Genomic DNA, 57,671 nt, shown 5'->3' on the forward strand with positions numbered 1-57,671 from the left:
GGAGTTTTCTTCTCTTATCAGTCGCAATTCAGCGAACCTAAATCAGATAGCAAAGGCAGTAAACAGCACAGGAATTATCTACAAAGATGATATTGAGAGCATCCAGAAAGCTTTACAAGGAGAACTTCTTTTCTTGTCTGAGCTTCGAGAGAAAGTTTCGGATTATATCATCAACGAGGTGATCAGCTGATGGCGGTTACGAAGATACATCCAATCAAGACTACACTGAAAAAAGCGATAGACTATATCTGCAATGGCGATAAAACCGATGATGAAATCTATGTTACGACCCACCTTTGTAGCAGAGAAAATGCTCACAAGGAATTTGAACTTACAAAGAAACAATTTAACTCAAGAACCAAGACTTTAGCTCATCATCTGATTCAATCCTTCGTGCCGGAAGAAGTGAGTTTTGAAGAAGCTCATCAGGTAGGAATCGAACTCTGCGAAAAGATTTTAGAGGGAAAATATGAGTATGTTTTAGCTACTCATATTGATAAAGATCATATTCATAATCATATCATTTTCAATTCCATAGATGTGGATGAGGGAAAGGTTTATCATTCCTATTACGGCTCATATATGAACATCAGAAATCAAAGCGATAAGCTTTGCAAGGAGCATAATTTATCTGTCATCGACCAAGAAACACAAAAAGAAATCAACGAGATTAAGCGAAGAAAATTTGTAAGTTGGCATGATTGGAATGAGGATAAAAAAGGCAGTAGCTATAAGTCGAGACTTCAATTTGATATTGATAGAAGTATTCAGCAGTCCGTCAATTGGCAGGACTTCTTATCTAAAATGGAACGGTATGGGTATGAAATTAAGTTTGGTAAACACATCGCTTTTAGAAGTAAGAATCAGCAGAGATTTACCCGAGCGAAGACGATTGGAGACAACTATACCGAAGAGCGGATTAGAGATAGGATCCTGAATAAAGACAGAGAAATTGGAAATATCATTGACATCAAGAACAACGAAAAAGTGAAGTCAAGCAAAGGATATGAGCGTTGGGCTACGAAACATAATCTTAAGACGGCTGCTTCTACACTGATTGAAATCAGGAATAAAGGGTTTAACTCAATGGAAGAGTTGGAGCGTGGTATCAGCCGAATCTCAATCGAAAAGAATGAGTTGAAGCGAGAATTTGATAAGCTGTCATGGGAGCAAAAGAGGATAAAAGAAGTAGTAAAGCATATTCAAATCTGTATTAGCAAGCGAGAGCATTACGAGAGCTATCGTAAAAATCAAAATGATAAAATTTATATGATGATGAACCGAAAAGATGTGGAAGCTTATCAGAAATCTTATGAGGAAATAGATGTTTTTCTTAAGCAATTTCCACAATTGAGACATGTGGTATTGGGAGAGTTGAAGACAAAATCAGGCAAAAGTCTTTTCAGGAAATTAAATGAGCATTCTAAAGAATTACAAGCTAAACAAGGGGAGATAATCAAGGAATATGATTCATTAGCAGCACAGTATGAGGAATTGGAATATCTGAAAAATAATATGAATGATTATCTTGGTAGGGATAATACTGATAAGAAAAAGGAATCGGTTATTGATACAATTAAGAGGCATAAGGCTGAAGAGAAGGAAAAATCTAAAGAAAAGATCAGAATATCTAAAGAAGCAGAAAGATAATTTTATAGTCGGTGTGGTCATAGGACTGCACTGACTATATTTTGTCAAAGATAAAATAGAGAGATTATCTAACGATAACGTGAGATTTGTTGAATAAATCGCTTGTTTATGCTATAATCAAACAAACCATAACTGTGTGGTTGCGACTTTAGGAGGTGTGAAAGTGGCAGTTTGCTATAATAATCTTTGGAAATTGCTTATAGATAAAAATATGAATAAAACTGAATTAAAAGAGGCTGCAGGAATAAGCTTTAATGTAATGGCTCGCATGGGAAAAAATGAGACTATTTCTTTTGAAAGTATTGAAAAAATATGTACTGCTTTGAATTGCGATGTAGGAGATATTATTTCTATTGCTCAAAATACAGAAACGGAAGTTAAAGCTTTCAAAACAATAGAATTGTTTGCAGGTGCAGGAGGACTGGCTTTAGGCATTGAAAAAGCGGGATTTGAAACTATTGGATTGATAGAATTTGATAAAGCAGCTTCAGATACATTGAAATATAATCGCCCTAATTGGAGGGTTATAAATGATGATATTGCTAACATATCGTGTTTGGATTTAGAGAAATATTTTGACATAAAAAAAGGGGAGCTTGATTTATTATCAGGAGGAGCTCCTTGCCAATCTTTTTCTTATGCGGGTAAAAGATTAGGATTAGAGGATGCAAGGGGAACTTTATTTTATCATTATGCAAAATTCTTGGATAAACTCCAACCAAAAATGTTTTTGTTTGAAAATGTTAAGGGATTGCTCACTCATGATAGGGGTCGAACATATAAAACTATTACAGATATCTTCGAGAATTCAGGATATGCAATTCAGAAAAGTATACTAAATGCTTGGGATTATGGGGTGGCACAAAAAAGAGAACGGCTTATTACCATTGGAATACGAAATGATTTTGTTGATAAAATACATTTTGACTTTCCTACTCCGCACAAATATAGACCTGTGTTACGTGATATTCTTTTAGATTGTCCTGAAAGTGAAGGAACATCTTATTCTGAATCTAAGCGGAAAATTTTTGAATTGGTTCCTCCAGGAGGTTATTGGCGGGATATCCCGGAGGATATAGCTAAAGAATATATGAAAAGCTGTTGGTATATGGAGGGTGGCAGAACAGGTATCTTAAGGCGATTGAGCTTAGATGAACCATCTCTGACTGTATTGACTTCGCCAAGTCAAAAGCAGACGGATCGTTGTCATCCGTTAGAGTCACGCCCATTTACTATAAGGGAAAATGCAAGATGTCAAAGCTTTCCGGATGACTGGCAATTTTGTGGGAGCGTGGGGCAACAGTATAAGCAAGTTGGGAATGCTGTTCCCGTCAATTTAGCATATGATATTGCACTCAAAATAAAAGAAGCATTGGAGGAATTATAATGTGGAATTTAACTTTTATAACAGAAGAAGATTTTACAAATCATGTGAAATCTACCATTGAAAAATATGGCGAAAAACTGGAATCTTTTGATCTAAGGCGTTTTAATAAGAATATTATTGACCCAATAAAACTTATTTTCGATAAGACGGTATATCAGTCATCGTGGGAAGAAATTGTAAGTAATGAAATATTTCGTCAAAGAGATAAATCAAATAATAATGATATCGGATATTTTCACCAGAGAATTTTTCAGTATATAGAAAATTGTCATGTTCCACCTAATGGAGAAGAGAGTGGTTGGGATGTCATATATGAAAATACTAATGGAATTGAAATCCCTGATGCAGGTAGTGTTCATACAGTGTATGTTGAAATGAAAAACAAACATAATACAATGAACTCAGCTTCAGCAGGTAAGACGTTTATCAAAATGCAAAATCAACTTTTGAACGACGATGACTGTGCTTGCTTTTTGGTTGAAGCAATTGCACAGCGTTCTCAAAATATCAAGTGGGAAACTACTGTAGATAAGAAAAAAGTAGGACATAAACTGATACGTAGAGTTAGTCTTGATCAATTTTATGCTCTTGTAACAGGACAAGAAGATGCTTTTTATCAGATGTGTATGGTGCTACCATCTGTTATTGAGAAGGCTGTAAAAGACTTTGAAGGAACGATTGTGCCGAATGATACAGTTATTGATGAACTAAGAGAAAGGGCAGTTCAACGGGATATTGATTCCGAAGATATGGCAATTGCAATGGCAGCATATATGCTTGGCTTTGGCAGTTATAGAGGTTTTAATCAATAATTTAGATGACAAAGAAATTATATGATAGGAAAAAGATTCGACAATTAATAATGGAGGTGAAGTAAATATGGGTATAGTGCATTTTTTGAACGTAAATGAAGGCGATTGTATTTGGATAGAACATCCATCTGAGCATAATACTATAATTGATATATCTAATGGGGAAGAAGTAACAAATATATTTGAAAGTGTATCTTTGTCTGGAAACCATAATCAAAAAAACTATCCTGTGAATCCAATCAAGTACTTTAAGGATAGAAATGTAAGCACAATTTTTAGATTTATTTTAACGCATCCTGATATGGATCATATGGATGGGATTAAAGAACTGTTTGATACATTTGAAATTTTAAATTTTTGGGATACCGAAAATACTAAAGTGATGGATGATAATTCTGATTGGGGGAGATATAATAAAGAAGATTGGAATTTTTATCAAAAAATTAGAACGTCATCTTCATCTCCTAAGGTCTTGCATCTGTATGCAGGACAAAAAGGAAAATATTATAATCAAACAGAAGATGGCAAGTCAGGAGCAGATGGATTGTATTTGCTTGCACCTACAACGGATTTGGTAGAAGAGGCAAATAAATCAGAAGACTATAATGATTGCTCATATGTCATTTTGTATAGAACAGGGAATAACAAAAAAATTATATTTGCTGGAGATTCAGCGGAGAAAACATGGGATTATATTTTAGATAATTATAAAGAAGACGTAAGAGATATAGATATTTTGATAGCTCCACATCATGGTCGAAAAACGGGTGGAAATGATAAATATTTAGATGTGTTAAAGCCAAAATTAACATTATTTGGAAATTCCAAGAGTGAATATTTAGATTATTCATCCTGGAATAACAGAGGGTTAGATCATATTACAAATAATCAAGCAAACTGCATTATTATTAATACTACTGGTAAAAACGGGATGGATGTATATGTGACATATGAAGTATTTGCTAAAAAATGTAATCCCTGCACTTTTTATGATGAATCATATGCAGGCTGGTATATCATGACTATATAGTCCAGAGGAGATAATATTGTGGAAGAGATATTAAAACAGATAGTTGAGAAAATTTCGTCATATAATATTTTTAATAATTTATATCCAGGGGTGTTATTTATCTACCTGTTAAAATTTATATTTGAAATAAAGATATTATCGGATAATTGGCTTGAAAATTTAATAGTATTCTATTTTGCTGGTATGGTATTGAGCAGGATAGGTTCAATCATAATTGAGCCTATAATGAAAAAATTTAAACTAATAAGATATGCACCTTATTCGGACTATGTAAAAGCGAGTAGTATTGAACCTTTAGTTGATACTTTGTCAGAAGTTAACAATACATATAGAACATTGTTATCGACTTTTATTTGTGCATTTGTATGTAAATTAGGCATTAGTATTAATGAGATATGCCTAAAAAACAAGATGACTTTTTTACAAGAAAATAAGGATTGGATGTTCTTAATCTTGTTGATTCTATTGTTTGCATTCTCTTATGTTAAACAAACAGATTATGTGCGAAAAAGAGTAGAGTTCGTGTTGAGAAAAGAAAAGAAAAAGGAAACACGATAATGTATAATTACTAAATAGAATTAATCTGTAATTATCTAATCCGAGAAACATAAATAAACAAGTTGTTGACATATAATTCTTATAAATATAATGGTTTAGATTTTTTGGAGCGGAAAATTTCAAGGTGTTGTAGTATCACTCTTGATACTGTTTTGATACTAAAGATATAGAAAACTATAAAAATTAGATCTAAAAATTCCTGTTTCTAGAAACTTAATAGATACTTATAATATATAAAAGAAACAAATATGTTATGGTAATTATTGAGTGGGAATAGAGCATATTTTCTTGTAAATGACCTAAAATCAAGGATTATAGCCTGATGAAGCGAGTGATTGGGACAAAGGTAAAGATTTCAAAAAGAATAAAGCAAATAATTGTTCAAAGTGACTTTATAAATGAATATAAGAACTTTGCCCATCTACGAAGCGATTGCTTTAGAGAGGTACCTGGAAACCTTGTTACTTTATAATAAAAAATTAGACCGTAGCTTTGTTGTTACGGTCTTTTTACATCTATCCAATATGAATATTTCTTTTAAATATGATGTTCTTTTTTTGGCAGAAGTTTTTGAATTTAATTGAATCAAAATTTTTACCAAATTTACTTATTAAGTGATTTTGTATATTGTTTTTATCTACTATTGCTAAATGTTTAGTCAATAATTCAAAATTTGCTTTGTCTGAAAAATACATAACCTCATAGTTGGAGCCATCAAAAGATTCTTAAATTATAATCTTCATACTCAATTATGGCAGAACCATTTGGATTAAGAGTAAGCGATAAGTTGCTATTGTTCAATGCAATCACCTCTTTTTCAAAAATCTTGATTTTTAGGAAAAGACAACTTTCAATCTTCAAATTTTTCATCTGTAATTTCCACGTTATATCATTTCATCCCATTCTACTAAAAAATCATCAAAATGAGGATTATGAGATAAAAGAGCAATAGGCTTTCCTTTTGACTAGCATTGGTCGGAATTTCATATCCTTTTCGTAGACAAAGATAATATGTATGATTTCAAAATAGAGTTTGGTTCGTGGTCGATTAAAGCAGAAATATCACATTTAAGTGCATTTGCTATTTTTCTTAATTTCATGTACATTATTATTTTCGAATACAATTATTCTTTTATTAATTCTTTTAAATTTCATATAAAAATTAAAATCTTGAAATTTTTTCCTATTCATTTTAAATTCATAATTCTGTTTTATAATTAATTCACAATAATAATGACAAGCAGGTAAAGCTTTAAAAAAATAAGACTTTAAAATAAAAAATGATGGAGGGATTTATTATGAAAAAAGGAACCTTAAAAATTACAATGCTTTTAATTGCTATACTGACGATATTCGGAATTACGTATGGAAATGTGAAAAATAAAAACAGCGGAGCAATTGTTGAAGATTATACTGTGGACACAGGAGCTGATTATATTGAATATGATGATGACTATTATGTAAATAGAGTGAATCCTGTAGATGAATCAAAAACTATCGGAATAAACAGAGCAAAGGAAATTGCATTAAGGAAAGTGCCGGGAGCAAACCGTACACATATAGGTGAATTTCATCTTGATTATGAATATGGAAGACCGGTATATGAAGGCTCCATTTATTATAACGGATGGGAATATGAGTTTGATATTGATGCTGTGACGGGAAAAATTTTAAAATGGGAAAAAGACAGAGATTAATAAGGAAATAGTGAAGTGTCAGAGTTAAAATTTAAAATGAAAAATAACGGAGGGAAAAATGAAAAATAAAGGAATTAAAATAATAATAACAGGAATAACTATGCTGACTATATTTGTCAATATAAATGCAGCAAGTGGAAAAATGGGAAGTAATTATAGGAAAAATACTATGAAAAGCCGAAAAAACGGATATATAGGAATTAATAGAGCAAGAAGTATCGCTCTTTCAAAAATACCGGGAGCAAACAGTTCTCATGTTGTAAATCTTCACTTTGATTATGAGGATGGAAGACCTGTATATGAAGGCAAAATATATTTCAGAGGTTTGGAATATGAGTTTGATATTGATGCTATTTCAGGAAGAATTGTAAGTTGGGATGTAGATAGGGATTAATTTTAAAAATAATATTTTAAAAAATTTAAGGATTGCTTCATAAATCGGAAAATATGCTCAGCTATATATTGTATATTTTTTATAAAATTAATAAAATAACACTAGTTTATAATTTTTAAGAAAAAATATATGATTTGTAGTTCGAAAATGATTTTTATTTTATTAAGGCAATCCTCAATTTTTTTAATAATACTCATAAAATTATTTACAGGCTGTACAAACTAATTGGAATTAAATTCAAAAAAGTTTATGAAGTTTTTGTTCTTTGATTTATAAATGTTTTTTATACGAGATAATGAAAAAATAATTATAAAAAGTTATTTATATTATTTTTAATATAAGCTATAATTAAATATTATGATTAATAAAGAAATGAAAAGAAGGAGAGTAAAATGAAGATTTTATTAGTTGAGGATGAGAAAGACCTGAACAATATAATAACAAAATATCTGAAAAAGAATAATTATAGTGTAGACAGTGTCTTTGACGGAGAAGAAGCTCTTGAATTTTTAACATACAGTGAATATGATCTTATTGTTTTAGATATTATGCTTCCTAAAATGAGCGGTTTTGAAGTAGTGAAAAAATTAAGAAATATAAATAACGGTACTCCTGTTTTAATGCTGACAGCAAGAGATTCAGGAGAAGATAAGGTTAAAGGACTCGATTCGGGAGCTGATGATTATTTAGTCAAGCCGTTTGATTTTAATGAGCTTTTAGCTAGAATAAGGGCTGTTGTGAGAAGGAAATACGGGAATATTTCAAATATAATAACTATCGGTGATATAGAACTGGATATTTCAAAAAAAAAGATTTTAAAAGCAGGGAAAGAAGTCGAATTGACAGGAAAAGAATATGAAGTTTTTGAATACCTTATTCAAAGTAAAAACAGGATTTTAAGTAGGGAGCAGATAAAGGAACACGTTTGGGATTACGGCTATGAGGGAGAATCGAATATAATAGATGTTTTAATAAAAAATATACGTAAAAAGATAGATACTGAGAATGGGAAATCCGTTATACAGACTAAAAGAGGTCTCGGATATGTGATTAAAGAGGATGAAAATCAATGATAAATAAAATAAAGAGAAATTTTAACAATATGTCGATAACAATGAAAATAACTTTATGGTATACTTCCTTTGTTATAATCTTAATATCGGCAATGCTGCTGATGTCTTTTTTCATTACTGACAAAATAACGGGAGATACGAATAAGAGGGAGCTCATAAAAGCGGTAAATGAAATAATTTCTGATCCTGATGAGTTTGAAGAATTTGACGACGGAATTTTCTTTTTAAAATATGATGATACCGGAGAAATAACAGCAGGGAATTTTATTCATGGATTTGATGAAAGGCTTCCCTTAAAGGAAAGCAGTTTAAGTTCTTATAACAGTAAAAACGGGAAATTCTATTATTATGATATGAAAATTTATGAAGATGAATGGATCAGAGGGGTAATCCCTGTAAGTAAAATAACTCAGGAAACAAGCCTTCTCTCTCTTATTATTCTTATTTTAACTCCTTTACTTTTAATAATAATAATATATGGCGGGTATAAAATAATAAAAAGTTTTTTAAAACCTATAGAAAAAATATCCGATACTGCTCTGGAAATTCAGAAAAGCGGAAATTTTTCCAAAAGAATAGAGTTAGGCGAAGGAAAAGATGAAGTACATAAAATGGCAGAAACTTTTAACAGTATGCTGAATTCTCTGGAGAATTTTTATTTACATGAAAAAAAATTCAGTTCGGATGTTTCTCATGAGCTTAGAACTCCTGTAAGTGTAATATTGACAGAAAGTCAGTATTCTCTTCAATTTGCAGATAATATGGAAGAAGCGAGGGAATCCTTTGAAGTGATAGAACGTCAGTCAAAAAGAATGTCAGAACTTATAAATCAAATTATGGAGTTGTCGAAAATAGAAAGAAAAGATAAGATAATATTGGAAAAAATAAATATTTCAAATATAATAGAAAAAATAATGGAAGATTACAAAAATTTATTAATTGAAAGAAGTATTAAAATAAATACATATATTCAGCCTAATTTATTTATTTATGGGGAAAAAGTAATGATTGAAAGGCTTTTTGACAATTTGTTAAACAATGCAATGAAATTTACCGAAAATAAAATAAATATAAATTTGTATGCCGAAGAGAAAAAATGTATTTTAGAAGTTATAGACAATGGAATAGGAATTCCTGAAAAAGAAAAAGATGCTATCTGGAACAGATTTTACCAGATAAACATCTCAAGAAATAAGGAAATTAATCAGGGATTCGGATTGGGTCTTTCATTAGTTTCAAAAATAGTGGAACTTCATAATGCATCTATTAAAGTAGACAGTGAAGAAAATAAAGGGACAAAATTTACTATAATTTTTTCTCTTTTAAATCAGGGATAGTTGTTATATTCCTGATTGTATTTTTTTCTGTTTTTTATTTATTATTTTTTGTTTTGAGAATTTTTAAAAATAGCAGTGCTGTTATATTCAGTAGTAGCCAAATCAAGAATATTCTTTTTAGAAAAAAAATTCGTTTTTCATTTATATCGAAGCCGTTTGGTTTAATACCGTATTTATTTATTATTTCTTCAGGATTTTTCATTTTTTCAATAAGATTTCCGTATTTTTTTTTCATTTCATTTTCGCTGACTCCGAATTTTATTTCATTATCAGCATCACTCGAGTAAAAATATCCTCCTTTATATCGGTTTTTAATTTCCTTCACTTTTTTTATATCGTCACTGTCATCAAAATTAATATTATCTTTTTCAATATATCCTATATAATCGGGATTTCTTCTTTTATTTTTAATTTCTGTTCCGAGTTTTACAATATAGAGATTTTCCATAAATTTTCTGTATTTTTCTTCGTTCTTATAAATTTTTTCCGCTTCTTCTTCGCCGATTTCTCCGTAAAGTCCGTTTATTCCTCCCGATAATTGAGCTTTTCCATTTATTTCTAATTTCAGAGTGTATTTATTTTCAAGAATGAGTTCGGTTTTTCTTATATCTGCTTTTTTACTTTCTATTTCCGTTAATAGAAATCCTAAAAAAAGAGCTGTTAAAATAACTGTAGTTTCAAATAAAATAAATTTTATTATCTCTTTTATAATAATATTTTTCATTTCGTTTGCACTCCTTTTAATAGTATCATTTATAAATTTTTATATGATAAAGTTGTTATGCAAGATTAATACGGAACACTTTGTTTCAAAATTACACATTAAAGATTCATTGATTTTTAGATTATATTCTTTTAAGCTGCAATGTGAGAATTATACTATATCAAACAATTTTTTCCAATTGTTTTTTATACTTTAATCAATATATAATTATTAAAAAAATTTATATCCTTAAAAAAGAATTTTGTAGAAGAAATTGTGTTGTAAATAGAGGGAAAATAAGAAAATAAAAGTGATTTTAAAATAATATTTGACATCCCTTATGAAATGTTGTATACTACATATAGACCGTTGGTCGGTATAAATATAATAATAGCTTAAAAGGAGATAAAATGAGTAACGGCAACAGAAAAACACGTGTAGTAAAGGAGTATGAAGAAAGAAAAAGGGAAATAACGGATACCGCTGCAAGGATGTTTATTCAAAAGGGGTATGAAAGATGCAGTGTAAATGAAATAATATCAGAGGTTGGAATTGCAAAAGGGACTTTTTACCATTATTTTAAAACGAAAGAGGAGGTATTGGATGCCGTAATTGAAAAGTTTACGGAAAAAATAAGAAAAAAGGCGGAAAAAATAGCGGATGATTCCTCCCTTGAGCCGCAGGATAAGCTGATTGGGATATTCTTTTCCATGAATATAGAAGAGGAAATTGGAGATAAACTTATTTCAGACATGCATAAACCGGAAAATGCACTTATGCATCAAAAATCCTTGTCATCAGCAATAGAAACTCTTACTCCCATTTTAGTCAAGGCAGTTGAAGAAGGGATAAGGGAAAAAGTATTTTCCTGCCTGTATCCAAAACAGTATATGCAGATTTTCCTTGCATCGGCAATAACATTAACAGATAAAGGTATCTTTGATGTGGATGACCTTGAAGAGGAAAAATTTATAAAGGGAATGATATCCCTTCTGGAAAAAATGCTGGATACTAAAGAAGGGGAATTTTTAAGGCGTATAGAAAAGGTATAATATAAAATTTATAAAATAGAACAGGTTAAAAAAATACAAATACAGAAGTGAATAAATTTTAAGAAAATGTTTTAAAAACGGATTTTTTGAAGACAAAGGGAAGTTATAGAGTGTCCTTTAGGGTTTATGAAACATTTATATATTTTTTCCATTTTTATTGACCGTCAGTCAGTCTATAAAAATTAAAGATGATAAAACAAGAAAAAAATCTAAAGAAAGTTAGAATAAAAACAAAGTAGATAAAATAAAAGTGGAAACCCAATTATATTATTGAAAAATTCCACTGTTTAATCTATAAAAAATCTAAAGGAAAAGAGGAAATAATGAAACAATTTTTAAAACTATGGACAGGGGAGCTTATTTCAAATATAGGGAGCGGTATGACAGCCTTTGCTCTTTCTGTGTACATATATGAGAGAACGAAAAGTGTAACTTATGTATCCCTTATTACACTTTTAGCCTATATGCCGGGGATAATATTAAGTCCTGTGGGGGGAGCCCTTGCCGACAGGTACGACAGACGAATGATGATGATTATAGGGGATCTGTTTTCAGGGCTTGGCTTATTATATATATTATGGAATATAAATATCGGAAACAAAAGTCTTATTCCAATTTTTGCAGGGACAGTTTTTAGTTCATTATTTACAGGGATTTTGGAGCCTTCCTATAAGGCGACTGTTACTGATGTACTTTCCGAAGAGGAATATGATAGGGCAAGTGGAATGATTCAGATGGCAGGAAATGCCAAATACCTTATTTCGCCTGCACTTGGAGGGGTAATTCTTTCCTTCTGGGGAATGAAGGCGATACTCATACTGGATATAATGACTTTTATAATTACTTCTTTTATAATTTTTTCAGTAAGAAAATATGTGAATAAAGGAAAAAGGGTAAAAAAAAGTTCCTTTATTCTCCAAATGAAGGAAGGTTTTTCTGAAATAACCGAAAATAGAGGGATATTTTCTATGGTGGTTACCATGTTCTTTGTATGTTTTTTAATAGGGATAGTTCAGGTTCTTCTAAGACCTCTTATCCTTTCTGTGAGTACTGTAAAGACGGCGGGATTTATGGAATCCGTATGTGCAGTCGGAATGCTTTTTGGAAGTTTGTGGATAGGAGTAAGAGGTTTAAAGGGGAAATATGTAAGGGCATTATCTGTTGCCGGTGTTATTTCGGGAATATTCATGTCCTTTACAGGAATGTACTTTGACCTTATTATTACAGGAATATTTATATTTCTTTTTTTTATCACGCTTCCCTTTATAAATACATGTGCAGACGTGCTTGTGAGGTTAAATGTCTCTGACGAGGTGCAGGGAAGGGTATGGGGGGTAATAGGATTTATAACCCAGATAGGAATGGTGATAGCCTTTGCGGTATCTGGAATACTGGTGGATATGGTATTTGAGCCTCTTATGTCAAAGGGAATACTTACAGATAGTATAGGAGGTTTTATAGGATATGGAAATAGGGGAGGGATAGGTCTTATGTTAATGTTTTCAGGAATTGGAATGGTTTTAATGTTTATAATAATAGGAAAAAATAAAGCCATAAAAGGGCTGGAACTGGGAAAGGAAAAGGTGGGAAATGTATCTTAGGCTATTAAAAAAGGATTTTGAGAAAAATTACATGAATAATATAATATTGTTTTTATTTATAACTTTATCTGTAACAATTGGTGCAACTGTATTTCTGACAGTTTCACAACTTTTTTCCACAATTTCCGGAATGTATGATGTGGCAAAACCGCCCCATTTTCTTCAGATGCACAAGGGGGAAATAAATCAGGATAATATTGATAAGTTTAATAAATCCTATCCTGATGCGGTATACTGGCAGACAGTTCCGTTAATAAATATATCAGGAAATGAAATTACAGTCCAAAAAAACAAGGTGAAAAATAGTAAAGAAGGGTTTGAAAAAGAGTTTATCCTTGAGGAAAGCAGAATGGGTATAAGTCTGGTAAAACAAAATGAAAGCCATGACCTGCTTTTGGATAAAAATAGACAGAGGGTGGTTATAAATAAAGGGGAAATCGGAGTTCCCGTTATTCTTCTTGATAAATTTTCCATAGATATAGGGGATGTAATAATAATCAATACAGGGGGAATGAGAAGGGAATTTACGGTGTCTAAATTTATATATGATGCCCAAATGAACTCAACGATGGTTTCATCCACCAGATTTCTAATAAGTGACGAGGATTTTTCCCAATTATTTTCCGGGGAAGCGGAAAAGGAATATATAATAGAAACCTATTTTAAGAAAACATCAATGGCATCGGCGTACCAGACGGCATATGAGCAAAGTGTGCTAAATCTTCCTAAAAATGGTCAGGCGGTAACATATGTGGCAATATTTCTTATAAGTGCCATGACGGATATTATGACAGCCATTGTATTTCTTATAACAGGATTCCTGCTGACGACCATATCCCTAATATGTTTACGATATATTATTCTGTCTGATTTGGAAAATGATTTTAAGGAAATAGGGACAATGAAGGCTTTAGGAATATCTTCAAAGGGAATATCTGAACTTTATATGTTAAAAATAAAAATTTTGGCAGCATCCGGGGGAATAGTTGGATTTTTTGCAGCCCTTTTGCTGGTACCTCAGATGACGGGACATATGAGCCGTACCTTTGGAAAAATGGATAAAAATATAATCCGGTATATGGGAGGATTTCTAATATGTGTCGGAATATATATGTTTATTATACTGTTTTCAAAGAGAATAATGAAAAGGATAGGAAAAGTTACAGTTGTGGATCTGCTTGTGAGGGGAAAGGGATTTTTAAAGGAAAGAAAATTAAAAGACAATGCTAAAAAAGAGGAACATAGAAAAAAATTATTTCCAAGTATTTATAAAAATATATTTTCCTTTCCCCTTTCGGCAAATGCTGCAGTATCCATAAGGAAAATAAAGAAGGGCTATGGAATTATACTTTGGCTGTCAATGATTACAATGTTTTTTGTGATGTTACCCTTTCGGACTGCAAGCACATTGGGAAATAGGGAGTTTGTAACATATATGGGGGTTCCTGTATCCGATTATCTATTGGAGATCCAACAGGGGGAGGACATTGAAACAAGAAGGGAAAATCTGGAAAAATTTCTCAAAAATAAAAAGGAGCTTCAAAATAATGATGGAAATAACGGGGATATACAATACAGTATTTTAAGAAGGGTAAGGTTACAAGGTATTTCAAGAGAAGGGAAAACAATGGGAATTTACACAGACATAGGAAAACATGCAGGTGAGGGATTAAGATTTTTAAAGGGGAAAAGAGCTAAAAAGGAAAATGAAATAGCCCTATCCCTATTGACAGCTGAAGACATGGGAAAAGCAGTCGGAGAGAAAATAACCATTATTTCTGAAGAGGGGGAAAAAGATTTTTTAGTAAGCGGAATATATCAGGATATTACAAGTGGAGGAAAGACTGCCAAAATGCTGTATGATTTTAAAAACATCCCTACCCAGAAGTATATATTTTACATAAATAACAAAAATGCCAGTAAAAAATCATTGGACAGGGTAAAAAAGGAAACAGATCAATGGAGAAAGGAACTAGGGACAGGCTATACCCTTGAAAGTATGGAGGAGTTTACAGGTCAGACGATAGGAGGGGTGGCAGAAAGGATACAGTACGCATCCTTTTATACCTTGGCAACAGGAGTGTTACTGACAGTGCTTATTACGGCACTATTTATGAAGCTTCAGATTGTAAGAAGGGGAAAGGAGTTTGCAACAAAAAAAACGTTGGGAATTTCTAGGAGAGATATAAATCTTCAGGAATATTATCCAACGGTAATTATGGCATCGGCAGGAATGATAATGGGATTTGTATTTTTAAATGTCTTTGGAGATAAGGTGCTAAGTTTCCTATTTGTTATGGGTAATCTTGGAATTAGCAAAATAACCTTTACACCTCCTTCATTTATGGAATACATTATAATTCCGGAATTTTTTCTATTCAGTCTGACATTGACAGTGTTTATTTTATGCAAGGGAATTACGAAAATTAATATTATAGACTATGTAAACGAATAAAAAAATAAATAAGAAAAAATTATAGAAGGGAGTATGTGATGTCATGGGATTTTCCATGATAATCATATAAAAAATGATAAAAACAGAAAAAATTTGTAAGGAAATAGATGGAAATAAGATTTTATCAGATATAGATTTCCAAATGGAAAAGGGGGAATTTGTTGCAGTTATGGGACCGTCGGGATGTGGAAAATCAACCTTTCTTTATTGTATAAGCGGTATGGACAATGTCACTTCGGGGAAAATTGATTTTAATGGTAAAAATATATGTAAACTGTCAGAAAAGGATATTGAAGGGCTTCGTCTGGAATATATGGGATTTATATTTCAAAGGGAAAATTTTTTAAAAAACCTTTCAGTGGAGGAAAATATTATGTTTCCTGCAATATATTTAAAAAAGGAAAAAAAGGAAAATATAAAGAAAAGATGTAAAATGCTGATGGAAAAAACAGGGATTTTGGAAATTGCCGAAAGGGATATAAGAAATGTTTCCGGAGGTCAGCTTCAAAGGTCAGCCATATGCAGGGCCTTAATCAACAAACCTGCAATTATTTTTGCAGACGAACCGACAGGGGCCTTAAATTCCAAGGCAACAGAGGAAATAATGGATATATTTACAAATATACATAAAGAAGGTACTTCAATACTCGTGGTTACCCATGATTCAGGAGTAGCTGCAAAGGCGGATAAAGTGGTGTTTATGAAGGACGGGAGAATATACTCGGAATTAGTACTAAAGGGTGAGGATATGGCACAGAGGCAAAGGAGGGTGAGGGATATGATGAATGAAATAGAAATTTAGCAGCAGTTTAGAGTTTAGACAGTTTTTGAAAAAAATAAAAAAATTATAGAAAGAGGTATTTTATGAAAAAAATTTTTATATTAGGTTTATTAGTTTCGGCGTTATCATTTACGGCAGAAAAGGAATTTAAAGCAGAAATAGGGGCGAGTGGGTTTTATTCAAATGGAATATATCAGGAAAAAAACAAGGGAGGTGTTATTCCCTTCTTGAATCTTTCCTATAAAAACCTTTATATGGACAATACAGAGGCAGGATTAAAATTTGACGTGGGAGAAAACCTATCTATAAAGGCATATACAAACTTTATGGATGGAAATCTTGTAAAGGGAGAAGACTTGAAAGAGGGATACAAAACATATAAAAAACGTAAGACCCAAATGGCTTATGGTGGAAAATTAAGTTATAGGACGGGTCCTGTTGAAGGATATATTTTTGCACAAGGAGGAAAAAAAGGGGCAAAAGGAGGGGCAGGTGTAAACTATATTATCCCTGTAACTGAAAAAATGGCAGTTTTAACAGGAATAAAATACAATATATATAATAAAAAATATACTGATTATTACTTTGGAGTACATGAAGATGACCTAGGGGGAAAATTGCAAAAAACCTATTTTTCTAAAAGTTCTCATTCCTATGGATTACAGGTGGGAATAGAGAATAAGATTACAGAAAAATTTTCAGCTGTAGGATTTTTTTCAGTGGAAAGATTTTCAAAGGAAGTACACAAATCTCCGATTATAAAGGATAAAAACGAAATTAGAGGAGGACTTGGAGTAAAATATAACTTTTAAGGGGGAACTTTAATATCATTGGTAAAATGGAGAAAAATCAAAAAATATTATTAATGACAAATTTATAAAAATGGGACTGTCTCAAAATAATTAAAATTTTGAGTTCAGCCCATATTTTCTGTTCAAATTAAACTCTCTAATTTTTTAGTGCAATTTTTTTAAATTTTTTGAAAAGGACAATTGTAAAAAAATTAGAGAATCTTATTTCTCTTGAAAAATCTAGTTGATAGTTAGTTTAAGAAGTTTACCTCCGGATCTATAAGTACTTCATCTTCTAAAATATAATAATTGTCTTATGTATTATTTATTTTCTATAGAATAAAAATCATCAAATACAGTATCTAAATCATTTTTTGCTGAATTTAATACTTCATCAGCCGGCAATAAAGGTGTACCTTCCGCCCTTACTATATAAAATTTATCAAATCCCATAAATTCTTCAAATAAAGATTTTAAATAATAATGTGTAAATTCCATTGGTGTGTATCTATCATTATTTGTAAATATACTTCCACTTGCCTGGAGCAGTAATATTTTATAATTATCTGTCATGAGACCTACTGAACCGGTTTCTGTATATTTGAAAGTTTCATTTGGAAGTAAAATATTATCTATATAATCTTTCAATTTTGAAGTTATATTAAAGTTATGTAGCGGTGTAGCTATTACTATACGATGATGTTCTTTAAATTGTAATAATATTTTTTGTGATTTCTCAATTATCGTTTTTTCGTTTTCTAAAAGCTCTTTACCATTCATTTGTTTTTCCCATATTCCCAATAATCCATTCATTTCTATCTTTGGAACATCCATATCATATAGATTGACTATAGTAAGTTCATTTTTATCAAATTTTTTATTAAATTTTTCAAAAAAATTTTTCTGTAATTTATTTGAAAATCGTTCCTTACCATTAAAATCTGGATGTGAATTAATTAGTAATGTTTTCATTTTTTCTCCTTGATTTTTAAAATTTTATTTCTATTGCAATCAATTTATGTTACTAGCTAGAATAGATAATAATTAATAAATTATAACATAAAAAAATTAAATCAACGTAAAATTAGAGAAAATTTTTGAAGGTGTATTGTATAATGAAGTACAACACTTAAAGTACACTATCCATATTCATAATATGAATGTGGAACGAATGAAAATACTAACGGACTGCTAAGAGAATTTCTTCCTAAGGGGAAGAGTATGAAAGGCTTGAAAAAGAAGTTTAAGAAAATAGAAGAATGTCTTAATAACAGACCTAGAAAGATATTAGGATTCAGTAAGCCTAGTGAAGTTCACAATGAATGTAATAGAAGTAACAGGAATATTAACTAAAAAGAAGTTATCTTAATTAATAATTAAAATAACTTCTGGAATTTAATTCTTACATAAATTCTGTTGCACTTTGCTTGACAAAAAGGCCCAAATCAAAAAAATTATCTTTGTCAGGACAGAGTAAAATATTTAGAGGCAGTAAAAAAAGATAGAAGAAATTTAAGAAAAAGTGCTTGCAAAAAAAGAAGAGCCCCTTTACAATATAGTCGCCAAACGAAAGGATTCTCTTCATGAATATAATAGCAGAAAATAACCATAATATAAATAATAACTTTGAACATAACTTTAATATCTCCCTAAAGAAAAAGTATGAAGAATACTTTCAGAATATAGTTTCCAATGCTGACAACAGCTTCTTTGAATTAGATTCGGAAAGAAGAACTTTAAAAGCAAGGGATTTGTAGAAAGAAGTCTTATGACTCAGCTTGGATATATAACCGTTAGAAGAAGAAGGTATATAAAGAAGAACTTCTATATTGACTCGGAGGCAGGCATTGAAAGATATGCCAGGCTTTCAAGAGAATTTATCTTTAAGCTTCTGTTGGAATACTTTCATACTTCTGCCACAGCTCTCTCAAGAAAGTATGGTATTTCAAGACAGACTGTATTTAACCCCATATATAGGTTTAAGATGCCTGAAATAGATATTGAAATATATAGATGACAATAACTGCCATGCGGTATATATAGGAGCAGATGAGGACCATATAAAGTGCAGGAAGGAAAAGTTTACATATATGAGAGTTGTTACAATACATCTTGGTACTGAGGATGAATGAAGGAATAGAAAAAAGTTGATTGACAAGCATACACTAATGTTCCTTACATCATATGAGATAGACTGTGTAGCAGAATACATAATGAACTATCTCTCTAGGATGTATGACATGGATAGGAAGAGGCTGATACTCAATTCAGATGGTGCAAAGTGGATAGAAAGTCTGACAAATAACCTAAAGTCCTACAATGTTATTTATATATATGACGGGTTCCATCTGAACAGTCTCCTTAGGACATTATCAGGAAATAACAGTGAAATTTACTATAAATTGTATAATTTTTTGAATGAAGGTGATATAGAGAAGTTCAATAAGTGTAGCAGTCTGTTAATATAGAGTAACAGACAGAAAAACAGGACATTTATGACAATAGTTAATAAATATGAAATGATAAGGAATATATTTACAATCCCTTTATATGAAGGCTCAAGAACTGAAGGACTTGTATTCCAATGTTCAAGGTATCTTTCAAGCAGGCCGAAGGCATTCTCAAAGAAGAGGCTTCTTGTGAGGGCAATGTATCTTTCATTTATGCTTAACTATGGTCATGATTATGAGAAGACAAAAGAGCTATATTTTGGTAATAGTAAAGTGGATAAAATAGAGGAAGTAATAAGCGTTAATTACGATTTAAAATATATTGAAAATGAGAGAAGGACAAACATACCGTACCTGAACCAGACTAACAGCTATATAGGGGATGTACTTTATGGAATATCCCATAACAAATTGATCTAGAGTAATATATTTAAAAAAAATGACAGTGAAGGTTAAAAAACTTCTAACCTTTTACTGCCCTTAAACATTTTACTCTGTTGTTTTTTTTACATTGAAAACTTTTCTTTTTTTGTGTTATAATATTTTAAATTAATTTCTGCTAAAGTAAAAAAATAAAAGGGTTTCAACAGTAATAACCGGAAATATTTTTTCAGGAAAGGAGAAAGAAATATGGTAAAAGTATTATTTGTATGTCTGGGAAATATATGTCGTTCTCCCATGGCAGAAGCGGTTTTCAGAAAAATGGTTGAAGATGAAGGGCTGACAAGACAGATTCAAATAGATTCAGCGGCCACAAGTTCGTGGGAGCAAGGGAATCCTGTTCACAGGGGTACACGAAAACGTCTTGCAAAAGAAGGCATAAGTACTTCAGGAATGTATTCACGTGTATTAAATGATGATGATCTTTCTTCCGATTATATAATCGGAATGGATGAGAGCAATATAATGAATATAAGGAATTTTATCGGAAAACGTGTTGTTTCAAGAGTTAATCGTTTGCTGGAATATGCAGGGGAAGTCCGTGATATTGAAGATCCTTATTATACGGGAGATTTTGATAAGACTTACGAAGATGTGACAAAAGGATGTGAAGCATTACTTCTTTTCATAAAAAAGTATGATTTCAGTATGAAATAATATAAAAATATCTGATACTTGTTCCGATATGAGTTAGAATGTATACCAATTATTCAAAATGAATCGAAGAAAATATAAAATCTTTTAAAATTCAACTCAAAAAGGAATATATAAATGTATGATAGTAAAATTAAACAATAAAGACAGAGTTAGAGCTGAAAGGATTCTTGAAATCCAAACTGCGGCATATAAGATAGAATCTGAAATAATAAAATTTTATGAAATACCTGCATTGAATGATACTGTTGAAACTATTATAAATTCAAATGAAATTTATTTAGGATATGAAATTAACAGTACTGTTGCAGGTTTTCTCTCCTATGAATATAAAGGGAATTTTTTTGAAATATGTAAAATGACTGTTGATCCGGATTTTTTCAGAAATGGAGTTGCCGGAAGTCTTTTAAGGTATATGATGGCAGATATAGTTAAAAATTCAAAAGTTGTTGTCTCCACGGGTTCAAAAAATGTTCCTGCAAAAAATCTTTATAGAAAATATGGATTTGAAGAAAAAAATGAGATTGAAATAGAAAAAGGTTTTTTTATTACTCTGATGGAGTATTCATCTTTATTAGAATAATTGGGGTAAGTAATTTTATGAATATTTATTAAAAACAAGTCTGTACTTGAAGATATTGAAAAAATGAGTTTTATTCATGCCGAAACTTGGAAAAAAATATTTAGGGATATGTTTATCGATAGATTTTCTGATGATTTATCACGAAATTTTCAGTTCAAAGGATTTTGTAATATGGTTATTAAGACTGTTAAATATAAAGAAGTATCTCTTTTGTTGCTGAAATAAATGGAAAAATTGCGGGAGATATTTTCGGAAAAAGTAAAGATAAAAAATATCCTGAAAATGGAGAAATTTATGCTACTAACGTACTCATATATATAGATAGAAAACAGAAGAAATATTTATGAAAAAAATTCTTGAAGAAATAAAATAAAGAAGGAAGATATATCCCAATCTTTCTTATGATTGTGAGAGAAAATAGAAATACAGAAAAATTTTATGAAAATATAAGATTTATGGATATAGGAATAATTCTAAAAGATAAAATTGAAAACTTTTATTTTAGTGAACTTGTTATACATGATTTTGATAAATAAAATATAGGAGGTTTTATGGCAACTACACATACACATATTGGAAATTATGAATTTAAAAGCTGTTTTATGAATGCAGCAGGGGTTTACTGCTATGACCGTAGTGAATTGGAAAAGGTAATTAATTCCGAAGCGGGAACTTTTGTAACGAAAACTGCCACATTGAATAAACGTGAAGGGAACCCTCTTCCACGTTATTATGATACTGAATTAGGAAGTATTAATTCTATGGGATTGCCTAATCTCGGAATTGATTATTATTTGGAGTATCTTATCGAATTACAAGAAACAATGCCCGAACGTTCTTTTTTCCTTTCTCTTGTAGGTATGTCCCCTGAAGAAACTCATATATTACTTAAAAAAGTTCAGGAAAGCAGTTTTAAAGGTCCGATAGAATTAAATCTGTCTTGCCCTAATTTGCCCGGAAAACCTCAAATCGCCTATGATTTTGAAACAACCGAAATTCTTTTATCGGAAATATTTGAATATTTTAAAAAGCCGTTAGGAGCAAAATTACCTCCGTATTTTGATATTGTTCACTTTGATCAGGCTGCAAAAATTTTCAATAAATTTCCTTTGTTTTTTGTAAACTGCGTAAATAGTATCGGAAACGGTTTGATAATTAAAGATGAATATACTGTTATTAAACCGAAAAACGGATTCGGAGGAATAGGCGGAGAATATATCAAACCTACGGCATTAGCCAATGTTCATGCTTTTTATCAAAGATTAAATTCATCTATACGGATTATAGGAACAGGAGGAGTTTTAAATGGAAAAGATGCTTTCGAGCATATTTTATGCGGGGCTTCCATGGTTCAGGTAGGAACTGCTCTCCAGAAGGAAGGGCCTGAAATTTTTAAACGCTTAAATGAAGAGTTGGAAAGTATAATGAATGAAAAGGGTTATAAAACAATAGAAGATTTCAGGGGGAAATTGAAAATGATATAAAGTAATTTTAGATAAAAGTTTAATTAAACTGTAATTATAAAAATTAAGTGAAGTTCTCAATGTTTAAATTATTTTAATGAAAAATATATTTTTATAAGGTTTTATTACCATTCTCATATTTCGGCTGTCAACTGCAAAATTTTTTAAAGCTGTAAAAATATTTATTATGTATGGGAAAACAGCAAACTAAATATTTTGGATAGCTGTTTTCCTGAACAGTATAGTTTTCTGTTTTTTAAAACTTCAAAAGATACTGATTTAAAATATTGATGTGCTATGTTCCACAGTAAGTTTGATAAGGAATACGGCTTATTAACGGCTCTGTATATTTTTCCGATAATTTCCTATTATAATTATAAGGAGTGGAAAGAATATCCAGAAGACTTTTTATTGTTTCAAAATTGCCATTTTCAGCATCAAACAGTGCTTCTTCAACAATGTGATTTCTGGGAATTACGATAGGATTATGTTTTTTCATCAGATTTATAGATTCTTTTTTAGAATTTTCCTGTTGCTTTTTTCTTAATTCCCATTGGTGTTTCCAATTTTTGAAGTCCTGAGAATTGAAAAAGAGAAAATTATATTTAATTTTTTCTCCGAAATTTTCTGTAGTTAATCCGACAAAAGTATTTGTATAGTCAGCTTTATATTTTTCCATAATATTCAGCAAATCTTTGTAAAGTTTTTCATCATTTTCATTCTCGTTAAACAGTCCTAACTTTTTTCTCATACTTGAAAGCTTGTATTTATTATATAAAATATTAAACTCTGAAAGTTTTTCCTTAACTAAAATTATTGCTTTTTCATAATTCAAAGAATTTTGATGACTGTTATAAGTATAATTGAAAATAGGCAGAATACATTCAGCAAAAACAGTTAGATTCCACAATCCTATACGGGACTGATTTTCATATGAATATCTTCCATAAATATCAATGGAGCTGAAAACGGTCGCAGGATGGTATATATCCATAAATGCACAAGGTCCGTAATCTATTGTTTCTCCACAAACGGACATATTATCCGTATTCATTACTCCGTGTACAAATCCTGTTAAATCCCATTGAGAGATTAATTTTGCCTGTAATTTTATAACTTCTTCAATAAAAAGTATATATTTTATATTTCCTTCAATTTTTTCTAAATGAGGAAAAAATCTGTTTATAGTGTAATCGGTTAATATTTTCAAATCTTTTAAATTACAGTATTTATAGGCGTATTCAAATGTTCCTGTTCTTATATGCCCTTTTGCCGTTCTTGTGAGAACGGCTCCTATTTTTTCTATTCCCCTATATACAGTTTCTCCGGTAGTGACTACTGCCAGACTTCTTGTAGTGGGAATATTGAGGTAAAACATGGCTTCACTTATAATATATTCTCTTAGCATGGGAGCTAATACGGCTTTTCCGTCTCCATTTCGTGAATATGGAGTTTTTCCTGAGCCTTTTAACTGTATATCATATAATGTCCCGTCTTCGGAAGTAAATTCTCCGAGAAGTAAGGCCCTTCCGTCACCCAACATTGTAAAATGACCGAATTGATGTCCTGCATAAGCCTGAGCAATAGGAATCGAGCCGACAGGTAATTTATTTCCCGAAAAAAATTCAACTCCTGAGGAGCTTTTAAAAAAAGCTCTTTCATTTTCATCAAATCCCAGATTTTCAGCTAAATTATCATTAAAAAGAATCATTTTCGGATTTTTAAAAGGTATAGGATTTACTTGTGTATAAAATTTATCAGGCAATTCTTTATAATATGTATTTTTTAAGTTTATAGTCATTTACGAAGCTCCCTTTTATTTTTAATTTTTCCATTTTAAAATTGAATTTTATTTATGTTTCCCGATTAAATATTTAATTAAAGAAAAATAATAAATAGAGTTTTATAAAATTACAAAGATTTTAGATTTGTTATCCTCCTATCAATACTTTGAAACCTCTATTTTCAACATATTTTTTTATTTTTTCAATTTCTTCTTTTTCAGGAATTTCAATGTTTTCCAATTCATATTTTCTTCCGAGCATTTCATACTTTGACATTCCGTAATTATGATAGGGAAGAATATGGATTTCTTTTATACCATATTCACTAATAATTTTCAATATTTCATCTATATTCTGAATGTTGTCGGTATATTTTGGAATATAAGGGAACCTCGGAATAACTTTGTTTTTTTTTGTTGCTTCAATAAAATTTTCTTTTATTGTTGTAAAATCTCCTTTTATTATTTCTTTTGATTTTTCGTTATCAGTTATTTTTAAATCAAAAAAAACAGTATCTGTATAATCCAGCATTTTTTTCAATATTTCGGTTTTTCCATAACCGCATGTTTCTATTGCAGTATTTATCATATTGTCCTTTAACTCTCTTAAAAGTTTTGTGGCGAATTCTCCTTGAGCCAATATTTCCCCTCCCGATAAAGTTACTCCACCTCCCGAAACATTAAAAAATACTTCATCTTTTAGTACTTCTTTGACAATTTCATTTACGGTGTACCATTTACCTGTAGTTGTTATTTTCCCGTTTATACCGCTTTTCATTTTTTCTGGTCGAAAGCTTTGAGATTCAGGATTTGAACACCATGGACATCTTAACGGACAACCTTTAAAAAATACGACCGTTCTTATTCCTCCGCCGTCATTTAAGGAATATCTCTGTATATTGAAGATTAGTCCTTTTTCTTCATTGCCAGTCATAGTATTACAGTATACACCTCTTTTCTTTTTACAGTAGATTGAATTTGGTTTTATATCGGATATTTACTTATTTGATTTTATTGCGGAAGTCTCTTTTTTCATTATTTGTTATAGCTGATGTTCAGTTCTGTGGATAATATCGTCCTGTATTTTTTTGTTAAGCTCACTGAAAAATGCACTGTATCCTGCTACTCTTACTACAAGATTTCCATATTTTTCAGGTTCTTTCTGAGCTTTTCTCAGAGTTTCTATGTTTATTACGTTAAATTGTATGTGAGTGAGTTTCAGCTTCATATAAGCATAGATAAAATCTACAAATTTATTCATACCTTCCTCAGTTTTCAATGTTCCCGGACTTAATTTGACATTTAGCAGACTGCCGTTTGTTAGAAGGACATTATCCAGTTTACTTAAACTTTTCAGTACAGCAGTGGGACCGAATATATCCCGTCCGAACATCGGTGACAGACCTCCGTCAGCCAACTGTTCTCCTGCGTATCTTCCATCAGGTGTAGCTCCTACAACTTCGCCTAAAGGAATATGAGCAGAAACTGTGTAAGAACCGGGGATAAACATTCCGCCTCTTGAATTTGAGTATTTTTCCACTTCCTTACAGTAATATCTTAATATTTCCGCACTTATACCGTCTACTTCGTCAATGTCATTTCCGTACTTGGATTCATCATTTATAAATTCGTTTCTTATTTCTTCATATTTATCTTTGTAGTTATTTTTCAATATTTTTACAAGTTCTTTATATGTATATTTTTTATTATCAAATATGAACTTTTTTATTACTGCCAATGAATCACATAAATTAGGTAGACCTATTCCCTGAACTCCTGAAAAATTATATCTTGCTCCTCCTGAAGTTATATCTTTACCGTTTTCCTGACAATCTTTTATAAGGGTTGATAATAAGGGAACAGGAGCATATTTTTTATGTCCTTTGTCCACAATGTTGCTTCCTTCCGCCATTAAGGCAACATAATGGGAAATGGAATTTTTTATATCTTCGATAATTTTTTCTATACTTAAATTTTCCGTATTTTCATTGTCATAAATTACATTTTCCATTATTTTCAGTATATTTAACATAGCTATATCATGTAATCCGTATGTTTTTCCCGGAATGGATAATTCGACACATCCTACTACAGAATAGTCCCTTGCATCTTCTAATGATACTCCCCTTGATAAGAAAGAAGGAATTACAACTTCATCGTTAAATAATTGAGGTATACCCGTTCCGAGAGCTATTGTTTCACATGTTTTTTTTATAAATTTTTTTGGTTCGATGTCATTTACTCTGACACCGAGGTTAGGTTGAGGTAGTCTTATGTCCTGATAAGCATCCAAACACAAGTATGACAGGTCATTTACTGCAGAACGTCCGTATATTGTCACCCCCCCTAAAAGGGCAGTATAGCCTGACGGAAATCCTGCAAAAAATTTTGCACTGTGTTCACTTCTAAGTAAAACTACATCATTTGTTTTTATATAAAATGCTTCAAGATATTCTTTCAGTTTATTTATTTCTTCTCCTTTTTCAATATCGTTTTTATAATAAGGGTATAAATACTGGTCTATTCTTCCCAGAGAAATCGAGCTTGCATTGGACTCCATCTGAAGGACTATGCTTGTATACCAGAGCAGTTGTAAGGCTTCATAAAAATTTTCAGCAGGTTCTGTAGATATTTTTTTCGATGTTTCGGCTATTATTTCCAGTTCGGATTTTCTTGTATGGTCTTTTTCATTTTTCGCCATTTCTCGAGCTAATTTTCCGTATCTTTTAATATGGTTTACAGTTGCTTCCAGAACAATGTCTGAAGCTCTAAAAAAATCATTTTCAGGATTTTTCAGAAGCTTTTCTTTAATTTCCTTTTTTATCTTTCCGTATCCTTTTCGGAGTACAGTTTCGAAGTCAGGAATAATATGTCCTTGCCCCTTATCAGTCTGATTCAGATTAACTATTTTTTCATTGACAGCTTTCTTTATAGGTTCAGGAATTACACCGTTTAAAGAATCTTTCAGAGATTTTCCCGCCCAATAAGGATAAAGCATTTCTATAAATATTTTTTTATCCTCTTCTTTAAATATAAAACGATCTTGAGGTCTTGTTGCCATTGTGTCTATTTCTTTCATTATCCAGTAAGGGTCCATTTCAGGAGAAATTATTCCGGCCCTCGGATTTACAGTTCTATTCCCGGCTATCAGTTCTTTTTCCCTTATACTTATTTTCATTTTATTCAATATTTTTTCAACGGCTCTGGCTCTTCTTATTATTTCAGGTTCATTTATTGTTTCTTTGTGACTTTCAGTATAAAGAACGGCTCTTTCTATGGAAATTTCCCTTTTATTTTTAAACAGTTCTTTTTTTAAAAATTCTATTCTTTCATTCATAATATAACCTCCGGTTCAATATTATCTTAAATAACAATATGGTTTTTTAAAAACCATTTCATTAATATATTATCTCTATATTATTTTTTTGTCAAGTTTTTTATTGTTTTTTATTGTTTTGTATTTTGTATTTGATAAATAAAAGAGTTTAATATATAATGTTTTATATAACTACTATTTAAATATTAAGGAGTTTTCTATGTTTGTATCAGAACGTTTAAATGAAATCCTGAAGATGATGGATAAAGAAGGAAAAGTCGAAGTAAATAAGTTAAGTAAAACATTTAATGTATCTAAAGATTTAATAAGAAAAGATTTAAGCAGACTGGAAGAACAGGGATTGCTTGAAAGAACTTACGGAGGGGCAGTAAAAAAACGTCAATTTGCCAAAACTATTACAATTGCATCGAGAATATCCCAGAATACAGAGATTAAAAGAAAAATAGCATTAAAGGCATTAAGTGAAATCAATGAAAATGAAAATATATTTCTGGACATTTCCTCAATAAACTATATTTTAGCTCAGGAAATAATAAAAGAAAACTTAAATCTCACTATTATTACAAATATGATTGATATTATGCATCTTTTTTCATTAAATTCTAATATGAAAACAAAACTTATCGGTATTGGAGGAACATGTAACAGTTTTATAGACGGTTTTGTGGGCATTGCAGCTATAAACCAAATCAACAGTTTTAATATTGATCGTTGTTTTATAGGAGCAATAGGAGTAAATACATATAATGGAAATGTTTCGACTTATGATCAGGAAGACGGTCTTACAAAATCTTCAATTATAAATACAAGTAAAATAAAATATCTTATTACCGAAAAAAGTAAAATAGATCAAGATGGGCAGTATAATTTTTCAAATCTTAAAATATTCGATTCTATTATTACTGATGATAATATTTCTATTTCGGGAATAAAAGAGCTGAAAAAATATAAAATTAAAATTATATAAGATTTTTCTCGAAGCTTCGTTACTGTTCTTGTACTCCTGTCATGAATTGTAATATTTTTTAATCCTCAAAAATATCTTGAATGTGGAAGGGAAATTAGAAAAGATAAAGAAAAAAATAAATAAAGTAATTATCGGAATTTTTGTTAAGTTTCTTTATGTCCTGTTAATATATCGGGAGCAGGTATAAAAGCCGATAGGAGCGTTATTTAGAATGTAAATATGAACCATGCATCGAACGGAACAGTTTTAATAAACATATCCATATCTACAGATGAAGAAATATTTGTAAGTTCCTTTAAAGAATTCAATTTTGGACTGAAGAAATTACAAGGGATTTCAATGTCGGAATATATAATAAAATAGTTCGAAAACATTTGAAAGATTGAATTATAATGTTAAAATGGTTATAATGTAAGTGATTTTAAAAAATCAAAAATATTTATAACATTTAGAAATAAATAAGAAAAGTGGAAAATGAAAGGAGAAAATTATATAAATGGATAAGTTATTTCATCCTGAGATTAAAAATGTTGTATTGGAACAGATTTTTTATGCTTTAAGTGATTCTACCAGACTGATGATTTTTAAAAGATTATATAGTTCTGAAAAAGAGGAAAAGTGCGGGTGTTTTGAAGATTTAGGAAAAAAAAACAATCTTTCTCATCATTTTAAAGTTTTAAGGGAAAATGGAATTATAAAAGTGAGGATTGATGGAAGAAACAGATATGTTTCAATAAGAAAAGATGAATTAAATTTAAAGTTTCCAAACTTGCTTGACTTAATTTATGACGGATGTAAAAAGCAAATAAAGTAAATGGAAAAAAAGATTTATAATAAGGAAAAATTAATGAAAAGTAAAAGAGATAGTAATGAAAGTATTTATATAATAGATTATGATGAAATCGTAGTCTTTAAAGAAAGAATAACAAGGTTTACTGTATCTTTTGATTTTAAGAAAAAATTGGGAAATAATGAAAACAGCGGAGAAAATCTTGCACATCTTCATGATTCAGGCAGACTGACAGAGCTTCTTATAGAAGGAAATGAACTTTTTATAAAAAGAAGTGAAAAGAAAGACAGGAAAACCAAATGGGATGTCATAGGAGTAAAAATAGAGGATGAAGTCGTACTTATAAATTCCGCTTATCACAGATATATTGTAGAATCTATATTGAATAATGAGGAATTATCTCCTTTTGGAAAAGTAAGGAACATACAACCTGAAGTCAAGTATAAAAACAGTAGAATAGATTTTTATATGGAAACGGAAAAAGACAGAATATATTTGGAAATAAAAGGATGTACTTTGATTGAAAATAAAATTGCCACTTTTCCCGGAGCCCCTTCAGTTCGTGCGGTAAAACATCTGAATGAGCTTATGGAACTGAAAAAAGAAGGTTTCAGAGCAGCCGTGCTGATTCTCATATTCAGAAAGTCCAAATGTTTTAGACCGAGACATGAAACTGACAGGAATTTTGCCCAAACATTTTATAAAGCAATAGATAAAGGTGTAGAAATTTATACTATGCTGTTAAGTTATGAAAACAAAAATATTTATTTTCAGAAAAGGTTGAAAATTTTAGGAAAAAGTTTTAAATGAAAATCTTTAAAATAAACAGTTGTATATTACTTTATAAACTAATGAAGATTGAACAAAAAAAAAATCTATGTTATAATCAATGCAAAAATATGATTTTAAAAAGGAGATAGAATGGATAAAAATTTACAACCACTTATATTAATGACCGGGTTTATGATTGTACTTTTCGGAACTCAGATTTGGACTGCCAGAAAGAAAAGTGCAAAGCAGAAAGCTATGTTAGATAATTTAAAAGTAGGAGATAAAATAGTTACTATAGGAGGGATAACCGGAACTATTGCAGCTGTTTTAACTGATACTGTTGAAATAAAAATTGATAAAACTGCAAGAATGACTATATTGAAAACTGCTGTTTCAAGAGTTACCGAATAATCATGATGCAAATGTGATAATAAATATATTATTTTCAGAAGATTTTAAAGTCGTGTAATTATCTCTGACAATAATAAAATAAAACACAGGAGGAAAAATGAAAAGGGTATTAATACTACTGTTGCTCATTATGAGCACAATTGTATTTTCTGAAACCTTAGAAAAGGTGACTTACAGGAATGGAGTTTATACTGCAATATTTAAAGAAAAAAGAAAAATAAATACGAGTGCGACTTTTAATCAGTCACAGTCAATTTTGGCATTGGATTTTCAGAATGTGACAGTTAAGAATAACATACCGGAAACTTTGAAAGTAAATGATCAATATGTGGATACGATAAGCATTACTGAGGTAGCGGGAATTGCAACGATATCTTTTTATTTGAAAAAAGGAACTGCTTATAGATTAGTGAGCAGAAATGGAGAAATTCAGGCTACATTCAGTAGGGAAAAGGACGGTTCTACAGGAACACAGAGTGTTAAGTTAAAGCCTACACAGCCTACAAAAAAGAAAAAATATACAATAGTTGTAGATGCAGGACATGGCGGAAAAGATTCAGGGGCTACAGCTAACGGATATAGAGAAAAGGATTTGGCACTTGCAATATCTCAGAAACTTGCTAATAATTTAAGAAAAGACTTTAATGTAATAATGACGAGAAATACTGACGTTTTTATACCATTACAGACAAGAGCGAAAATAGCCAATGATGCAAATGCGGATTTTTTTGTAAGTATACACTTGAATGCAGGAGGAAGTTCTGCAAATGGAGCTGAAACATTTTATTTTTCAAAGAAAGAATCAGCTTATGCAGCTGAAGTTGCAAGGTTTGAAAACAGTGTTGACAGTGGATATGCGGATATTCCTTTATCGGATTTTATAATAAATGATATTTTTTATAGAATAAATCAACAAAAAAGTGCTGCAGTTGCCACAGATGTACTGGACAGTATAGTGTCAAACTTCGGACTTAGACGTAGAGGAGTATTCGGAGCAAATTTTGCCGTGTTACGTGGAACAAATGCCCCGGCAATACTTGTTGAAGTAGGATTTATTACAAATTATTCAGATATTGACCAGTATCTGAGCGAATCAGGAAAAGAACGTCTGGCCAGCGGGATTGCCAATGCAATAAGAAAGCATTTTAATTAGGAATTAAGTTAAAAAAATAGAAGTAAAAAATATAAAATGAGGTGTTTATTATGGGGAAAGGAACAGAAACCGGTAAAAACGGAAGCAGTAAAATAGGGAAATTTTTTAGAAAGAATTTTCCTGTAATGATACTTGTACTTCTTTCTGTAGGAGCTGTAGTTGTGAACTATTACGACAAAAAAAATTCACAGCTTATAAATGTTACTGTTGATCCGAAATTAGCGGCGACATCTGCAACAAGTGCTGAACAGACTCAGAAAATTGAAATAGCGGTTTATAATCCTGAAACAAAATTAATTGAAAACAGTGAGGTCTCGATTCCTAAGCAACTTAATGTAATCGAAGGAGATTTTGTAAATGAAATTATTAAAAAGTCACCATATGTGACTAAGGAGATGAAGTTTCAAAGTGCGTACAATTTAATGATAGAGGACAAAAATACTATTATTATTAAACTTAACGCACAATTTTCAGGATTAAAAGCAAATAGAGAGCTGTTTGACGGATTTTCCCAAGCTATAATACAAACAATAACTAAAAATTTTCCCAATGTTCAGTCAGTTATGATACAGCTGGATGGAGAAACAGCAGCTCAATAGGAATTTAAAATAATTGATATTAAAAATATAAATTACCAGGGGGCTGTTATGGGAATAAATATTAATAAAATAAAAGAAAATGTAAAAAAATACCTTGATGAAAAAAGATACAAACATGTTGAAAGAGTAGCCGAAGCTGCGAAAAATCTTGCCGGAATTTATAGAATTTCTATTAATGAAACTGAAGCCGCAGCTTATCTTCATGATGTAGCAAAGTTTTTCGAACTTTCTGTTATGATTGATTTAGTTAAAGGAAAATATCCTGAAATTGAAGATGAGCTGTCAAAATCTACAGCTATACTTCATGGATTTGCAGGTGCAGAATTTATAAAAAATAATTATGAACTTTTTGAAATTGATAATGAAGAAATTTTAAATGCTGTTAAATATCATACAATCGGCAGTGGAAAAATGGGAGTACTTTCAAAAATTATTTATCTGGCAGATGCTATAGAAGACGGAAGAACATGGCAGGGAGTTGAAAAAGCAAGAGAACTTGCAAAATATAATTTAGACGAAGCTATTATATTTGAAATAAATACTAAGATTGAGTACTTACTTTCAAAAAGGAGCATAATACATCCTAATATTATTTTATTCTGGAACTCTTTAATTTGCAAAAAAAATAAAAGTTAAGGAGGAGAAATGAAAGAGCTTATATATTTAAGAAAATTATTGGAGGAACATGAGTTGACGTTTCAGCAGATAATACAGATGTTGGAATGGACTCCAAAAAAGAGAAAACTGTATAAACGGATACTTTCCTCGTGGGAAGATGAAGGAGAAATTTATTTAAAAAGAAACGGTAAATATACACTTCCTGAAAAAGCCGGACTGATAAAGGGAGAAATCTCAATTTCAAGAGGCAACTTCGGGTTTTTAGATGTGGTCGGAGAAAGTAGTGTTTTTATTCCCGGCCACTATTTAAATACTGCCATGGACGGTGATACTGTCTTAGTCAGAATTTTAAAAAATAATGGAAATTCTGAGAAAAGCAGAGAAGGAGAAGTATATAAAGTTGTAAAAAGAGCAAGAGAAATTATTGTAGGTATATATGAGCATAATATGAGTTTCGGATTTGTAAGACCGAGAACTTCAGGGAGAGATATTTATATTCCTAAAAAGAAAATAAAAGGGGCGAAAACAGGGGATTTAGTAGCAGTAAAAATATATTTCTGGGGGGACAGTGAGAAAAAGCCTGAGGGAGAAGTGATAAGTATACTTGGAAATCCTGAGAATACTGAAGCATTAATATCAGCTCTTCTTATAAACCAAGGCATACAGGGAAAATTTCCTAATGAAGTAATTAAGGAAGTGGACAGAATAGAAGAGAATTTTTCTGAAGAACTGGATAAAAGAAAGGATTTGAGACATCTGGATATTATAACTATTGATGGAGCCGATGCAAAGGATCTTGATGATGCGGTTTACGTGGAAAAAAATGATACAGGATTTAAATTGATAGTAAGTATTGCCGATGTTTCTTATTATGTAAAAAGCGGATCAGAACTTGATAAAGAAGCTTTGAAAAGAGGGAATTCGATTTATATGGTGGATAGAGTAATTCCCATGCTTCCAAGGAAACTTTCAAATAATCTCTGTTCTTTAAATCCTCATGAAGATAAGCTTACATTTACTGTTGAAATAGATTATGACAATAACGGAAAAGTCATAAAAAATGATTTTTATAAGTCAATTATAAAATCAAGACACAGAATGACATATTCTGATGTAAATTCTATAATTGATGGAAATGAAGAGCTTATGGAGAAATACTCGGATATTTATGAAATGCTGAAAAATATGCTTTCCCTTTCAAAAATAATAAGAAACATTAAAAAGCGAAGAGGCAGCATTGATTTTGAATTGCCTGAAATAAAGGTTATCCTTGATGAAAATAAACTTGTAAAAGACATAGAACTTCGTTCAAGGGGAGAAGCAGAAAGAATAATAGAAGATTTTATGGTTGCAGCAAATGAAGTGGTGGCGGAAAAACTTTTCTGGGAAGAAATACCGGCTGTTTACAGGGTACATGAAGATCCTGATAAAGCTAAAATAGCCGTATTAAATGATTCACTTATAAAATTCGGATATTATCTGAAAAACCTGGATGATTTGCATCCGGGTAAATTTCAGGCTATTATTGAAAAAACAACAGGACTTCCTGAAGGTTATCTTATTCATAAACTTATTTTAAGATCTATGCAGAGGGCAAGATACGCCAATAAAAATCTCGGACATTTTGGACTTGCTTCAAAGTATTATCTGCATTTTACTTCTCCCATAAGAAGATATTCAGATTTAGTAGTGCATAGAATGCTTGGAAAATCTATTACTGAATTTATGAAAGATAGAGAAAAGAGTTATTATTTAGAAAATTTTGATACAGTGTCGTCTATTATTTCAAAAACTGAAAGAGTAGCTGATAAGCTTGAAGAGGATAGTGTTAAAATCAAACTGATAGAGTATATGCAGGATAAAATAGGAAATATTTATATTGCAAGACTTAGCGGAATGAGTAAAAATAAAGTTTTTATGGAGCTCGAAAATCATATAGAAGTTGTTTACAATGTCCTTATCTCCAAAGATGACTTTATATATGACGAAGAAAATTACAAAATTACTGATACTGTAACGGGTACTTCCTATACAATGGGAAATACAATTAAAGTCATCGTAACGGGAGCATCTTATCAGAAAATGGAAATAGAAGTAATACCTTATAAAGAAAAAATAAATGAAATTAAAGAGCAATAAGGTTAAAAATTTAAGGAATATGAGAAATATAGATTACAAAATCCTAAAAAATTAAAAATAACAGGAGTAATAAATAGCAAAGGAGGTATGAACAAATGGTATTGGCAAGGAATAAAAAAGCATTTCATGATTATTTTATTGAAGATAAAATAGAAGCGGGAATTGAGCTTGTAGGAACTGAAGTGAAGTCAGTAAAAGCAGGAAAAACAAGTATAAAGGAGAGTTTTATAAGAATAATTAAAAACGAAGTTTTTATAATGAATATGCATATTACTCCTTATGAATTCGGAAATATAAATAATCCACCTGAAACAAGGGTCAGAAAATTGTTAATGAATAAAAGAGAAATAGAAAAATGGTCATCTAAAATAAAGGAACAGGGCTACACTATAATTCCTTTATCAGTATACACTAAAAAAAGACTTGTAAAAATGGAAATAGGTCTTGCTAAAGGAAAAAAGCTTCATGATAAAAGAGAAACTCTTAAAAGAAAAGATCAGGAAAAAGATATGAAAAAGATACAGAAAGATTTTTCACGTTTTTAAATTTAACTCTTTTCATACAGTAAAATAATTTGAGTTGGAAGTTTTTTGTCAAAATTTTTTCCAAAAAAATCCGGTGTCAGAAATGTAAAAACCGCAATTAAGTTATCATGGAAAGAAAATCAATAAAAATAAAAAAGATATTTTTATTTAGTTCACTTTAAACCTCTTTATATGTTGTAAAATTTGAATGTTGAAATGAAAATAAAAATATATTATTTATAAATATGGTAAAGTTTGATTTCAGTATGACATAATTTACTTTAAATTTTATAAATTTAAAGAAAGAAAAATTTATGAGCATTTGTAAAAAGAGTTTTAAGGGAATCAGCTCATTTACTTTACATATACTGGCAATAACATTTATGCTACTTGACCATTTATGGTTTCCTATTTTTTCCTTTATGATAGTCGAAGGATTTTTTCATACGAAAAGTTTTACAAAATATTTGATGCGTCTTTTTATATTTGCATTAATTTCGGAAATTCCGTTTAATTTGTTTGTAAGTTCGGAAATTGCATACCCTTATTATCAGAATGTACTATGGACTTTTCTAATTTCGTTGATTGCCCTTTGGGCAATTAAAAAAAATTAAAGCAAAAAATATTAGTCCTATTATCAAAACACTATTAATTATTACAGTATGTGGATTATCTTTTGTATTTTCAGTGTTTTTTAATATGGACTATAACATGTACGGTGTAGCAATGGTTCTTGTTTTTTATTTTTTCAGAGGGAGAAAATGGTATTTTTTGGTAGCTCAGATCTTTGTTTTTATTTATATAAACTGTTTCCGGGTGAGTAGTCTTGAATATGGATATACAGTTTTTAATTATAAAGTATACATTCCTCAACAGGTTTTTGCCATATTTGCGTTGCCTGTTATATGGATGTACAACGGTAATCAAGGTTTTCATTCTAAAGGAATAAAGTATTTATTTTATATTTTTTATCCTGTTCATATGTTGGTGTTATTTTTAATAAGTATTTTTTTGTGAAAATTTGCTATTAAACTTCATACTTTTCCGCTACTGATTAGAGAATTTTTTAACTTTTAGAAATGTTTGTTATATCCGGGAAACAATAAATTTAATGTATTTGAACAGTTATTTTTCTGAACGGAACGACTATTTTTTGAAAAAATTTTAAATGTCAAAGAAAGATACTAAATAAAAATAGATTTTTGTCAGTTTTTATGGTATGATATTTTAAATATGGGAATGTTTTGGTTTCGACAGGATAGGAAGCTTATTATCGGCAAGTAAGCGGGAGCTTTAAAATCCAATTTAAATATAATCGGAAACGATAATTACGCACTAGCTGCTTAAATTGCAGCTCGTCACTGTAAGAAATTGCCATTTTTCTTTCGGATGACGTCACTTTAATGGCTTACTTAAATGTATGATTATGTCATTTAAGGACATTTTATAATCTCGCCGTTGGACTTTTGTTTGTTTAATATCCTGCGGTTAAAAAGATAAATGAACTAAACTTGTAGATGATAGTGAGAACTTCGTATTTTGGACACGGGTTCGATTCCCGTCATTTCCACCAAAATAAAATTAAATAATAAAATATAAATAAAGGATTTGTTTTAAATAAAATTTAGTTTAAAACAATCCTTTTTCAGTTTTAATAATTTAATTTGGTAGGAAAAATGATTTGTGTTAATTTTGTAAATTTATAAAGTATTCGTTTTTAAGAAAAAATCAGTACATAGTATTTCCGTTATTTTTTCAAAATTAAAAAATTTGAATTTGAAAATAGATATTGAAATAAAAGTGTATGTTAATAAGTAATGAAAAGATAAAAAACAATCGTTATGTAATTAAAAAAATTTTATGGAAAAATTTTTCTGAAATTGATATAATAATTTAAAATGAGAATTAAAAACGCTGTAAAATAGTGTATAATCTGAAAAGGAGTGAAGGTGAACAATGGTAGAAATACCCGAACCGAATCGGGAACAGCATAAAAATAAAATTGCACAGATATTTGCTTTTGTAGCCGTGTTTTTATGGTCCATATCAATTATATTCACTAAGCTGGGAATGAATTATTATGATTCGACGACACTTGCAGTTTTGAGATATGTTTTTACTTTTATTATATTATTAGTATTTATAGTCTTAAAAAAAGTAAGGTTACCTGATTTAAAGGATATTCCGGCATTTTTAATTGCAGGACTTGCAGGATTTGCCTTGCATATGATAACTTTTAATAAAGGAGTGAGTATGCTTAGCTCCGGGACTTCAAGTATATTACTTGCATGCGCTCCTATTTTTACTTCAGTATTATCAGTATTGTTTTTAAAAGAGAAAATAAATTTTTACTGTTGGATTTCTATTTTTGTTTCATTTTCGGGAATAGTCATACTTACTTTATGGGAAGGAATATTTTCTTTTAATATAGGAATTTTCTGGATGCTTCTGGCAGCCTTTCTTCTTGCGGTTTATAACATATTTCAGAGGAAATTTTCCAATAAATATTCAGGAACCGAATCCACAATATACAGTATTTTATCGGGAGCGATTTTACTTATGCTTTATTCCCCTGTTTCTTTGCTTGAAATCCCAAAAATGAGAATAAATGAGTTCATTATAGTTTTTTCTTTGGCATTTTTAGTAAGTGTTGTTGGTTATATATGTTGGGGGAAGGCATTGGTTATGGGAAAAAGTGCAGGAGAAATAGCTAATTTTTTATTTTTAGGGCCTTTTATATCAACACTTACGGGAATTATTTTTTTAAATGAAAAACTTATGTTGTCTACAGTTATCGGTGGGACGGTTATTTTAATAGGGATAGTAACTTTCAATAAATTTAAAGATAAATAGAGATTTTACATTTTAGTAAGTATTTTAATTTTAAAGTATGGAAAAAATAAGAAAAAATTGTTATAATTATGAATAATAAAATCTGAAAATAGGAAAGTTGGAATTGAAAAATGAAAAAAAATATTTTAAAATTATTTATAATCAGTTTAATATTTCTGGTAATATTAAGTTGTGGAAAAAACAATAAGAATGACACTATAAAAATAGTTTTTTTACCTAATGAATCTAACGAATCACTTAAAAATTCACGTGAGGAATTTGCAAAAATTATAGAACGGGCTACCGAGAAAAAAGTTGAAATAGTTACGACTACTGATTATAATATTGCAATAGAAAGTATAATTTCAGGAAAAGCACAGATAGCTTACATAGGAGCTGATGCTTACTTAAATGCAAATGAGAGAAATAAAGACGTTCAGGCTGTAGTGACGAATTCAGGAGAAAGCGGGACACTGGAAGATGCTTTATATTACAGTTTTATAGCTGTGAGATCTGAAGATGCTCCAAAATATAAAAATGGAGATGTGTACGACCTTAAGAAGCTGAAAGGGCAAACAATGGCTTTTGTTACAAATAGTTCTACATCCGGATTTGTAATACCTGCAAAAGTTATTATAAAAGAAATTGGACTGAAAAATACTGATGAAGTATTGGAAGAAGGGAAAGTATTTTCAAAAGTTATTTTTGGAAGTTCGCATCCGGGAACACAGGTAGCTTTATTTAAAGGTGATGCTGATGCAGCGGCATTTGCTATTCCTAAAGCATTTACAACATATGAATTGATTTCGGGAGAAGAAAACAGAGCGGGAGCAACTTATAAAGTAAAACAGGGAGCTGTATCTCCTTTCGGTGATTACGCAGGAAAGAGCTTTACAGTTATAAAATCAATAGCGGTACCAAACGGACCTGTTGTTTTCAATACAAAAACTTTATCTAAAGAAGATCAGGAAAAAATAAAAAAGAAATTTTTGTCTAAGGAAGTAACCGACAATCCTTATATATTCAGTCCGAAAAAAAGTAAAACAAGGGGACTTTTCCTTAAGGAAAATAATGATATAGGATTTGTAGAAGTAAATACCGAATGGTATAAACAGGTTAATGATATAAAATAAATAGGAGCAGCTTGTACATGCGGATAGAGGTCGGGGAACCGATCTCTTATTTATTTCAAAAGAAAGTTCATTTTTAAATTAAAGTGATGAAAGGAAATGTATGTTACTAAAAGTAAAAAATATTTCAAAAGAGTACTCTAATGGTATAAAGGCACTGTCAGACGTTTCTTTTGAAATAAATAAGGGAGAATTTTTATCAGTTGTAGGACCGTCAGGCTCAGGAAAATCAACTTTATTGAGAACAATAAACAGACTTATAAATACAAGTAAAGGTGAAATTCTATTTCAGGAAGAAAATATCGGAAAACTTGGAAGAAAAGAGATAAATCGTGTAAGAAGACAGATGGGGATGATATTTCAGAGTTATAATTTAGTTGAAAGGCTTACAGTTATAGAAAATGTTTTACACGGAAGATTAGGATATAAATCGTTATTAACAGGAATTTTGGGTATTTATACTGAAAAAGAGAAAGAACAGGCATTTGAAATATTAGATAAAGTAGAAATGGGAAAATACGCTTATCGGAAATGCAGTGAACTGAGCGGAGGACAGAAGCAGAGAGTGGGAATAGCAAGAGCATTAATGCAGGAACCTAAATTGCTTCTTTGTGATGAACCTATTGCTTCCCTTGATCCTAAAACATCTGAAAGAGTTATGGATTATTTAAGAAATATTACTGATGAAATGGGAATAGCATGTATAGTAAATTTACATCAAACTGATATTGCCGTAAAATATTCTGACAGGATAATAGGCTTAAATCAGGGGAAAAAGATATTTGATGATAAAACGGAAATGTTTACTAAAAATATAATGGAATATGTATATTCGAGTGAATATGAGGAGATACAGTAATGGAAAATGTTAAAATGGAAAGCAATATTTTTAGAAAAAGAACACAGTTAAGAATTATATTTGCAATAATAATCGTAATTTTATACAGTGTGTCGTCATTTGTTTTAGATTTTGAAGGAGAAGCAGTTTTTCTGTCCATACCTGAAGGAGTACTCTGGTTATTGAAAAATTTTATTCCGACACAGAATTCAGTAAAGTATTTGCCGATAATATTAAAAACTGCATTTCAGACAATACTTCTTGCAATATCCGCAACATCAATTTCAGCATTTTTTGCTTTAATTATGGCGATAATAGGTTCTGAAACAACAGGATTTAATAAAGTTATGAAAATTTTTGTGAAAATAACGGCTTCTTTTTTCAGAAATATGCCTATAGTAGCATGGTCGCTTATATTACTTTTTTCTTTTAAGCAAAATGAATTTACAGGTTTTCTGGCTTTATTTTTTGTAACTTTCGGATATTTGACACGGACATTTACCGAAACAATAGATGAAACTGCTGGATATATTGCCGAAGCATTAAAATCTACAGGAGCTTCCTATTTTCAGATAGTATTTCAAGGAGTTATACCTACAGTTGCTCCCCAGCTTGTATCATGGTTACTTTACTATATAGAAAATGGAGTAAGGGAAGCGACTCTTATCGGAATTTTAACAGGTACGGGAATAGGATTTATATTTAACCTGTACTATAAAAGTATAAGGTATGATGCTGCAGGACTTGTAATTCTTACAGTTATAGTAATTGTTACAGGAATAGAGTTGCTATCCAATAAAATAAGAAAAGAAATGATGTAATATGGAGAACGAAATGACGGATTTTAAATATGCAGAAAGAACACGTAAAAATAAAATAAAAATAAGGAAAATAACAAAATCAGGCATATATCTATGGGGGACATTAGGAACATGTGTTTTATTGGGATTTTATAAACTGGTAACTATAAATACAGGGAAAATTTATATATTTACGGCAATTGAAGATTTTTTCAAAAATGTCGGCTTAATGTTTTTTCAGCCTCGACTTTCTGAAAGATATACTTTTGCTGAAATACTTCAAAGTCTTGGAGTAACCCTTTCTCTTGGATTACTGACTACATTAATCAGTGCTTTTTTTGCTTTATTTTTTTCTTTTTTTGCAGCAAAAAATTTATCAGGAGAAAAACTTTCAAAAGTAATAAAAGTTTTAATTTCGTTTGTAAGATCTGTTCCGACAATATTATGGGTAACAGTGTTTTCAGCAGTAATCGGAGTGGGAGCTGAAGCAGCAGTCATAGGAATATGTTTTCATAGTACGGCTTATCTTATAAAAGCTTATTCCGAAAGTACGGAAGAAATAAATGCGGGAATAGTAGAAGCAATGAAATCTACAGGAGCATCCCGCTGGAAAATTATTTTTCAGGGAATTCTTCCATCTACGGCTCCATCGATTTTATCATGGACATTTGTGCGATTTGAAATGAATTTTACAAATGCCGTAGTGGTAGGGGCAGCAGCAGGAGCAGGAGGGATAGGGTACGAAATGTTTATGGCGGGTAGTATGTATTTTGATTCAAGAGAAATAGGCTTTTTTGTATATCTTGTGCTTGGTATAGCTTTGCTTCTCGAAAGTATTTCGGTTTATCTGAAAAAAAAGTATATAAAAGGTTCGACAAGATAAAAAAAATCAAGAAAAAATTCCTTTTTGACAATAAGGAAAAACTATATAGTATCGTCAGTTTTCTAAGATTTAATTTTTATTAATTTTTTGAACATTCCGAAAAAAAATTGTATCGTAAAAAAATAAGAATAAAAAATGACAAAATTGAAAAAATAATGTATAATAATATGAATAGTCTGCAAAAATAATTTAGACTTAAAAATGTTTATAAAATAGTTATGAATGTTTGGATTAAAAAGGAAGGACTGTAAAATGAACAAGAAAGCAAGAGGAGGAATTTTGTTTATTTTAGGAATATTTTTAATCTATCTTTTAATAAATGAAAACGGGATTCAAGCATCAGGCAGAAGACAGGAGAATTTTTTAGCTGTATTTTTAAATTTTTCGAGCCTGTTATTTGGAAAAATGTCGTGGTTTGTAAGTATATTAATAACTTGCTGGGGAATATTTGATTTTTTCACAGGAAACATAAAACTAAAATTTCATAAATCTAAAATAGCAGCATTGGTGATACTTTTTTTGGCAAATTCAATACTTCTTATAAAAAAAGCAGTAGTTTTACCGTTGCCTTATTCTTTTACTGAAGCAGGAAGAAAATTACTGGAAATCGGTTTTAATCGTGAAAGCGGCGGATTTATAGGAGGATTGGTATCTATGCCGCTATATCGGGTTATGCATCTTCCTGCAATGGAAACAATATTGAATCTTATTACCGTAATGTGTATACTTGTACTTTTAAAAGAAGTTATAATATTGTTGTATGAGATTTTAAAAGGATTTATTAAATATTATTCCAGTGATGAATATAAAAAGAAATTAAAAATATTAAAAGCTAAAAGACAAGCTGAAAAACAGGAATATATCGATTCTAAAAGGCATAGAAGAGAAGAATTAAGAGAGAGACTTATTGAGTCAAGAAAAAAGAAATTGAGTTTTGAGATTTCCAAAAAACCTAAAGAAAAACTTTTACAAAAACCTGAGCTGTATTCTGAAGCAGAACTGATTGATAAGGAAAAAGAATGGCTTCAGCTACTGGAAAATCAGAAAAATAAAAATATAAATAAACAAAAAGAAAAAGAAACTGAAATCAAAAACGAGAAAAAAACAGAAGAACATAACATTATCAAGGAGAAATTTGAGAAAACCTACAATGAAGGTGAAATAGCAATAGAAGCTGAAGATAAGGATGGATTTCAAAAATATGAAATTCCGGAAGAAGATAACGGGATTTCTATGGAAAAAGAATATATCGAAGAAGTTTCTGAAAACGGAAATGAAATTATACAAAATAAAAAGTATATGAATGAAGAAGAAAATTCTGAGAAAAAAGTTCAGAATACCCTTGAAAATCCTGAAAAATATGAAGAGCTTCTGAAAAAATCAATTGAAGAGATATTTAAGTCTAAAGCAATGGATCCGGGGAAAAAAAAGGAAATTGAAAAAAGTATTGTTGAAAATGTGGCACATCTTGAGTCGGTACTGAAAGAATTCGGAATTAATGCAAAAGTTGTAAACTATGAATATGGTCCGACAATTACAAGATATGAAGTGACAATACCTAAAGGTGTAAAAGTGAGTAAGGTTACTTCTCTTACTGACGATATTGCAATGAATCTTGCAGCCGAAAGCATAAGGATAGAAGCGCCTATACCGGGAAAAAATACAATAGGAATAGAAACTCCTAATAAAATAAAAGAACCTGTCCATTTTTCAAACATTATAAGAAATAAACAGCTCGAAAAAGGAGCGTTAAATGTAATTCTTGGGAAAAATATAGTCGGACAGGATAAAATAATAGACATTGCAAAAATGCCTCATCTGCTCATAGCGGGGCAAACAGGTTCGGGGAAAAGTGTAGCTGTAAATACTCTTATTTCCACACTTATATCAAAAAAATCCGAAAAAGAAGTAAGATTTATAATGATAGATCCGAAAATGGTAGAACTTATGCCTTATAACGGAATACCTCATCTGCTTATTCCTGTTATAATAGATCCTCAGCAAGCTGCAATAGCACTGAAATGGGCAGTAAATGAAATGGATAACAGATATAGACAACTTATGGAAAATGGAGTCAGAAATATCGTAGGGTATAATTCTCTCGGGTATGTGGAAAAAATGCCTTACATAGTAGTAATAATAGATGAACTGGCAGATTTGATGATGGTGGCGGCAGGAAGCGTAGAAGAATCTATAGCAAGAATAGCTCAGAAAGCAAGAGCTGTAGGTATACATCTTGTAGTAGCCACTCAAAGACCGTCTACAGATGTTATCACGGGAATGATAAAGGCCAATTTGCCGAGTAGAATGTCTTTTGCACTAAGATCTCAAATAGATTCAAGGACGATCCTTGATACGCCGGGAGCTGAAAAACTTCTCGGACAAGGAGATATGCTTTTACTGGAAAACGGCTCATCGAAACTTGAAAGAATACAGGGAGCATTTATTTCCGATGATGAAGTTATGAAGCTTACTACAGCCTTGAAAGCAAATAAAAAAGCTGTTTATCATGATGAAATTTTAACGGAAACTGTGGAAAAGAATAAAGATACGGATCCTTTCTTTGAAAATGCTATAGATGTTATAAAACAGGAAGGCAGAGTTTCCATTTCTCTTTTACAGAGAAAGTTGAATGTAGGATTTAACAGGGCTTCAAGGATTTATGAGCAATTAAAGGAAAACGGAATAATAAATGATGACAATCAATTGTTGGTTGATGATTTTGATTAAGGAAAGAATAAATAAAGTAACTGGATTCTGAAATTTAACAATGTTATAAAATTTAGAAAATTAATAAAAATAAAACAAAAAATAAAGGAGATTATAGTTATGAAATTTTTTAATTTTTTTAAGTTCAACACAAAGCCGACTAGGGACATTGCAATCGATTTGGGCACGGCAAATACAGTAGTTTATGTAAAAGATGAGGGAATATTAATAGATGAACCGACTTATGTAGCTGTAAATGTTAAAACAGAAGAAGTGGAACATATAGGAGAAAAAGCAAAGGAAATAATGGGAAGAACCGCTAAGCATACTCAAATTATAAGGCCTTTGAAAAATGGAGTAATTTCAGATTATGAAGTTACTGAAAAAATGCTCGCGGAATTTTTGAGAAGAATAAGAAAAGACAAATTTCAAAGTGCAAGAGTGATAATATGTGTTCCGAGCGGAGTGACTCAAGTAGAAAGAAGAGCTGTCGTAGAAGTTGTAAAAGAAGCGGGAGCGAAGGAAGTATACCTTATTGAAGAGCCTATTGCAGCCGCAATTGGTGCAGGGATAGATCTTTTTGAGCCTAAAGGCCATCTTATAGTGGATATAGGAGGAGGAACTACTGAAATAGCCTTCATAGTTTCGGGAGGAGCGGCTACATCAAGATCGGTGAAAATAGCCGGGGATCATCTTAATGAAGATATAATGGAATATGTAAAAGAAAAACATAACCTACTGATTGGAGAAAGAACTGCTGAAGAATTAAAAGTAAATACTATAAGTCTGAAAGATAAGAATACTGAATTTGAAATAAGAGGGAGAGAATTAGGAAAAGGACTTCCTAAAAGTATAAAAATTATAGCTTCAGAAATAGATGGAGCTATTGATAAAAATATAGATCTGATTATTGATGAAGTAAAACTGACTATGGAAGGAATAGAGCCTGAAGTAGCTGCGGATATATACGAAACCGGAATATATCTTTCAGGAGGGGGAGCCGGAATAAGAATATTAAAAGAAAGAATAGAAGAAGAGCTTAAACTTCGGGTAACTGTATGTGATGAGTCCATTCATGCAGTTGTGAAAGGTATAGCAAAAGTATTGGATGATTTCAGTGCATATAAGAACGTAATCATATCCCCTACTAATGAATATTAGAAAGCGGAAAAAGAAAACCGGTTAGTCAGGTATTAGGAGATGTATGGATATTAACGGAAATTTGGAAGAAAGAGTCGAAACTCTCGTATTTCTGTCTAAAGAACAGCTCACTGTGGAAGAACTGTCTAAATTTTATAATATGGAACTTAAAAAAATGGAAGAAATACTTTTAAGTTTGAAAGAAAAAAGAAAGAAAAGCGGAATAAATGTAAAAATAGAAAACGGGGTAATAATGCTTGTATCAAATCCCCTTTATGGGGAAGATGTAAAAAGGTTTTTTAATCCTGAAATGAAAATAAAGAAACTAACAAGATCCACAATGGAAACTCTTGCCATTATTGCTTATAAAGGACCTATAACAAAAACTGAAATAGAGCAGATAAGAGGTGTAAATGTAGAAAAGACGATGGCAAATTTAATAGAAAAAAATCTTGTCTATATTTCAGGTAAGAAAAAGACAATCGGTACACCTAACTTATATGAAGTAACTGAAGATTTTTATAGTTATTTAAGTATTAGCGACAAAAAGGAACTGCCGGGATTTGAGCAGTATCAAAAAATAGAGTTGCTTTATAAAATTTCAGAAGAAAATGGAAATGAGGAAATTCCTGAGTCTATAAAAGAAAAAATGGAAAAAAAGAAAATAGAGGTAAATAATGAGATTGAATAAATATATAGCCGATGCAGGTGTATGCTCACGAAGAAAAGCCGATGAAATGATAAAAGAGGGAAGAGTAACTGTTAATAAAAAAGAGGCGGTCATAGGAATGGAAGTACTTTCCGGAGATACTGTAAGAATAGATGGCGAAAGGATAAAACTGAACACGGTTTATGAATATTATATGTTCAATAAACCTAAGAGAGTAATATGCTCCAATGATGATAGGTTTGGAAGAAGATTGGCAGTAGATTACATAAAGTCAAAGAAACGTTTATTTACATATGGAAGACTTGACTATATGACTGAGGGGCTTATTATTATAAGTAATGATGGAGAAGTCTATAACCATGTTATGCACCCGAGAAAAAAATTATATAAAAGTTACATTGCGAAATTGAGCAGAGAAGTAGAAGAAAAAGATATAGAAGCATGGAAACATGGAGTTGTAATTGACGGTAAAAGAACTGCACCCGCTAAAGTGAAGAAATTAGATAAAAAAGAAATAAGAATAGCTATTTTTGAAGGGCGAAACAGACAGATAAGAAAAATGGTCGAAATTCTAGGATATACAGTAGAATCTTTGAAAAGAGTGAAAGTGGGAGAACTTTCCCTCGGACATTTACAACCGGGAGATTACAGAGAACTTACAGAAGATGAAATAAAATATCTGAAAAGTTTATAACAGGGAGAAGAATGGAAATAAAAAAAAGAAAATTAATATTCTTGATAGATTTTGATATAACTATAAGTAAAAATGACTCAACGGATGCTTTACTTGAAACTCATAATCCCGTATATAAGGAAATCTTACGGAAGCAGTATAAGAACAATGAAATTACAATGAGGGAATTTGTCAAATCAGGACTGGAATCTTTGAATATAACAAAAGATGAGTACATAAAAACACTAAATGATAAAGTCGGAATAGATGAAACTTTTCCGGATTTTGTGAAAAGCGGAATAAGGTTTAAAATAGTAAGTGCCGGAACGAGACTGAATATACAGGGGAGTCTTTTGAAATATGGAATTAATCTACCTGATGATGAAATAATTTCAAATCATATAAGTTTTGAAGGAAGTAGAATAACGGTTACAAATCCTTTTTTAGATAGAGAAATGTATTATGGAGTAGACAAGAAAGAAGCAGTAGAAAATTTTCAGAAACAGGGATATAAAGTTATTTTTCTGGGAGATGGACCGTCAGATTACAGGGCACTGGAAGTGGCGGATTTTTCATTTGTTAGAAAAAATACGAGAGCGGTTAAATTTTGTGAAGAAAATAAAATAAAGTTTAAGGAATTTGACAATTTCAATGAAATTATTTTATATCATAATGAAAATGAGGTAGATAAAAATGCTTAGCAAAGAAGATGTTTTAAAAATTGCAAAACTTTCAAAATTGGAATTTGAAGAAAATGAAATAGAAAAGTTCAGGACAGATTTGAATAAAATACTGGAGCATATGGAGGAGCTCAATAGTATAGATACTTCAGATATAGAACCACTTTTCAACGTTCTGGATTTGAAAGACAGACTTAGAAAAGATGAAGTGAAAGAAAGTTATATAAAAAAAGAGTTGCTTGAAAATGCACCGGAAAAAGATGGAGATTTTATCATTGTTCCGAAAATAGTAGGAAATGAAAATACGGATAATTAAATTTTACAGTATGTTCAAAACTATTTTTCAAGAAAGGTAAAAAAATGGAATTATATAAAAAAACTGCAAGTGAAATAACTGAAATGATTAAAAATAAAGAAATTACGTCAAAAGAAGTAACAAAATATTTTTTAGACAGAATAAATTTATTGGAAAAAAAAATTGGAGCATTTTCAAATGTTTTAAAAGAAAAATCAATGGAAAGTGCCGAAATATATGATAATGATAACAGTGAAGAAAAGCGAAAGAACTATGACAGTGATTTGTTGTTTGGGGTGCCTGTAGCATTAAAAGATAATATACTTTCAAAAGGTGATTTGACAACAGCTTCGTCACGTATTTTGAAAAATTACAAAGGAATATATGATGCTACGGTTGTAGAAAGACTTAAAAAAGCAGGCGTGCCTCTAATAGGAAAGGCTAATATGGATGAGTTTGCAATGGGATCATCTAATGAAAACTCTGCAATAAAACCTGTGTCAAATCCATGGGATTTATCAAGAGTGCCGGGAGGAAGCAGCGGAGGTTCAGCTGCAGCTGTAGCAGCAGGACAGGTACCAATAGCACTTGGAACTGATACAGGAGGAAGTATAAGACAGCCTGCTTCTCTTACAGGAACTGTAGGGATAAAGCCTACATATGGAAGAGTATCAAGATATGGGCTTATAGCGTTCGGTTCATCACTTGACCAGATAGGTGCATTGGCAAAATCGACTGAAGATTTGGCAAGGATTATGCAAATAATAGCGGGATATGATGAAAAAGATCCTACCACTGCCGATGTGGAAGTACCCAACTATCTGGAAAATATAAATAAAGACATAAAAGGACTGAAAATAGGTCTTCCCAAAGAATATTATACGGATGAACTGGATGAAAATATAAAAAAAGTCATTGATAAAGCGGTAAAAGAGTTGGAAGAAACAGGAGCTGAAGTGAGAGAAGTATCATTACCTTATACTAAATATGCTATCTCAACATATTACATCATTTCATCGGCAGAAGCCGCATCAAATCTGTCGAGATATGACGGAGTGAGATACGGAGTAAGGGGAAATAATGAAAATATAGAAGATATGTATGTGGAATCAAGAAGTGAAGGTTTCGGTTCCGAAGTGAAAAGACGTATAATGATAGGGAATTATGTTTTAAGTTCGGGATTTTATGATGCATATTATAAGAAAGCTTCTCAAGTGAGGCGGCTCATAAAAAACGATTTTGAAAGAGTGTTGGAAGAAGTGGATATTATTCTTATTCCGACATCTCCTACAACAGCTTTCAAAAAAGGTGAAAAAAATAATGATCCGATGCAAATGTATTTGGCGGATATTTACACAGTTTCAGTGAATATGGCAGGACTTCCTGCAATATCAGTACCCGCAGGATTTGTCAATGGGCTTCCTGTAGGAATACAGATGATAGGGAATTATTTTAAAGAAGATTTACTGTTTAATGTATCAAATGTGTATGAAAAAAAAAGAGGGCAAATAGAATATCCCGAATTATAATATAAATTTAAGAGAAATGTGATACAAATAAAAAAATAGATGATACAAAAACGATTTTTCAAATTTATAAGAAAATTTTCTTGTTAATTACTATAAAGAAAAAATAGAGATGTGGAAATTTTATGTAGTCATCTCATATATAAATAAGTAAAATCCGGATACTGCTTTGGTAAAAAAGTAATGCAGCTTCAAATTACTATATATAGTTGAGGAAGGGTTTAAAGAAACATAGGAAAAAATTATCGGGAAATTTATTAATCATTTGATTATTGAAGCTGAAAAGAAAAAACATAAGAAAATAAAAGTAGCTGTTTATAATCATTGGAAGGAGTTGTATTTTTAATAAAATATAACTTTAAAATAACCCGAATTTCTGAAGAAAAGTATAGAAATGAAATAAAAATTCATTTGGAATATTAAATAAATCAGTGAATAAGAGGATTTTTAAGAAGGAGGAACAGCAATAATGAGCATAGAATATGAAACGGTCATAGGATTGGAAGTTCATTGTCAGCTAAAAACAGAAACTAAAGTATGGTGTTCATGTAATGCCGATTATGATAATGAAGAGGCTAATTTAGCTACATGTCCTATATGTACGGGACAGCCGGGAGCATTACCGAAGCTGAATAGTAAAGTTTTGGATTATGCGTTGAAGGCTGCATTGGCTCTGGATTGTGAAATTAACAATGAAAGCCGGTTTGACAGAAAAAATTATTTTTATCCCGATTCACCGAAAAATTATCAGATAACGCAATATTTTAAGCCTTATGCTGAAAATGGAAAACTGCACATAACTACAAATAGTGGAAAAGCTTCAGTTATAGGGATAGAAAGAATACAGATAGAAGAAGATACTGCCAAGAGTATACATACAGAATCTGAAAGTTTATTGAACTATAACAGGGCATCAGTACCGTTAATAGAAATAATTTCAAAACCTGAGATTAAAAATTCTGAGGAAGCTTATGCTTACCTGAACACATTAAAAAATAGATTGAAATATACGAAAGTAAGTGATGTCAGCATGGAACTCGGTTCTTTAAGGTGTGATGCTAATGTATCCGTTAGAAGAAAAGGAGATCCTGTTTTAGGAACAAGAACTGAAACTAAAAATCTTAATTCATTTAAAGCGGTAGTGAAAGCCATTGAATATGAAATGAGCAGACAAATTGAAATAATCGAAAATGGAGGAAGAATAGTACAAGAAACAAGGTTGTGGGATGAAGAAAACGGGGTGACAAGACCTATGAGAAGTAAAGAGGAAGCAATGGATTACAGATATTTTCCTGAACCTGATTTACCGAAAGTAATTGTTTCATCAGAAAGACTAAAGCGAATAAGAGAGGAAATGCCTGAATTTGCAGATGAAAAAGCAGGAAGATTCATGCGGGAATATAAAATAAATGAAAAAGAAGCCGCTATTCTTTCAGCAGAACCTGAGTTTGCAGAGTACTATGAAAAAACAGTAAAAATGTCAGGTGAACCGAAATTGTCGGCAAATTGGATGCTTACTGAGGTTTTAAGGGTATTAAAGGAAAAAAATATAGGAATAGAGAAATTTTCAATTTCCTCTGAGAATATGGCAAAACTGATTACTCTTATAAAGTCGAATGTAATAAGTTCAAAAATAGCAAAAGAGATATTTGAAATGCTTCTGACTGAAAATAAGGATCCTGAAATTATAGTAAAAGAAAAAGGATTGATTCAGATAACTGATAATAATGAAATTGAAAAGATAGTAGAACAGGTTATTGCAGAAAATGGACAGTCTGTGGAAGACTATAAAGCAGGTAAAAGTAATGCATTAAAATATCTTGTGGGACAGGCTATGAAACTGTCAAAAGGGAAAGCAAATCCTCAGATGATAAATGAACTGATTTTGAAAAAATTAAACTAGTTCAAGAATATAGGAGTAATATTTAATTATGAAAACATGGAACAGTTTTAGATTTAGATTGATGATTTTAGTAATATTCATAATTTCAGGTTTTGTGTGGATTATTGTAAATCTGTTTTACATCCAAATTATAAGGGGAAATGAATGGCAAAAAACAGGAGAACTTCAGTATAAAAGTGAATTTACGGTAAAATCTAAAAGAGGAAGAATAATTACAGGTGATGGAGAAGTATTAGCATATGACGGTGAAACTTATGATATAGTATTAGACCCGACTCTTGTAGACCCTGAAAATATAGATAAATTAACGGAGCTTTTGAAAAAAAGTATACCGTCTTTTGATGTTTCCAAAGTTAAGAATGATATTTTGGAAAAAAGAAAGCAAAATAAAAAATATCTGAAATTGGACTATGTGCTTGGATATAATGAAAAAAAAGATATTCTGGATATTCTTTCCAAAGACAAAAGTTTAAAATCAGGTGTATTTTTTGAAACCAATTATATAAGAAATTATATAAAAAACAGAGCCTTTCAGGAAACGATAGGTTACCTGGATGTTGAAAATAAAGGAATATACGGTATTGAAAAAACATATAATGACCAACTAACAGGAGTGGACGGAGTTATAGAAGGATTTAGAATACCTAGGAAATTTACTACAATTTCGGCATTAAAAGATACGAAAGAAGTAGTTCTGGCAAAAAATGGAAACAATATATTTTTAACATTGGACAGTGTGCTGCAATATACTCTGGATGATGAATTAAGAAAGACATATGAGCAATACAGTGCAGTTTCTGCAATGGGTATATTAATGGAAGTGGAAACAGGGAAAATACTTGCAATGTCATCTTATCCCAAGGCTAGAAATAATGCCGAAGTCAAAAACAGGCCTATAACCGATTTATTTGAACCGGGATCCATATTCAAACCGATTACGGTTGCAGCAGGAATGCAGGCAGGTGTAATAAATCAGAACAGTATTATAGAATCAAGCGGAAATATAAAAGTAGCCGACAGGGTTATAAAAGATCATGATTCTTCAACAACAGGAAGTTTAAATCTGGAAAGTCTTATAGCAAAATCCGGAAATGTGGGAATGGTAAAAATAGCTCAAATGATGAAAAATAAGGATTTTTATTCATATCTTGAAAAAGTAGGATTAGGTAAAAAAACGGGAATAGATACTTTTTCTGAGACTACTCAGAAACTTTTACCTTTAAAAGAAATGACCGAAGTAAAAAAATCCAATATTTCTTTCGGTCAAGGAATAGCAATGACTCAGATTCAAATGCTTATGGCACTTAATACAGTAATAAATCATGGAAAACTTATAAAGCCATATTTAGTTGATCATATAGAAGATGAAGAAGGAAATATTGTTTTACAAAATTCTCCTGTAGTACTTGAAAATGTGTTCAGTGAAGAAATTTCAAAGCTGAACAGATATTATATGGAAGCTGTTGTGACTAAAGGGACCGGAAGAGGAGCTCAGGTACAGGGGTACAGAATCGGAGGAAAAACGGGAACTGCACAAAAATCAGGAGCAAGAGGATACGAAGCAGGAAAATATTTCAGTTCATTTTTTGCATTTTTTCCTGTGGAAAATCCTAAATATGCTATTCTAATAACGATAAATGAACCGCAAGGAGCTTATTACGGTGCAGCAGTTGCATTGCCGTCAGCAAAACAGGTGTTGGAAAAACTGATTAAATATAAAGGAATAAATCCTCAGGGGGTCATAGTAGAGAAAAAACAACAGTCTATGATAACTTTAACAGCAAAAAATGATTTAAAGAAAATAGCTGAAGAATTCGGGAAAGACATAATGCCCAATCTAGGGGGTATAAGTCTTAGAGAACTGCTTTCGGTGTATCCGCAGGAGAAATTTCCAAAATATAAAATTAGCGGAAGCGGCAAAGTCAAAGAGCAGTTACCTCTGGCAGGAGCTAAGCTGACTAAGGACACTGAAATAAAAATAGTTCTGGAATAAAAGCAAATATGGAATATGGAAATTTAATAAAACGCGAAACAGAGGTCGTTATGTATTATTATCAGATGTATATTGAAAATAATAAAAATATATATACATATAAATCCAAAAATAAATATGAAATTGGGGAATGGTGTATTGTTAATTTTGTGAATAGAAATAAAATGGGTCTTGTACTTTCTGAAATCAATGAAGAAGAGTTGACAATAAGTGTAGAGAAAATAAAGTTTATTTCGGCTAAAGCACCTGTACTTTCAATTCCGTCAGTAATAATGAAACTTATAAAATGGATAAAGGATTATTATTTAAGTGATTATAATAATGTCATAAAAGCTGTTTATCCCGGAGTATTAAAATTAAATTATTCCAAAAAAGCGATATATGTCAAAGACTTGGAAAATGGCAAAAAAAATGTTCCTCAACTTTTTGAACAGAAAAAAGATGGTGAAAAATCAAGTAATATTGAAAAATTCAATGAATATATGAAAAAGAAAAGAGAAATTACATTTCTGACATTACGGAAAAATTTTTCTGAAGAAATTGTAAATAAAGCTATAAAAGAAAAAGCCATTATTATTGAAAAATTAATAACAAAATCCAAAGTAAAAGAAAAAGAGAATTTAAAAAGTCGTATTTTAAAGGATAATATAATTTTAAATACGGAACAGAGGAAAGCGGTAAATAAGATTAGAAATAAAGCCAGTATGTTTTATTTGTTGAAAGGTGTTACAGGTTCAGGAAAAACTGAAATATACATGGATTTAATAAAAGAAGCTTTGGAAACCGGATATGGGAGTATATTTCTCGTGCCTGAAATTTCACTGACTGCCCAAATGGTTCAAAGACTTGAGCGACAATTTTCCGATGTAGTGGCGGTTCTTCACAGCAAGCTGTCAGATAGTGAAAAAAAGAAGGAATGGGCATATATAAGAAACGGAGATAAGAAAGTTGTAATAGGTGCAAGATCGGCAATATTTGCTCCTGTGAAAAATTTGAAATATATTATAATTGATGAAGAACATGAAAATACATATAAGCAGGATAACAATCCGAGATACCATGTAAAAAATGTAGCTATAAAAAGAGCGATAATAGAAAAAAACATAAAGGTAATTTTCGGTTCGGCAACACCTTCATTTGAATCTTATTATCAAGCAAAAACAGGAGATTTAGAGCTTATCGAATTGAAAGAAAGATTTAACAACGCAAAAATACCTGAATATGAAATAGTTGATTTAAACAATACTCCTGACAACTTTTCAAAAGAACTTCTCAGACATATATCCGAAACACTTCGAAAAAAGGAGCAGGTTCTTTTGATTCTTAATAGAAAGGCATTTTCAAATCTGCTGAAATGTAAAGAATGCGGCGAGATACCTATTTGTCATAACTGTAGTATATCCCTTAGTTATTATAAATATGAAAATAAATTGAAATGCAGTTACTGCGGGTATGGAGAAGGATTCAGTAAAAAATGTACAAGCTGTGGAAGTAATAAATTTATACAAATAGGAAGCGGGACGGAGAAAATAGAAGAAGAACTTAAAGGAATATTTTCAGAGGCAAGAATAATAAGAATAGATTCGGAAACCGTAAAAACGAAAAAAGACTATGAAAATATATATAACGATTTTAAAAACGGTAAATATGATATAATGCTTGGAACACAGATTATCGCCAAAGGATTTCATTTTCCAAATGTAACTCTCGTAGGAATAGTAAACTCGGACATAATACTCAATTTTCCTGATTTCAGAGCGGGAGAAAAAACATTCCAACTTCTTGTTCAGTCGGCAGGCAGGGCAGGGAGAGAGAAAAAAGAGGGAAAAGTTATAATTCAGACATTTAACAAAGAAAATGAAGTTATAAAGAAAACAATAAAAAATGACTATGAAGGTTATTTTGAAAAGGAAATGGAAATAAGAAAACTGCTTAATTACCCTCCTTATGGAAGACTTATTATCGGAATACTTTCATCTGATGAGGAAAAAGGTTTGGAAGAAAAAGTAAAGTTATTTTATAATAAAGTTTCGGATATGGCAAAAGCAAAAATAAAATTTCGAAAAAATGAATTTATTTCAGAGCCTTTTAAAGCTCCTATATATAAGATAAACGGGAGATTCAGATATCAGATATTTATGAAATTTAACAGAAGCAACATAACTAAAATCAAAAATATAATAAAAACAGTATTAAACGGCTATAAGGAAAAGAATATAAGAATAAGTATAGATGTAGATCCTATATCAATGTTTTAAATTAATTAAAAAAATAATATAAATGTGGTAAAATATAAATAGAAAAAATTCTATGTATGGATTTTAAATGTGAAAATATATAAAAACATTGAAAAAGTTATTGTATAAATAAAAAAGTTTGTAATTTTTCAAGAAATAAAAAATTAATATAGATTTAATTTTTAAGTTTCTGGTTTGATTTTTTATAAGAAGAGAAAGGAAAAAAATGAAAATAGTTTTGTATGAACACCCGACTCTCAGAACGAAATCTGAAAATGTGGAAAAAATAGATGACGAGCTGAAAAAAACATTGGATGAAATGGTGGAAACAATGAGAAAAGCCAATGGAGTAGGTCTTGCAGCAAATCAGGTAAACATACCTAAAAGATTTTTTGTACTTGAAGTCGAAAATATTGTAAAAAAAATAATAAATCCCGAAATACTTGAAAAAAGTGTTGAAACGGTAGAATACGAAGAGGGATGTCTCAGTATACCGGGAGTTTATAAAAAGGTGAGCAGACCGTCAGAAATAAAAGTAAAATACTTGAATGAAAACAGTGAAGAAGTAATTGAAAATTTAAGTGAAATGTGGGCAAGAGCTTTTCAGCATGAACTTGACCATCTTGACGGAGTGTTATTTATAGACAGAATTTCAGTTCTGAATAAAAGACTTATTTTAAAAAAGCTGGAATTAATGAAAAAAGAATTTGCAAAAGGGAAAAAATATAGAGAAGATTAGTAAGGGAATGAGTATAAAAATTTAGTATGTTTATATTTTTATAGATGGGAGGAGAAAAAATAGTGAAGACAATATTTATGGGAACACCTGAATTTGCAATTCCGAGTTTGGAAACAGTTTATAAAAATACAGACTTGAAACTGATTTTTACTAAGGAAGATAAACCTAATGCAAGAGGAAATAAAATAGTGTATTCTCCTGTGAAACAGTTCGGCCTGGACAAAGATATAGAAATATTACAGCCTAAAAAACTTAAAGATGCGGAAATTATAGAAAAAATAAAAGAAATAAATCCTGATTTAATAGTAGTTGTAGCTTATGGGAAAATTATACCGAAAGAAATTATAGATATTCCGAAATATGGGATTATAAATGTTCATTCTTCTCTTTTACCTAAATATAGAGGTGCTTCACCTATTCATTCGGCAATATTGAATGGAGATACTGAAACAGGTGTGAGTATAATGTACATAGAAGAAGAGCTTGATGCGGGAGATGTTATACTTAAAGAATACTGTGATATAAAAGAAAATGATACTTTAGGTACATTACATAATAAGCTCAAAGAATTGGGAGCTATGGGTCTGGAGAAAACTTTGAAAATGATTGCTGATGGAAG

58 protein-coding genes, 1 other RNA gene and 1 pseudogene (2 of these 60 cut by a window edge) are annotated in these 57,671 nt (G+C 30.7%); 55 read left to right on the top strand and 5 right to left on the bottom strand.

Going from position 1 to position 57,671, the window contains the following annotated elements; genetic code table 11:
* From mobC to EII29_RS05080, 11 genes and pseudogenes are all read left to right on the top strand, one after another.
* Nucleotides 1–190 carry the end of a plasmid mobilization relaxosome protein MobC gene (gene mobC / locus EII29_RS05025; protein ID WP_125236450.1) on the top strand. Its footprint begins 191 nt before the window's first position, so 190 of the gene's 381 nt are visible here — the last part of the coding sequence; its start codon lies off the left edge, out of view; it ends in the stop codon at nucleotides 188–190.
* On the top strand, nucleotides 190–1,650 hold the full coding sequence (locus tag EII29_RS05030) for a relaxase/mobilization nuclease domain-containing protein (protein ID WP_125236451.1): 1,461 nt from the start codon (nucleotides 190–192) through the stop codon (nucleotides 1,648–1,650). The genes mobC and EII29_RS05030 overlap by 1 nt, the downstream gene beginning before the upstream one ends.
* A gap of 163 nt (nucleotides 1,651–1,813) precedes the next feature.
* Nucleotides 1,814–1,999: pseudogene (locus EII29_RS13160) on the top strand (helix-turn-helix domain-containing protein); the annotation flags it as partial.
* The gene (locus tag EII29_RS05035) at nucleotides 1,973–3,037 is read left to right on the top strand and encodes a DNA cytosine methyltransferase (RefSeq protein ID WP_368665477.1); all 1,065 of its coding nucleotides are present in this window, start codon (nucleotides 1,973–1,975) and stop codon (nucleotides 3,035–3,037) included. The pseudogene EII29_RS13160 and the gene EII29_RS05035, both read left to right, overlap by 27 nt.
* On the top strand, nucleotides 3,037–3,849 hold the full coding sequence (locus EII29_RS05040) for an Eco47II family restriction endonuclease (RefSeq protein ID WP_125236453.1): 813 nt from the start codon (nucleotides 3,037–3,039) through the stop codon (nucleotides 3,847–3,849). The genes EII29_RS05035 and EII29_RS05040 overlap by 1 nt, the downstream gene beginning before the upstream one ends.
* Nucleotides 3,850–3,916: 67 nt before the next feature.
* The gene (locus tag EII29_RS05045; RefSeq protein WP_125236454.1) at nucleotides 3,917–4,879 is read left to right on the top strand and encodes a ComEC/Rec2 family competence protein; all 963 of its coding nucleotides are present in this window, start codon (nucleotides 3,917–3,919) and stop codon (nucleotides 4,877–4,879) included.
* Between the two features lie 18 nt (nucleotides 4,880–4,897).
* The gene (locus EII29_RS05050) at nucleotides 4,898–5,437 is read left to right on the top strand and encodes a hypothetical protein (protein WP_125236455.1); all 540 of its coding nucleotides are present in this window, start codon (nucleotides 4,898–4,900) and stop codon (nucleotides 5,435–5,437) included.
* A 1,298-nt stretch (nucleotides 5,438–6,735) separates the two neighbouring features.
* A complete protein-coding gene (locus EII29_RS05065) occupies nucleotides 6,736–7,134 on the top strand; it encodes a PepSY domain-containing protein (protein ID WP_125236456.1) in 399 nt (132 codons plus the stop codon).
* Between the two features lie 58 nt (nucleotides 7,135–7,192).
* Entirely contained in the window at nucleotides 7,193–7,528 is a 336-nt protein-coding gene (locus tag EII29_RS05070; RefSeq protein ID WP_125236457.1) for a PepSY domain-containing protein, read from the top strand.
* A 392-nt stretch (nucleotides 7,529–7,920) separates the two neighbouring features.
* Nucleotides 7,921–8,601, top strand: coding sequence for a response regulator transcription factor (locus tag EII29_RS05075; protein WP_125236458.1), 681 nt, complete (start codon nucleotides 7,921–7,923; stop codon nucleotides 8,599–8,601).
* Nucleotides 8,598–9,938 (top strand): HAMP domain-containing sensor histidine kinase, encoded by a 1,341-nt coding sequence (locus EII29_RS05080; RefSeq protein ID WP_125236459.1) that lies wholly within the window; start codon nucleotides 8,598–8,600, stop codon nucleotides 9,936–9,938. The genes EII29_RS05075 and EII29_RS05080 overlap by 4 nt, the downstream gene beginning before the upstream one ends.
* A gap of 34 nt (nucleotides 9,939–9,972) precedes the next feature.
* Here the strand turns inward: EII29_RS05080 and EII29_RS05085 are convergent, their stop codons facing one another.
* The gene (locus EII29_RS05085) at nucleotides 9,973–10,662 is read right to left on the bottom strand and encodes a hypothetical protein (RefSeq protein ID WP_125236460.1); all 690 of its coding nucleotides are present in this window, start codon (nucleotides 10,660–10,662) and stop codon (nucleotides 9,973–9,975) included.
* Between the two features lie 389 nt (nucleotides 10,663–11,051).
* On the opposite strand from EII29_RS05085, the gene EII29_RS05090 reads away from it, so the two are divergent.
* From EII29_RS05090 to EII29_RS05110, 5 genes are all read left to right on the top strand, one after another.
* Nucleotides 11,052–11,693 carry a TetR/AcrR family transcriptional regulator gene (locus EII29_RS05090; protein WP_125236461.1) on the top strand — a complete coding sequence of 214 codons (642 nt, stop codon included), beginning with the start codon at nucleotides 11,052–11,054 and terminating at the stop codon, nucleotides 11,691–11,693.
* Nucleotides 11,694–12,016: 323 nt separating this feature from the next.
* A complete protein-coding gene (locus tag EII29_RS05095) occupies nucleotides 12,017–13,294 on the top strand; it encodes an MFS transporter (protein WP_125236462.1) in 1,278 nt (425 codons plus the stop codon).
* Between the two features lie 31 nt (nucleotides 13,295–13,325).
* Entirely contained in the window at nucleotides 13,326–15,749 is a 2,424-nt protein-coding gene (locus EII29_RS05100) for an FtsX-like permease family protein (protein WP_158612470.1), read from the top strand.
* Between the two features lie 73 nt (nucleotides 15,750–15,822).
* On the top strand, nucleotides 15,823–16,551 hold the full coding sequence (locus tag EII29_RS05105; protein WP_199726028.1) for an ABC transporter ATP-binding protein: 729 nt from the start codon (nucleotides 15,823–15,825) through the stop codon (nucleotides 16,549–16,551).
* Between the two features lie 62 nt (nucleotides 16,552–16,613).
* Nucleotides 16,614–17,342, top strand: coding sequence for a MipA/OmpV family protein (locus EII29_RS05110; RefSeq protein WP_125236464.1), 729 nt, complete (start codon nucleotides 16,614–16,616; stop codon nucleotides 17,340–17,342).
* A gap of 300 nt (nucleotides 17,343–17,642) precedes the next feature.
* Here the strand turns inward: EII29_RS05110 and EII29_RS05115 are convergent, their stop codons facing one another.
* Nucleotides 17,643–18,293, bottom strand: a complete 651-nt coding sequence (locus tag EII29_RS05115; RefSeq protein WP_125236465.1) for an FMN-dependent NADH-azoreductase — start codon at nucleotides 18,291–18,293, stop codon at nucleotides 17,643–17,645.
* A gap of 249 nt (nucleotides 18,294–18,542) precedes the next feature.
* Between EII29_RS05115 and EII29_RS13030 the strand changes: the two genes are divergently transcribed.
* The 9 genes from EII29_RS13030 (at nucleotide 18,543) to EII29_RS05145 (ending at nucleotide 22,933) form a co-directional block, all read left to right on the top strand.
* The gene (locus tag EII29_RS13030) at nucleotides 18,543–18,674 is read left to right on the top strand and encodes a hypothetical protein (RefSeq protein ID WP_255411017.1); all 132 of its coding nucleotides are present in this window, start codon (nucleotides 18,543–18,545) and stop codon (nucleotides 18,672–18,674) included.
* Nucleotides 18,675–18,904: 230 nt separating this feature from the next.
* On the top strand, nucleotides 18,905–19,078 hold the full coding sequence (locus EII29_RS12035) for a hypothetical protein (RefSeq protein WP_158612471.1): 174 nt from the start codon (nucleotides 18,905–18,907) through the stop codon (nucleotides 19,076–19,078).
* Nucleotides 19,079–19,089: 11 nt separating this feature from the next.
* Nucleotides 19,090–19,338: a hypothetical protein gene (locus EII29_RS05120; RefSeq protein WP_125236466.1), complete on the top strand. Its 249-nt coding sequence runs from the start codon at nucleotides 19,090–19,092 to the stop codon at nucleotides 19,336–19,338.
* A gap of 151 nt (nucleotides 19,339–19,489) precedes the next feature.
* Nucleotides 19,490–19,789, top strand: coding sequence for a UPF0236 family transposase-like protein (locus EII29_RS05125; RefSeq protein ID WP_125236467.1), 300 nt, complete (start codon nucleotides 19,490–19,492; stop codon nucleotides 19,787–19,789).
* A 27-nt stretch (nucleotides 19,790–19,816) separates the two neighbouring features.
* A complete protein-coding gene (locus EII29_RS05130; protein WP_125236468.1) occupies nucleotides 19,817–20,191 on the top strand; it encodes a hypothetical protein in 375 nt (124 codons plus the stop codon).
* A gap of 210 nt (nucleotides 20,192–20,401) precedes the next feature.
* On the top strand, nucleotides 20,402–20,869 hold the full coding sequence (locus EII29_RS05135; RefSeq protein ID WP_125236469.1) for a low molecular weight protein-tyrosine-phosphatase: 468 nt from the start codon (nucleotides 20,402–20,404) through the stop codon (nucleotides 20,867–20,869).
* A 118-nt stretch (nucleotides 20,870–20,987) separates the two neighbouring features.
* Entirely contained in the window at nucleotides 20,988–21,449 is a 462-nt protein-coding gene (locus EII29_RS05140; protein WP_125236470.1) for a GNAT family N-acetyltransferase, read from the top strand.
* 401 nt (nucleotides 21,450–21,850) lie between these two features.
* Nucleotides 21,851–21,985 (top strand): hypothetical protein, encoded by a 135-nt coding sequence (locus EII29_RS13035; RefSeq protein ID WP_255411018.1) that lies wholly within the window; start codon nucleotides 21,851–21,853, stop codon nucleotides 21,983–21,985.
* Nucleotides 21,986–22,000: 15 nt separating this feature from the next.
* Nucleotides 22,001–22,933, top strand: coding sequence for a dihydroorotate oxidase (locus tag EII29_RS05145; RefSeq protein WP_125236471.1), 933 nt, complete (start codon nucleotides 22,001–22,003; stop codon nucleotides 22,931–22,933).
* 274 nt (nucleotides 22,934–23,207) lie between these two features.
* On the opposite strand, the gene EII29_RS05150 is transcribed toward EII29_RS05145, so the two are convergent.
* From EII29_RS05150 to EII29_RS05160, 3 genes are all read right to left on the bottom strand, one after another.
* Nucleotides 23,208–24,713 (bottom strand): YdiU family protein, encoded by a 1,506-nt coding sequence (locus EII29_RS05150; protein WP_125236472.1) that lies wholly within the window; start codon nucleotides 24,711–24,713, stop codon nucleotides 23,208–23,210.
* A 130-nt stretch (nucleotides 24,714–24,843) separates the two neighbouring features.
* Entirely contained in the window at nucleotides 24,844–25,629 is a 786-nt protein-coding gene (locus tag EII29_RS05155; protein ID WP_125236473.1) for a glycyl-radical enzyme activating protein, read from the bottom strand.
* A 108-nt stretch (nucleotides 25,630–25,737) separates the two neighbouring features.
* Nucleotides 25,738–28,032 carry a formate C-acetyltransferase gene (locus EII29_RS05160; protein ID WP_125236474.1) on the bottom strand — a complete coding sequence of 765 codons (2,295 nt, stop codon included), beginning with the start codon at nucleotides 28,030–28,032 and terminating at the stop codon, nucleotides 25,738–25,740.
* A gap of 199 nt (nucleotides 28,033–28,231) precedes the next feature.
* Here EII29_RS05160 and EII29_RS05165 point away from each other — a divergent pair, with 199 nt between their 5' ends.
* The 30 genes from EII29_RS05165 to fmt form a co-directional block, all read left to right on the top strand.
* Entirely contained in the window at nucleotides 28,232–28,999 is a 768-nt protein-coding gene (locus tag EII29_RS05165; protein ID WP_125236475.1) for a DeoR/GlpR family DNA-binding transcription regulator, read from the top strand.
* A gap of 219 nt (nucleotides 29,000–29,218) precedes the next feature.
* Nucleotides 29,219–29,362, top strand: coding sequence for a hypothetical protein (locus EII29_RS12040; protein WP_158612473.1), 144 nt, complete (start codon nucleotides 29,219–29,221; stop codon nucleotides 29,360–29,362).
* 133 nt (nucleotides 29,363–29,495) lie between these two features.
* A complete protein-coding gene (locus EII29_RS05170; protein ID WP_125236476.1) occupies nucleotides 29,496–29,813 on the top strand; it encodes a helix-turn-helix transcriptional regulator in 318 nt (105 codons plus the stop codon).
* A 33-nt stretch (nucleotides 29,814–29,846) separates the two neighbouring features.
* Entirely contained in the window at nucleotides 29,847–30,599 is a 753-nt protein-coding gene (gene sfsA, locus EII29_RS05175; protein WP_125236477.1) for a DNA/RNA nuclease SfsA, read from the top strand.
* A gap of 111 nt (nucleotides 30,600–30,710) precedes the next feature.
* On the top strand, nucleotides 30,711–30,971 hold the full coding sequence (yajC, locus tag EII29_RS05180) for a preprotein translocase subunit YajC (RefSeq protein WP_125236478.1): 261 nt from the start codon (nucleotides 30,711–30,713) through the stop codon (nucleotides 30,969–30,971).
* Between the two features lie 97 nt (nucleotides 30,972–31,068).
* Nucleotides 31,069–32,124, top strand: a complete 1,056-nt coding sequence (locus EII29_RS05185) for an N-acetylmuramoyl-L-alanine amidase (protein ID WP_125236479.1) — start codon at nucleotides 31,069–31,071, stop codon at nucleotides 32,122–32,124.
* 50 nt (nucleotides 32,125–32,174) lie between these two features.
* Nucleotides 32,175–32,723, top strand: a complete 549-nt coding sequence (locus EII29_RS05190; protein WP_125236480.1) for a GerMN domain-containing protein — start codon at nucleotides 32,175–32,177, stop codon at nucleotides 32,721–32,723.
* A gap of 48 nt (nucleotides 32,724–32,771) precedes the next feature.
* Entirely contained in the window at nucleotides 32,772–33,359 is a 588-nt protein-coding gene (gene yqeK, locus EII29_RS05195) for a bis(5'-nucleosyl)-tetraphosphatase (symmetrical) YqeK (protein ID WP_199726029.1), read from the top strand.
* Between the two features lie 9 nt (nucleotides 33,360–33,368).
* Entirely contained in the window at nucleotides 33,369–35,480 is a 2,112-nt protein-coding gene (rnr, locus tag EII29_RS05200) for a ribonuclease R (protein WP_125236481.1), read from the top strand.
* A gap of 95 nt (nucleotides 35,481–35,575) precedes the next feature.
* The gene (smpB, locus tag EII29_RS05205; RefSeq protein WP_125236482.1) at nucleotides 35,576–36,025 is read left to right on the top strand and encodes an SsrA-binding protein SmpB; all 450 of its coding nucleotides are present in this window, start codon (nucleotides 35,576–35,578) and stop codon (nucleotides 36,023–36,025) included.
* Nucleotides 36,026–36,318: 293 nt separating this feature from the next.
* The gene (locus EII29_RS13040) at nucleotides 36,319–36,618 is read left to right on the top strand and encodes a TraX family protein (protein ID WP_125236483.1); all 300 of its coding nucleotides are present in this window, start codon (nucleotides 36,319–36,321) and stop codon (nucleotides 36,616–36,618) included.
* Nucleotides 36,619–36,715: 97 nt separating this feature from the next.
* Nucleotides 36,716–37,021, top strand: a complete 306-nt coding sequence (locus EII29_RS13045) for a TraX family protein (protein WP_255411020.1) — start codon at nucleotides 36,716–36,718, stop codon at nucleotides 37,019–37,021.
* 218 nt (nucleotides 37,022–37,239) lie between these two features.
* Nucleotides 37,240–37,577, top strand: a transfer-messenger RNA (tmRNA) gene (ssrA, locus tag EII29_RS05220).
* Nucleotides 37,578–37,960: 383 nt separating this feature from the next.
* A complete protein-coding gene (locus tag EII29_RS05225; protein ID WP_125236485.1) occupies nucleotides 37,961–38,857 on the top strand; it encodes a DMT family transporter in 897 nt (298 codons plus the stop codon).
* Between the two features lie 110 nt (nucleotides 38,858–38,967).
* Nucleotides 38,968–39,969: a phosphate/phosphite/phosphonate ABC transporter substrate-binding protein gene (locus EII29_RS05230; RefSeq protein WP_125236486.1), complete on the top strand. Its 1,002-nt coding sequence runs from the start codon at nucleotides 38,968–38,970 to the stop codon at nucleotides 39,967–39,969.
* 100 nt (nucleotides 39,970–40,069) lie between these two features.
* Complete coding sequence (gene phnC / locus EII29_RS05235) at nucleotides 40,070–40,825, top strand: phosphonate ABC transporter ATP-binding protein (protein ID WP_125236487.1); 756 nt, start codon at nucleotides 40,070–40,072, stop codon at nucleotides 40,823–40,825.
* A complete protein-coding gene (locus tag EII29_RS05240) occupies nucleotides 40,825–41,625 on the top strand; it encodes an ABC transporter permease subunit (protein ID WP_125236488.1) in 801 nt (266 codons plus the stop codon). The genes phnC and EII29_RS05240 overlap by 1 nt, the downstream gene beginning before the upstream one ends.
* A gap of 13 nt (nucleotides 41,626–41,638) precedes the next feature.
* Nucleotides 41,639–42,487: an ABC transporter permease gene (locus tag EII29_RS05245; RefSeq protein ID WP_125236489.1), complete on the top strand. Its 849-nt coding sequence runs from the start codon at nucleotides 41,639–41,641 to the stop codon at nucleotides 42,485–42,487.
* 252 nt (nucleotides 42,488–42,739) lie between these two features.
* Nucleotides 42,740–45,217: a DNA translocase FtsK gene (locus EII29_RS05250; RefSeq protein ID WP_125236490.1), complete on the top strand. Its 2,478-nt coding sequence runs from the start codon at nucleotides 42,740–42,742 to the stop codon at nucleotides 45,215–45,217.
* 99 nt (nucleotides 45,218–45,316) lie between these two features.
* Nucleotides 45,317–46,357, top strand: coding sequence for a rod shape-determining protein (locus tag EII29_RS05255; RefSeq protein WP_125236491.1), 1,041 nt, complete (start codon nucleotides 45,317–45,319; stop codon nucleotides 46,355–46,357).
* A gap of 43 nt (nucleotides 46,358–46,400) precedes the next feature.
* Nucleotides 46,401–47,027: an SMC-Scp complex subunit ScpB gene (gene scpB, locus EII29_RS05260; protein WP_125236492.1), complete on the top strand. Its 627-nt coding sequence runs from the start codon at nucleotides 46,401–46,403 to the stop codon at nucleotides 47,025–47,027.
* On the top strand, nucleotides 47,014–47,700 hold the full coding sequence (locus EII29_RS05265) for a pseudouridine synthase (RefSeq protein ID WP_125236493.1): 687 nt from the start codon (nucleotides 47,014–47,016) through the stop codon (nucleotides 47,698–47,700). The genes scpB and EII29_RS05265 overlap by 14 nt, the downstream gene beginning before the upstream one ends.
* An 11-nt stretch (nucleotides 47,701–47,711) precedes the next feature.
* Nucleotides 47,712–48,380, top strand: a complete 669-nt coding sequence (locus tag EII29_RS05270) for an HAD-IB family phosphatase (RefSeq protein WP_125236494.1) — start codon at nucleotides 47,712–47,714, stop codon at nucleotides 48,378–48,380.
* Nucleotides 48,373–48,675 (top strand): Asp-tRNA(Asn)/Glu-tRNA(Gln) amidotransferase subunit GatC, encoded by a 303-nt coding sequence (gene gatC / locus EII29_RS05275; RefSeq protein WP_125236495.1) that lies wholly within the window; start codon nucleotides 48,373–48,375, stop codon nucleotides 48,673–48,675. Before EII29_RS05270 ends, gatC begins: the two co-directional genes overlap by 8 nt.
* Nucleotides 48,676–48,719: 44 nt before the next feature.
* Nucleotides 48,720–50,183: an Asp-tRNA(Asn)/Glu-tRNA(Gln) amidotransferase subunit GatA gene (gene gatA, locus EII29_RS05280; RefSeq protein ID WP_125236496.1), complete on the top strand. Its 1,464-nt coding sequence runs from the start codon at nucleotides 48,720–48,722 to the stop codon at nucleotides 50,181–50,183.
* 466 nt (nucleotides 50,184–50,649) lie between these two features.
* The gene (gatB, locus tag EII29_RS05285) at nucleotides 50,650–52,083 is read left to right on the top strand and encodes an Asp-tRNA(Asn)/Glu-tRNA(Gln) amidotransferase subunit GatB (RefSeq protein ID WP_125236497.1); all 1,434 of its coding nucleotides are present in this window, start codon (nucleotides 50,650–50,652) and stop codon (nucleotides 52,081–52,083) included.
* 28 nt (nucleotides 52,084–52,111) lie between these two features.
* A complete protein-coding gene (locus EII29_RS05290) occupies nucleotides 52,112–54,076 on the top strand; it encodes a penicillin-binding transpeptidase domain-containing protein (protein ID WP_125236498.1) in 1,965 nt (654 codons plus the stop codon).
* Between the two features lie 8 nt (nucleotides 54,077–54,084).
* Entirely contained in the window at nucleotides 54,085–56,334 is a 2,250-nt protein-coding gene (priA, locus tag EII29_RS05295; protein WP_233573261.1) for a primosomal protein N', read from the top strand.
* 205 nt (nucleotides 56,335–56,539) lie between these two features.
* Nucleotides 56,540–57,052, top strand: coding sequence for a peptide deformylase (def, locus tag EII29_RS05300; protein WP_125236500.1), 513 nt, complete (start codon nucleotides 56,540–56,542; stop codon nucleotides 57,050–57,052).
* 62 nt (nucleotides 57,053–57,114) lie between these two features.
* Nucleotides 57,115–57,671, top strand: partial view of a methionyl-tRNA formyltransferase gene (fmt, locus tag EII29_RS05305; protein ID WP_125236501.1) — the 5' portion only. 376 nt of this gene lie beyond the right edge of the window; only the first 557 of its 933 coding nucleotides appear in the window; its start codon is at nucleotides 57,115–57,117; its stop codon lies beyond the right edge, outside the window.

Source organism: Leptotrichia sp. OH3620_COT-345 (assembly GCF_003932895.1).
Taxonomy (GTDB): Bacteria; Fusobacteriota; Fusobacteriia; order Fusobacteriales; family Leptotrichiaceae; genus Pseudoleptotrichia.

Excerpts from the sequence above, each read along its gene's own strand:
- EII29_RS05030 (WP_125236451.1), top strand. The coding sequence starts at position 190 with ATGGCGGTTACGAAGATACATCCAATCAAGACTACACTGAAAAAAGCG.
- EII29_RS05040 (WP_125236453.1), top strand. The coding sequence starts at position 3,037 with ATGTGGAATTTAACTTTTATAACAGAAGAAGATTTTACAAATCATGTG.
- EII29_RS05045 (WP_125236454.1), top strand. The coding sequence starts at position 3,917 with ATGGGTATAGTGCATTTTTTGAACGTAAATGAAGGCGATTGTATTTGG.
- EII29_RS05065 (WP_125236456.1), top strand. The coding sequence starts at position 6,736 with ATGAAAAAAGGAACCTTAAAAATTACAATGCTTTTAATTGCTATACTG.
- EII29_RS05070 (WP_125236457.1), top strand. The coding sequence starts at position 7,193 with ATGAAAAATAAAGGAATTAAAATAATAATAACAGGAATAACTATGCTG.
- EII29_RS05075 (WP_125236458.1), top strand. The coding sequence starts at position 7,921 with ATGAAGATTTTATTAGTTGAGGATGAGAAAGACCTGAACAATATAATA.
- EII29_RS05080 (WP_125236459.1), top strand. The coding sequence starts at position 8,598 with ATGATAAATAAAATAAAGAGAAATTTTAACAATATGTCGATAACAATG.
- EII29_RS05085 (WP_125236460.1), bottom strand. The coding sequence starts at position 10,662 with ATGAAAAATATTATTATAAAAGAGATAATAAAATTTATTTTATTTGAA.
- EII29_RS05090 (WP_125236461.1), top strand. The coding sequence starts at position 11,052 with ATGAGTAACGGCAACAGAAAAACACGTGTAGTAAAGGAGTATGAAGAA.
- EII29_RS05095 (WP_125236462.1), top strand. The coding sequence starts at position 12,017 with ATGAAACAATTTTTAAAACTATGGACAGGGGAGCTTATTTCAAATATA.
- EII29_RS05100 (WP_158612470.1), top strand. The coding sequence starts at position 13,326 with ATGAATAATATAATATTGTTTTTATTTATAACTTTATCTGTAACAATT.
- EII29_RS05105 (WP_199726028.1), top strand. The coding sequence starts at position 15,823 with ATGATAAAAACAGAAAAAATTTGTAAGGAAATAGATGGAAATAAGATT.
- EII29_RS05110 (WP_125236464.1), top strand. The coding sequence starts at position 16,614 with ATGAAAAAAATTTTTATATTAGGTTTATTAGTTTCGGCGTTATCATTT.
- EII29_RS05115 (WP_125236465.1), bottom strand. The coding sequence starts at position 18,293 with ATGAAAACATTACTAATTAATTCACATCCAGATTTTAATGGTAAGGAA.
- EII29_RS13030 (WP_255411017.1), top strand. The coding sequence starts at position 18,543 with ATGAAAGGCTTGAAAAAGAAGTTTAAGAAAATAGAAGAATGTCTTAAT.
- EII29_RS12035 (WP_158612471.1), top strand. The coding sequence starts at position 18,905 with ATGAATATAATAGCAGAAAATAACCATAATATAAATAATAACTTTGAA.
- EII29_RS05120 (WP_125236466.1), top strand. The coding sequence starts at position 19,090 with ATGACTCAGCTTGGATATATAACCGTTAGAAGAAGAAGGTATATAAAG.
- EII29_RS05125 (WP_125236467.1), top strand. The coding sequence starts at position 19,490 with ATGTTCCTTACATCATATGAGATAGACTGTGTAGCAGAATACATAATG.
- EII29_RS05130 (WP_125236468.1), top strand. The coding sequence starts at position 19,817 with ATGACAATAGTTAATAAATATGAAATGATAAGGAATATATTTACAATC.
- EII29_RS05135 (WP_125236469.1), top strand. The coding sequence starts at position 20,402 with ATGGTAAAAGTATTATTTGTATGTCTGGGAAATATATGTCGTTCTCCC.
- EII29_RS05140 (WP_125236470.1), top strand. The coding sequence starts at position 20,988 with ATGATAGTAAAATTAAACAATAAAGACAGAGTTAGAGCTGAAAGGATT.
- EII29_RS13035 (WP_255411018.1), top strand. The coding sequence starts at position 21,851 with ATGATTGTGAGAGAAAATAGAAATACAGAAAAATTTTATGAAAATATA.
- EII29_RS05145 (WP_125236471.1), top strand. The coding sequence starts at position 22,001 with ATGGCAACTACACATACACATATTGGAAATTATGAATTTAAAAGCTGT.
- EII29_RS05150 (WP_125236472.1), bottom strand. The coding sequence starts at position 24,713 with ATGACTATAAACTTAAAAAATACATATTATAAAGAATTGCCTGATAAA.
- EII29_RS05155 (WP_125236473.1), bottom strand. The coding sequence starts at position 25,629 with ATGACTGGCAATGAAGAAAAAGGACTAATCTTCAATATACAGAGATAT.
- EII29_RS05160 (WP_125236474.1), bottom strand. The coding sequence starts at position 28,032 with ATGAATGAAAGAATAGAATTTTTAAAAAAAGAACTGTTTAAAAATAAA.
- EII29_RS05165 (WP_125236475.1), top strand. The coding sequence starts at position 28,232 with ATGTTTGTATCAGAACGTTTAAATGAAATCCTGAAGATGATGGATAAA.
- EII29_RS12040 (WP_158612473.1), top strand. The coding sequence starts at position 29,219 with ATGAACCATGCATCGAACGGAACAGTTTTAATAAACATATCCATATCT.
- EII29_RS05170 (WP_125236476.1), top strand. The coding sequence starts at position 29,496 with ATGGATAAGTTATTTCATCCTGAGATTAAAAATGTTGTATTGGAACAG.
- sfsA (WP_125236477.1), top strand. The coding sequence starts at position 29,847 with ATGAAAAGTAAAAGAGATAGTAATGAAAGTATTTATATAATAGATTAT.
- yajC (WP_125236478.1), top strand. The coding sequence starts at position 30,711 with ATGGATAAAAATTTACAACCACTTATATTAATGACCGGGTTTATGATT.
- EII29_RS05185 (WP_125236479.1), top strand. The coding sequence starts at position 31,069 with ATGAAAAGGGTATTAATACTACTGTTGCTCATTATGAGCACAATTGTA.
- EII29_RS05190 (WP_125236480.1), top strand. The coding sequence starts at position 32,175 with ATGGGGAAAGGAACAGAAACCGGTAAAAACGGAAGCAGTAAAATAGGG.
- yqeK (WP_199726029.1), top strand. The coding sequence starts at position 32,772 with ATGGGAATAAATATTAATAAAATAAAAGAAAATGTAAAAAAATACCTT.
- rnr (WP_125236481.1), top strand. The coding sequence starts at position 33,369 with ATGAAAGAGCTTATATATTTAAGAAAATTATTGGAGGAACATGAGTTG.
- smpB (WP_125236482.1), top strand. The coding sequence starts at position 35,576 with ATGGTATTGGCAAGGAATAAAAAAGCATTTCATGATTATTTTATTGAA.
- EII29_RS13040 (WP_125236483.1), top strand. The coding sequence starts at position 36,319 with ATGAGCATTTGTAAAAAGAGTTTTAAGGGAATCAGCTCATTTACTTTA.
- EII29_RS13045 (WP_255411020.1), top strand. The coding sequence starts at position 36,716 with ATGTACGGTGTAGCAATGGTTCTTGTTTTTTATTTTTTCAGAGGGAGA.
- EII29_RS05225 (WP_125236485.1), top strand. The coding sequence starts at position 37,961 with ATGGTAGAAATACCCGAACCGAATCGGGAACAGCATAAAAATAAAATT.
- EII29_RS05230 (WP_125236486.1), top strand. The coding sequence starts at position 38,968 with ATGAAAAAAAATATTTTAAAATTATTTATAATCAGTTTAATATTTCTG.
- phnC (WP_125236487.1), top strand. The coding sequence starts at position 40,070 with ATGTTACTAAAAGTAAAAAATATTTCAAAAGAGTACTCTAATGGTATA.
- EII29_RS05240 (WP_125236488.1), top strand. The coding sequence starts at position 40,825 with ATGGAAAATGTTAAAATGGAAAGCAATATTTTTAGAAAAAGAACACAG.
- EII29_RS05245 (WP_125236489.1), top strand. The coding sequence starts at position 41,639 with ATGACGGATTTTAAATATGCAGAAAGAACACGTAAAAATAAAATAAAA.
- EII29_RS05250 (WP_125236490.1), top strand. The coding sequence starts at position 42,740 with ATGAACAAGAAAGCAAGAGGAGGAATTTTGTTTATTTTAGGAATATTT.
- EII29_RS05255 (WP_125236491.1), top strand. The coding sequence starts at position 45,317 with ATGAAATTTTTTAATTTTTTTAAGTTCAACACAAAGCCGACTAGGGAC.
- scpB (WP_125236492.1), top strand. The coding sequence starts at position 46,401 with ATGGATATTAACGGAAATTTGGAAGAAAGAGTCGAAACTCTCGTATTT.
- EII29_RS05265 (WP_125236493.1), top strand. The coding sequence starts at position 47,014 with ATGAGATTGAATAAATATATAGCCGATGCAGGTGTATGCTCACGAAGA.
- EII29_RS05270 (WP_125236494.1), top strand. The coding sequence starts at position 47,712 with ATGGAAATAAAAAAAAGAAAATTAATATTCTTGATAGATTTTGATATA.
- gatC (WP_125236495.1), top strand. The coding sequence starts at position 48,373 with ATGCTTAGCAAAGAAGATGTTTTAAAAATTGCAAAACTTTCAAAATTG.
- gatA (WP_125236496.1), top strand. The coding sequence starts at position 48,720 with ATGGAATTATATAAAAAAACTGCAAGTGAAATAACTGAAATGATTAAA.
- gatB (WP_125236497.1), top strand. The coding sequence starts at position 50,650 with ATGAGCATAGAATATGAAACGGTCATAGGATTGGAAGTTCATTGTCAG.
- EII29_RS05290 (WP_125236498.1), top strand. The coding sequence starts at position 52,112 with ATGAAAACATGGAACAGTTTTAGATTTAGATTGATGATTTTAGTAATA.
- priA (WP_233573261.1), top strand. The coding sequence starts at position 54,085 with ATGGAATATGGAAATTTAATAAAACGCGAAACAGAGGTCGTTATGTAT.
- def (WP_125236500.1), top strand. The coding sequence starts at position 56,540 with ATGAAAATAGTTTTGTATGAACACCCGACTCTCAGAACGAAATCTGAA.